Source organism: Catenovulum maritimum (genome assembly GCF_001050375.1).
Classification (GTDB): Bacteria; Pseudomonadota; Gammaproteobacteria; order Enterobacterales; family Alteromonadaceae; genus Catenovulum; species Catenovulum maritimum.
This window is the reverse complement of record NZ_KQ130483.1, coordinates 173,015-224,457: the sequence shown is the minus strand read 5'-3', so window position 1 is coordinate 224,457 and position 51,443 is coordinate 173,015. Positions and strand designations below refer to the sequence as shown.

Here is a 51,443-nt window from a genome sequence, read left to right as displayed (position 1 = left end):
AGTCCAAAGTCCAAAGTCCAAAGTCCAAAGTCCAAAGTCCAAAGTCCAAAGTCCAAAGTCCAAAGTCCAAAGTCCAAAGTCCAAAGTCCAAAGTCCAAAGTCCAAAGTCCAAAGTCCAAAGTCCAAAGTCCAAAGTCCAAAGTCCAAAGTCCAAAGTCCAAAGTCCAAAGTCCAAAGTCCAAAGTCCAAAGTCCAAAGTCCAAAGTCCAAAGTCCAAAGTCCAAAGTCCAAAGTCCAAAGTCCAAAGTCCAAAGTCCAAAGTCCAAAGTCCAAAGTCCAAAGTCCAAAGTCCAAAGTCCAAAGTCCAAAGTCCAAAGTCCAAAGTCCAAAGTCCAAAGTCCAAAGTCCAAAGTCCAAAGTCCAAAGTCCAAAGTCCAAAGTCCAAAGTCCAAAGTCCAAAGTCCAAAGTCCAAAGTCCAAAGTCCAAAGTCCAAAGTCCAAAGTCCAAAGTCCAAAGTCCAAAGTCCAAAGTCCAAAGTCCAAAGTCCAAAGTCCAAAGTCCAAAGTCCAAAGTCCAAAGTCCAAAGTCCAAAGTCCAAAGTCCAAAGTCCAAAGTCCAAAGTCCAAAGTCCAAAGTCCAAAGTCCAAAGTCCAAAGTCCAAAGTCCAAAGTCCAAAGTCCATTTTTTTTGGACTTAACTGATTGTTTTAATTTTATTTTTAAAATAATTGAAAAAAAATCATAAAAAACACTAAAGCTCCTCTAGTTTTTGCCGATAACTTTAAATGAGGGGAAATATAAGTTTTGAAATGAGGTTGAGGGGCCGAGTTTCAAAGTATTAAATGAGGCAACTCGTAAGGGTTGAAATTCAAGTGAATCATTTAGTAGATAAATGATTTCAGGAGGTTATTTTTATGTCTATGTTCGTGAACACTAACGTTTCGTCATTAAATGCACAACGTCAGTTATCTCAATCAGGCAATTCACTAAATACATCATTTGAACGTCTTTCATCTGGTTTTCGAATCAATCGAGCTGCTGATGATGCTGCTGGCTTACAAATTTCAGATAGAATGACGACTCAAATTCAGGGTTTAAACCAAGCTGTTCGAAATGCTAATGATGGTATTTCTGTGGTACAAACTGCTGAGGGTGCGTTACAAGAGATTACAACGTCTTTACAGCGTATTAGAACGCTAGCGGTACAATCTCAAAATGGTATCAATAGTTCATCAGATAGGGCTGCACTGCAAAAAGAAGTGTCAGCATTAAAAACTGAAATTAGCCGAATAGGTGCTAATACTCAGTTCGCTGGAACTGATTTACTAACCGGTACATATTCAGCAGCATTTTTAGTTGGTGCAAATGGTGGCCAAACTATTTCTGTTAATATCTCTCGTTCAGGTGGCTATGGCGCTTCTGGTTTAAGTTTAGCTAATACTACAGTTGCGACTACAGATGGTGCTTCTGCTGCATTAACGGCAATTGATACTGCTATTTCTACTATAGGTGCTGCTCGAGCTGATTTAGGTGCACTTCAAAACCGTTTTCAATCAACAGTTCGTAACTTAAGTAACGTCATCGAAAATGTATCATCTGCTCGTTCAGCAATTCGAGATACAGATTTTGCGACAGAAACTGCTGAATTAACAAGAAATCAAATTGTTCAACAAGCTAGTATTTCGGTGTTAAGTCAAGCGAACCAAAGACCACAAAGTGCATTATCTTTATTAGGATAAAAGCGCTCGTCAGAATAGCCACTTAGTCTCACTCCTAGGTGGCTAATCCTAATTGAAATTAGGAGGAAATTTTTATGGAATTTGATATCTCACAAATTGGCAATAATATTGCTTATCAATCGAGTCAAACTAAAGTTAATAGCGCCCAAGAAAGCTTGGATAGCTCCAAAAGTCAAAATACTGACAGTTCAATTGATTCCAATAGTAAACAAGCTAAACTTAGTTTAGTGGAAAGTACTAAAGAATCAGATTTTGCAGTCGATAAGTTAGTTAACGAAGAACAGGATTTGGATTCTGCACTTTCTGAAGTATCCGATTTTGTTCAGGCACAAAATAGAGATCTTAATTTTTCATTTGATGAAAAAAGTCAGCGCTCTATTATACAAGTTACGGATAAAGAATCGGGTGATCTGATTCGACAAATTCCGTCAGAAGAAATTTTAAAGTTAGCTGAGCGTATTGATAAGTTGCGCACTGATGCAGGTAAAGCAGTGGGAGTTCTTATTAATAGAGAAGTTTAGCATTATGAGAGGTTTATCATGTCTGTCTCATCTATTGGGGTTGGCTCCGGATTAGATTTAAGCGGTTTGGTCACTCAGTTACTTGAAGCTGAGCGAGCACCACGTCAAGCTAGGCTTGATAGTCGAGAAGAAGAACTTGAAACTTCTATCTCTGCAATTGCAACCTTAAAATCTAAAATGGAAGAATTTAAAGATTCTGTTGATGAACTTCGCAATAGCTATGACTTGCAAGGTCGTAAAGCTATATTATCCCATCCAGATCTAGGCGAAGGCGAGACAGGTCCTTTTACCGCCGAAGCATCAAACAGTGCTGTGCAAAATGAATATGAGATAACAGTCGATCAGTTAGCTAGTGGTAGCAGAATAACTACAGGTGATGGTAATTTCACTAATGGCTCTTCTTCTATAATTAGCACCCAAGCTGGTAATTTAACATTCAACATAGGAAGCGATAGCTTCATTGTTCCCGTTACAGCAAATATGACATTGTCTGAATATAGAACAGCAGTTAATACTGCTGGTGAAGACTTTGGCGTTCGTGCCAGTATTATTGAAACCGGCACTTCAGATGGCACTAAGCTAGTTTATACTTCTGACACTACAGGGGCTGATAATAATTTATCTATCGTTAATACTGATGATATTGTCGAACTTGAAAAAATATCGACAGAGTCGTCTGCCGGTAGCTCTTATGCTTACGATGAAGACTTGGTTGGCGGTGATGATGTTACTAAAATACGTATTACAGATGCACAGAATGCTCAAGCAACAATTGATGGTATAGTTGTTGAGAGTGAAACGAATGAATTTGAAAATGTTATTGAAAATGTAACTTTTGAAGCTACTGCAGTGAGTAGCGTTGATGCGTCCGGTGCCAAACAAGCTTCAACTTTAGAAATCGGTTACGATAAAGAAGGTTTAAAAAACAAAATCACAGATTTTGTTGATAACTATAATACCATGTTAGATGAGATAGCGACTCTAACTCGTTATGGTACATCAGAGCTTGAAGATGATGGTGCGTTAGCTGGTGACTTTATGTTGCGTGGGATAGAATCAGGCTTGAGCTCAATTTTATCTAGTTCAGTTAGTGCTTCAGAGCTTGGTAGCTTATTTCAAATTGGTGTTGCTTTTACTGATAAAGGTAAATTGGAAGTATCTGCAGTTGATGAATTTGGATTTGGTAGTGGTGAAGAACTATTGGATGAAGCGCTCGATGATAATTATGATGAAATAGCTGCGTTATTTTCAGATGACGATGAAGGGATTGCCAACCGTTTGTATGATTATATATATGAATACACCACTTTTGGCGGACTTTTACCTTCTCGAGAACAATCCTACAAAGATCAAAAAGATCAACTCGGAGATGACAGAGCTCGTTTTGAGATACAAATGTCTGACTACGAAACCTTATTAAGAAAAAAATATATTAACCTTGATTTGACTGTGTCTAAGTTGCAAAGAACGGGTAGTTCGCTTATGGCATCTTTAAGCTCATCATTTATATAAGTTGGAGAATAAAATGTATAACCGTGGTATCAATGCTTATAAACAAGGTAATTTAAAACAGCAAGTTGCCCAAGCTGATCCTCATCAATTAACTTTGATGTTAATGCAAGGTTCACTAGACAAAATGGCCTATGCTAAAGGTTGTATGGAACGTAAAGACTATGAAGGCAAAGCTGAGCATCTATCGAAAGCTTCCGCCATTCTTGTGCACCTTAGAGATACATTAGATCTTGATATGGATAATGAAGTCACAAATAATCTCTACGCTTTGTATGAATATATGGTTAGCCGTTTAACTGACGCCCATGTACAAAACAGTTTAACAATTATGGATGAAGTGATAGGTTTAATGCTCCCTATTAAAACTGCTTGGTCTCAAATACCTGAGGAAGCAAAACAAGAAGCTTATGAACTCCAACAACAAAAAAGACAAAGCGCGGTTTAATTTGTCAGATTTCTCGCATGACTATACATTTGATGAACTTGATTGTTTAAATAAGCAGATTATCTCTATATTGAATTCTGAAACATTAGATACAGAGGATTTATTTAAACAAATTGATACTAGGGACCTGATTGTTACTAAATATCTTGAAGATCAACAAATCCCACTCGAGAATAAAAAATTCTTTGCAGAATCAGAAGTTAAAGTAAATAATGAACTCTTAACTATATGTAAAAAGCTATTGCTAGAGTCCGAGAAAGAGTTAATTGGTGTTGTTCGAGGCCGAAAAGCAATTAAAAAATATAAATAATTGGCTTGGAATGTTGTTTGGGAGAGATCGTGTTTAATAATAAATCAATTCTAATTACAGGTGGAACAGGGTCTTTTGGCCGCTGTTTCATCAATTATCTATTGCAAAACTTTCAACCTAAAAAATTGATTGTATTCTCGCGAGATGAATTAAAACAATTTGAAATGCAACAAGAATTTCAACATCCTGCTATGCGCTATTTTATTGGTAATGTCAGAGACAAAGATAGATTAATTACGGCGATGAGAGGGGTTGATTATGTTGTACATGCAGCGGCACTAAAGCAAGTTCCTGCAGCTGAATATAATCCGATGGAGTGTATTAAAACTAATATCATGGGGGCACAGAATGTGATAGATGCGGCAATTGATGCAGATGTTAAACGTGTTATTGCCCTTTCAACTGACAAGGCCGCTAATCCAGTTAATTTATATGGGGCAACTAAGCTAGCATCCGATAAATTATTTGTTGCTGCTAACAATATTTCTGGTTCGGATGGTACGCGTTTTTCTGTTGTTCGTTATGGTAATGTCGTTGGTTCTCGTGGTTCTGTTGTTCCTTTTTATCGAAAATTATTAAATGAAGGCAAAACGTCGTTACCAGTCACTCACCCTGAAATGACTCGTTTTTGGCTTAAGTTAGAGCAGGGCGTTGAATTTGTTGTCAAAAATTTCCAACGCATGCAAGGCGGAGAAATTTTTGTCCCTAAAATACCTTCGGTTCGAATTCTGGATTTAGTTGAAGCTATGTCTGGTTCACAACAATATGATGTAATCGGTATTCGCCCAGGGGAAAAGTTGCATGAAGTCATGGTGCCTGAAGAAGTTGCTCATCACACCTTAGAGTTTTCCGATCATTATGTCATTACGCCGCCTATTTCATTTTTTGATAAAAATATTGATTACTCAATCAATAAATTAAAAGAGCAGGGGAGAGCTGTCAGTGATAAGTTTGAATATCATTCTGGAACTAACCCTGAATTTTTAAATGTAGAACAACTTGCAGAGTTAGATAAGAGTTATTGATGATTCCTTATGGTAAACATCATATAGATGACGATGACGTTAACGCCGTTGTTGATGTATTAAAAAATCAATTTTTAACCCAAGGGGTTAAAGTTCCTGAGTTTGAACAAGCGCTGTGTGATTTTACCCAAGCTCAATATAGTTTAGTCGTTAATAGCGCCACATCAGCATTACATTTAGCTTGCTTGAGTTTAGGTGTCACAGCAGGCGATATAGTATGGACGACGCCTATTACTTTTGTTGCCTCAGCTAATTCAGCTCGACTTGCAGGCGCTCAAATTGATTTTGTTGATATCAATCCAATCACACATAATATCTGCGCTGATAAACTGGCTACTAAATTAGCCTTAGCTAAACAAGAAAATAGTTTGCCTAAGGCTATCATTGTTGTGCATTTTGCTGGGTTAAGTTGCGATATGCTTACTATCGCAAAACTGACTAAAAAATATAATGTAAAGATAATTGAAGATGCTTGTCATGCCTTAGGTGGCCAGTATTTGGGCTCTATGATAGGTAGTTGCCAATATTCAGATATAAGCGTTTTTAGCTTTCATCCTGTCAAATCTATTACGACAGCAGAAGGCGGCGCTGTCTTAACTAATAGTCGAGTTATTATTGATAAAGCGCGTTTACTCGCTAAGCATGGCGTGTCTAGAGATATACCGGCGACAGACCCAGAATTAAATCAAGCTTGGTGTTATCAGCAAACTGAACTGGGTTTAAATTATAGATTGAGTGATTTAAATGCTGCGCTGGGTATTTCCCAACTGAAAAAATTGCCTGATTTTGTTAAAAGAAGAAGGCTCCAAGCTCAGCGTTATTTTGAAGGTTTACAATCTTTGCCTTTACAATTACCCGAGTTTGAAACTTTACATCAATCTGCATGGCACCTTTATACAATTGAGCTATTGGAACATGATAGAGGTGAAGTTTACCAGCAACTGATAGAGGCAGGTATCGGCGTGAATGTGCATTATATTCCAGTACACTGGCAACCATATTATCAGGCATTAGGTTTTCAAAAAGGTGATTTTGAAAATGCAGAGACCTATTATCGCCGCACTTTATCTCTGCCTATATTTCCAACTATGACAGCAAAAGAACAAAATAAAGTGATTGAAACATTAACAAGGATCTTGTCTTGAACGTCGCTATTATCCCAGCTAGGGGAGGTAGTAAAAGAATCCCCAAAAAAAATATAAAATTATTTGCTGGCCTGCCGTTAATTGCTCACAGCATTAAAGCCGCTCAAGCGACGGGTTTGTTTGATAAAATAATTGTATCGACTGATGATGCTGAAATTGCCAAAGTGGCTAATCAATATGGAGCACAAACTCCTTTTATTAGGCCAAATGATTTAGCTGATGATTATACAGGCACTACACCTGTTATTAAGCATGCGTTAAATTATTTACTGGAGCAAGGTGATAAAATTGATTACTGCTGTTGTATTTATGCAACAGCGCCTTTGTTACAGGCAAAATATCTCAGCCAAGCTTTTCAAGCGTTAAACCAAGCGCCAGATAAAGTGTTTGCATTTTCTGTTACTAGCTTCCCATTTCCTATTCAGCGTTCGTTAAAAATGCAAAACTCAGGTGTTGTACCTATGTTTCCCGAGCATATTGGCAAGCGTTCACAAGATTTAGAAGAAGCCTATCATGATGCTGGGCAATTTTATTGGGGTCGTGCAAACGCATTTTTAACAGGTAAAAAAACATTCTCAGAGCACAGTATTCCAGTGGTTTTACCTAGGTATTTAGTGCAAGACATAGATACTCTAGAAGACTGGCAAAATGCAGAGCTACTATATCAATTACTAGAAAAAAGAATAAATTAAAAAAGATAAAGGTTTTAAGATGGAATCGAGTCAAACTACACAAATTAAAATACTGATTATTCGCTTTTTAGGTTTGGCTGATGTTGCTTCAATTGGCTTACCAGCAATACGTCATTATCAAAAAATGTATCCTAATTCTGAAATACATTTTTTAACTTTTGCTGAAGGGAAAGACATTATTGAACTCGCAGAGCCTTGCGTGAAAGTAAAACATTTGGCGAAAAACGCTTGGCCTGCGGAATTATTACCAGCGATGGAAGCATTTTTAGGTTTAGCTGAAGAAATAATTGGTGAAGCATACGATCAAATTATCAACTTAGATACTAGCTTTATGCCTTGCTTCTTAAGCCGATTCTTAAAAGATGCTGGTGAACGTTTCATGGGCAATAGCATGAACTTATCGGTTCAAGGTTTGATTGAGTCTTTCCAAGCACAAACCTTACAACCTGAGTATGTTCAAGAGCCAAGTCGTTATATGGAAAGTACCTTTAGCGGTATGGAAAAATGGTATACCAGGTGGTGGCAATCTCGTTATGTGCCGGAAAATGGTTATCCTGAATATTATTTATCTCAATGTTGCCAGTTAGATAACCTAGAGTTTGATATGGCAATCGATGTTCCAGCGGACGAATTATTACAAAAAAGGGCTGAGAAACAAAAAGTTATCTTGCTTGCTAATGAAGGTTTATCTGCTTACCCGGAGCTAGCCGAACTTAAAAATAATTTGCAGCAAAAAGGCTACTTTGTTTGGCAAGAGTCATTAAGTAATACACCAATCAAAATGTTATTGGCTATGTTAAAGGCGACTGATTTAATGATTTCTTTTCCGTCTGAGCTTTATTGGTTAGCTAAATCTGTTAACTGCCCAGCTGTGTTATTGACAGATTCAGGTTCTGTTAATTTAACATGTCCAGAGCATATATTACCTATTTTAGGTGAGAATTTACCGAGTTCGGAACAAATCATAGATAAGATAGAGGCAATTTTCAGCTAACCTAAGTTGACCCCATTTACCAGCGCTTTATTAACCGGTTAAATACAGTGCTGGCTTTAATTAAACGCTAATATTTTCAGCGTCATAATTCTGTTTAAATAAAATATGAAAACAAACATAAACATTGCAAATTATTCGATTGGATCAGGTTCTAAGCCATTTATTATAGCTGAGTTATCAGGTAATCATAATCAAGATTTAGACCTTGCCAAACAAATGGTCAAAGCAGCCGCTGAAGCAGGTGTGGATGCAATTAAGCTACAAACTTATACTGCTGATTCTATGACGCTGGATATTGATTCTGATAATTTTAGAATTAATGAAAAAGATTCGCTTTGGTATGGTGAGCACTTGCATAAACTTTATCAAAAAGCATCAACGCCATATAGCTGGCATAAAGTGCTGTTTGATTATTCCAATGAACTTGGTTTAATTGCCTTTAGTTCCCCATTTGATGAGCCTGCGGTCGACTTTTTAGAAAGTTTAAATGTGCCTTGTTATAAAATCGCTTCCTTTGAATTAACTGATATACCACTTATTGAAAAAGCGGCTGCAACAGGTAAACCTTTAATTATGTCTACGGGCATGGCTACCGAAGCTGAGATAGCAGAGGCGATAGCCGCTGCTAAGTCGCAAGGAAATGACCAAATTATCTTGCTCAAATGCACCAGTACTTATCCTGCACAGCCGAGTAACACGAACTTAAATACACTTGCTGATATAAAAGAGCAATTTGGTTGCTTAGTCGGTTTATCTGATCACACTCGAGGTGTCGGCGTTGCAACCGCTTCAGTCGCTTTAGGCGCATGCGTGATTGAAAAACATTTTGTGTTGGATCGAAATGCAGGCGGCGTTGACGCTGAATTTTCGCTTGAACCAGTAGAATTTAAACTATTATGCGAATCTGCAAATGATGCTTTTCAAGCTATGGGGAAAGTTGTTTATGGTGGTAGCGCAGCAGAAGCAAAATCCAAATATTACCGCCGCTCTATTTTCGCATACCAAGATATAAAAGCGGGTGAACTGTTAGATGAAACTAATATAAAAATTGTTCGGCCAGCACTTGGCTTAGCGCCTAAGCATTGGACTAAAGTAAAGCAAATGCGCGCAGATAATTTCATTAAAGCAGGCACGCCAATACAATGGGATTTACTCGTTGAATGTTAAAAACTCAGTGTAAATGCGTATAAAGAGACTAAGCTATAAATGTGATTTTTCTACCCTTTGCACACTTCTATTCATCGATAAGACAGTTTATAAATGAATGATAATAACAATGTTTTAGTTCGAGTTGATGCGGGTGGTGAAATTGGCGCAGGGCACATTATGCGCTGTATTGCACTAGCTCAAGGTTTTATTAAAGCAGGGCTACATTGTATCTTTGTTGTTTCGCCACAAACTGAACATTTTATTAAAGCTTTGCCTCAATTTGAGTTTGCATATCAAGTGCTAAAACAAGAAAGTTTAGCTAGTCAAGAGCCAAGTAGTTGTGTTAATGATGAAATATCTCAATTACTTCACCTGGTCAAAAAATACCAAGCACATTTTATCGTGCTGGATGGCTATCACTTTGATCTCGATTATAGAGAGCAAGTCTACAAAGCGATACCTAATTTAGATTTTCAAACATCAGCTGTTACAGATTGCTCTTATAGCTCCGAATTGCCTTTGTTAACTCAATTGCCTCAAGTTATTTCGATTGATGATAATTTAGACCATTGTTGTCATTTTAGTGATTGGATTGTCAACCCATCTTCGACCAGTGAAGTTAAAACTCAGTATATTGAATTAAAGAAAAGCTCAAGTATTAGCTTTTTAGCACAGCCTGAAAATATTTTATGTGGCGATAATTATAGACTTTTACGACAAAGCTTTATTACAGATACTAGCCTTCTATTTGCTGAAAGAAATGGGATTTTAGTGACGCTAGGGGGCGCAGACCCTAAAAATTATACTAAGCAGGTTTTACAAGTACTTAAAAAGTTAACCTATTTAACTATGCCTGTTTATGTCGTAGTTGGTGTTGCCTTTAAAGCCAAAGAGGAAGTGATTGATTTGCTTAAATCTATGCCGGCTAATTTTAAATTGGTATATAACCCTGAAAATATAAAAGATTTTTTTAAGCGAGTGAAACTGGCTATTTCTGCAGCAGGTACAAGCCAATTTGAACTTTATGCTTGTCGAACACCGTCAATATTATTGATTAGTTATGATAATCAATGGTTTAATAGCAGAAATGCTGAAAACAAGGCTTGGTGTAAAGTTCTAGATTGTCGCGAGGCATTTAATTCGGCAGAGTTAGAATCTAGTTTACTCTCAGTGCTGAATCCTGATGTTCTTGATAATATGTATCAGAATACCCCAAATAAAGTGGTCGATGGTGCTTATAACTGCGCACTGGCCATATTAAGAAAGAATCATTAAAGCTATGTTAAAACCCAAATTATCAGCTTATGCAGTGAATTTAGCACAGCTGGCTGAACCAGATATAGAGCAGGTTCGACTGTGGCGAAATACTGATTTTGTGCGTAAGCAAATGGTAAATCAGGATCTAATTAGTCGGGAGCAACAACAAGCTTGGTTTTATTCATTGGGTCAGAAACAAGACCAACAGCATTTTATGATTGATTATAAATCACAACCAATAGGTGTGATTAATATTCGAGCTCTAGATACAAATAGCTTATTAACGGCGAAGCAAGCTGAGGTAGGTTTGTATATAGGTAATGATAAATACCAGAATAATTTTATTGCATTTGCGCCGTCATTAGTAATCAACGACTATGCTTTTACGCATCTTAAAATCGACCGTTTGGCTAGTAAGGTAAGAAAAACAAATCTGGCTGCGCTTAAATATAATCAGCAATTAGGTTATTTAATTGGCGAAGATGATAATGATGAATTTAATGCAATTGAGTTAACCGCCGATAATTATAATAAAGCGACAACTCAAATTAAAAATTGGTTAAGTAGAGGTTAAATTGAGCAATTTAAACAAAATATCAGCAGCATTTGTTACCGCACTTGGCGTAGAGCAAACTGAAGTGAAAGATGATTTGGCTTATAGCCAGCACGCTAAATGGGATTCTACCGCGCACATGGTGCTAATAGCCGAGTTAGAGAGTCAGTTTGATTTAATGTTAGACACAGATGACATTATTGATATGAGCTCGTTTGCTAAAGCTAAAGAAATTTTAAGCAAATACGATATTGAGTTTTAACTGTTAAGCTATTTAGCAGCTAAGTTCTATATGCGATACCCATTAAATATGTTTGTTTGGGGGGGAGCCGCAGACTTAATTGGTCGTAAAGGTTACATCTAGATTTTCATCTGTGAGAGACAATCCAATGAATTCATCAAATTTAGGTATGGTATTAATTACAGGTGCGACTGGCGGTATTGCTTCTAGCACAGCTAAATGCTTAGCGGCCCAAGGCTATTCGCTATTTTTACAGAGTCGAAATCAAGCTAAGTTGGCTGAACTATGTCGCGAAATTAAAGCTGAATATCCAGTTTTGCTTGAATGCTCACATTTAGATATCAATCATCCAGATAACGTCAAAACTATTATTACGGATATCAATAAATTAAAGGTGAATTTATTCGGCTTAGTTCATTGTGCGGGGGATATGCTTGAAACGCCGTTACTCATGCTTAAACCAGAACAAATTCAGCAGCAACTATCTATACATTTATCTTCAGCTATTGTTTTAGCTCAATATGCAAGTCGACTAATGAGCCGGAATAAACTTGGTAGTATTGTATTTATTTCATCTATTGTTGCCCATCAAGGTAGCGCTGGGCAGAGTGTTTATGCCGCTGCTAAATCTGGTTTATTTGGCTTAACTAAAAGTTTAGCCAAAGAGCTAGGTAAACTTAATATTAGAGTGAATTCAGTTTCACCAGGCTTTATTGAAACTGGACTGACCGAGCATTATAACGCTGAGCAGAAACAACAAATCTGCCAGCAAACCTGTATGCAAAGAACAGGTAAAGCAGAAGATGTCGCAGCTGCGATTAGCTTTTTATTATCGGATAAAGCCAGTTTTATTACGGCGCAAGATTTAGCTGTCGATGGTGGGTTAAACCTTGGCTGCTAAATTTTCTAATTCGGAGCGAATGAACACAAATCGAATTGATTCAGGGCAAATTAAGACAGAACAAATAAGCCAGCTTAGTTGTAGCGATTTTTTTGACTCTGAATTCTTATCGACTAAAACGGGGCTGATTTATGACGCCGCAAGTCAAACGCAATTTAGTTATAGCGAGCTAGTTGAGTTAATCCAGCTACAAAAGCAAAGCTTGTTACAAGCTTTAAATACAGGCGTTAACGCTGAAAATTCAGCCCAGCAAGCGAATAGTCAAAAAAAATCTCTGATATTTCTAGAAGCATCGAATCGGCTCCAAGTATTAGTCTGCTATTTAGCTGCAATTCAGTTAAACCAATGCGTTATGTTAGTCGATGCACAGCTTAGCCATGATAAAAAAGATCATTTAAAGCACATATATCAACCTGAATTAATTGCTAAATTTGAATCGGAAACTTGGCAAATAAGCTCGAAGGGTTGCTCCAGCCGTAAAACTCAAATTCATCCAGATATCTGTTTGCTATTAACCACAAGCGGCTCAACAGGTAGTCCTAAATTGGTTAAAATTAGCCGAGCTAACTTGCTACATAATAGCCAAGCTATCTGCCAATATTTACCAATAGATCCTCAGTCTAGTGTGGTTACTAGCTTGCCATTATTTTATAGCTTTGGTTTATCTGTGATTAATACTCACCTTGCCCAAGGCGCGTCAATCGTATTAACCGATACGAATATAATGCAAAAGCCATTTTGGGCGTTAGTAAAAGAGCATCTGCCAACTGGCTTTTATGGCGTGCCTTATACCTTTCAATTAATGTCACAGCTAGGCTTTCATCGACTGCCGCTTGCGAGTATTAATTATTATGCCCAGGCTGGTGGTGCTATGCCCTCAGCGCTTAGTCAAAATGTATTAGATTATTGTTTAGTTCAGCAAAAACAGCTTTTTATTATGTATGGCCAAACTGAAGCAACTGCTCGCATGGCTTATCTGGAGCTTACCAAGTCCACAGATAAAATTGGCTATATCGGGAAAGCGATTCCAAATGGCGAGTTTAAAATTATTAATGAAGCTGGTAATACGGTCGATAAAACTAATATTGAAGGCGAGTTATGCTATCGCGGTGCGAATGTCGGGCTCGGGATTGCTGAATCGCCGGATGATTTAAAACATATTGACATGAGCGATTGGCTGCATACGGGTGATATCGCGCTTGTTGACGAACTCGGTAATTATAAAATAACGGGTCGTTTAAAGCGCTTTATTAAACTAAGCGGAAAAAGGGTTAATTTAGATGAAGCCCAAGTTTACTTACAAAATTTAATACAATCCGAATCAAGTCAATTGATAGAGATGGTGTTAGTTGGTCAAGACGATAAGTTACAAATTTGCCATGTAACAAATAATGAAAGCCAAGACATACTCGTGTCAGATGAATTTTTAATTAGTCAGTTATCTAACTATTTATCTTGTCACCCTAAATTTATACAGGTTTATGGCATTAAAGCGATACCTATGACAGCAAATAATAAAATAGATTATGTCAAGCTGACTCAATTACTAATGGAAAAAGTTGAGAATGCACAGAGATAAAGAGCAGAGTGAATTGATTGACATGCCAATTTATCAGCTTGATAAAATAGAGAAGCAAGCTTGGCTTGAGCAACAACTGCTATCTTTGACTATGCATCATTGTGAGTTAAATCCACTGTATCTAAATTTGATTCGAGCAAATGCGAGTCAATCGCCTGACTCGTTAGTAACTATTCCACCTGTATTTGCTCGATTATTTAAAGATTACGATTTAACTAGCATAGCTCAGGACGATGTTTTTCGTGTGATGCGATCCTCTGGTACAGGTGGTGCGCAATCTAAAATTTACTTAGACTCTGAATCAGCAAAATTACAAAGTAAGATATTAGTGAAAACCTTGCAACATTGGTTAGGCAAGCAAAGAAGACCTATGTTATTGGTTGATAGCAAGGCGACTTTATCTCAAGCGGGTGGTATGACAGCCAGAGCAGCAGGCTTGCAAGGCTTATCATTTTTTGGTCGAAACCATTGCTATGCATTAGATGAAAATATGCAGCTTGATAAACCTGCTGTCACTGAATTCTTTGATAAATATAAAAATGATAATATTTTAATTTTCGGTTTTACTTTTATTGTTTGGCAGCAGTTCATTCAAGCCTTACAAGCCAGAGATCTTAAATTTGATATAAAGAATGCGGTACTGATACACGGTGGTGGTTGGAAAAAAATGCAGCAAAATGCAATTACTGACTCTGCATTTAAAGCTGGGATCCAAACGCAATTAGGTGAGGTTAAAGTTCACGACTATTATGGTATGGTAGAACAAACAGGCACTATTTATATGCAATGCGAACAAGGTTATTTACATGCGCCAGTTTGGTCTGATGTGTTAATTCGAGATATTAACGATTTATCGCCAGTGCCATTCGGTGTGCAAGGTTTAGTGCAAGTAAACTCAGTTTTGGCTTCTAGTTATCCAGGACATTGTATTTTAACCGAGGATCTTGGCCAAATTATAGGTGAAGACGATTGTGCATGCGGAAGAAAAGGAAAATATTTTGTTATTCATGGCAGAGTGCCGAAAGCACAGGTAAGGGGATGCAGTGACACATTCTCTTAAATTTAACGAGCTAGTTAATTGGCATATTAAATTAACAGACGCAGAAAAATTAACACCTTGGTCTGACGACTTAATTGATGCTGTCAGCGGTTTAGCTGATTTCATTTTTAAACAGCTTGAGTTAAGACAATACCCAGAAATAATAGCTTTAGCTTTTTGGTTTAGAAAAACACATTTAACCGAAATTAAAGCTAGGGTTAGCAGCAACCCCAAAATTTGTAATGATTTAAATAAAGATAAATTAGGCCAAATTTTTCACATCGCTCCGGCTAATGTTGACACAGTTTTCTTGTACTCAGCTTTAATTTCGGTCTTATCCGGTAATCAAAATATTGTACGCATTAGTGAAAGAAGTGGTGATACCACTCGCTTACTGATCGAAGTGATAAAAGCTTATTTCAATACTGAGCTAGGCAAAGCACTTAAACCTTATCTTGCTGTGGTTGAATATTCAGCTTTGCAATCTCAAGTGACTACTCAATTTAGCCAGTGGTGTGATATGAGGGTAATTTGGGGAGGCGATAACGCGATTGCCGCTATTTCTGATATAGCTGCGGAAACTAAACAAATTTGTTTCCCTGACCGGTACTCAGTCGCGTTAATGCAACTCACGGCTAAGACAGACATTAGCGCTGTCGCTAATGCATTTTTAACTGATGTGTTACCTTTTAATCAACAAGCTTGTTCATCTCCTAAAGCGATATATTGGTACAAAACTAAAACAGATATTCAGCAGCAATTTTGGCAGAAAATTCAAACTTTATTAACTCAAGCAAAACATAAGCTGACAATCAGCAATAAAGTCGAGCAGCATGTGCTATTACAAAAGTTAGCTATGGAGTATGGTTTGGAATTAGCAGATAATTCTGGCAAGTCATTTGCTAAGATACAAACAATAGGGCCGATTGGCCGGACAAAAGTCAAAAAACTGACTGCGGATATGTTAATCAGCCACACAGGGAATGGTCTAGTTTTAGAAACTGACATTAACGAATTGCAGGCAATTGAAGCATCGCAGAAGCTACAAACTATTGTTAGCAATCAAACTCAGTTATTGGATAAGTTAAACTTAGGCTTACGCAAAACGGATCTAGGTAAAGCCTTAGAGTTTGATACAGATTGGGATGGGGTAGATTTGCTAGAGGCCTTCAACGCCAATGACAGGATATGAATTTAATATGAAATTAAGCGTCATCGTACCCGTTTATAATTTAGAACAATTTATCGGCCAGTGTTTAGAGTCTTTGGTAAATCAAGAGGTTAATTTTAAATATGAAATTATAGTTTGTGATGATGCTTCAACGGATAATTCGGCAAATATAATACAAGAATATGAAAATATTTATCCAAGTTTAATAAAAAGTGTTTTAAAGAAAAGCAATCAAGGGCTTGCTGAAAATATTAGAACCCTTTTAACTCTAGCGGAAGGAAGCTACATAGCTTATATGGATGGTGATGATCTAGCTTTACCGGGAAAATTACAAACACAAGTTAATTATCTAGATAGCCATTCAACTTGTTCAATGGTGTATCATGAATCAGATATGTTTGATTCAGAAACTAATCAATCTATAAGACCATATAGTGATTCTTTTTATAATAATAAGCACATACCTCAATCAGCAAATGTGAATCACTTAATTCTCTACGGAACTTTTCTACAAGCGAGTTCTGTGATGTTTCGCAGACATGATCATTTATTAGATACAGTTCCTGATTTTTGTAAAATTATCTTGGATTATCCTTTTTATATCTTAAATGCTGGATATCTGAAGGGGAGTATAGACTTTATTGAGACGGTTTTAGGGCGTTATCGAATTCATAACCAAAGCTTTGGGGCCCAAACAGCTCGTTCTGTAGAACGTCGTATGCAATCTTTAGCGGATATTTGTGAAGCTTGCGTCAGAGCTAGGGAGACATTTGGTATTGAAGAGGAAATTATAACAAGAGGTATTAATCATCATAAATTTGCCGCTGCTTTATATTTTTTACGCCGTGGTAAACATGAATTATTTCTTGAGCTAATTGAAGATTCAGTTGCAGATGGTAAATTTTTTGATGAAAGACATTTTACAGCTTATGAACAAAGGAAAAACCCAGACAAATTAAAGCAAGAGCTGCAATTATGAAAGTAAGTGATTTTGATGTCGTAGTTGTTGGGGCTGGTTTTTCTGGCGCTGTAATGGCAGAGCGTTTTGCAAGTGTGCAAAATAAAAGTGTGTTAGTTATTGAACAGCGTAATCATATAGCTGGAAATTGCTACGATAAATTAGATACTAATGGGGTAAGAATACATCAATATGGCCCACATTTATTTCATACTAATAATGAAGATGTTTGGAATTACTTAAGTCAATTTACAAGCTGGCGAAATTACGAACACAAAGTAGTGGCAAATATAGATAACAAATTAATCCCAGTCCCCTTTAATTTAAACTCGTTGTTCAAATCCTTTGATACCGACAAATCAAGCGAGTTAACTAAGCTCTTGATTTCTACGTATGGTGAAGGAAGCAAGATACCTATCTTAAAATTGAAAGAAGCAAAGAACCCGATATTAAAAGAGCTAGCTGAATATATATATCAGAAAGTCTTTGTAAACTATACCTGTAAACAATGGGGCTGCAAACCTGAAGATATATCTTTTGAGGTTACAGCAAGAGTTCCAGTCTTACTGTCTCATGATGATAGATATTTTCATGATAAGTACCAAGCTATTCCTCAAGATGGATACACAGCATTAGTCAATAATATGCTATCTCATCCAAATATCACGGTTAAAACTGAATTGACTTTTGATGAGCTTATTTGTTTAAAACAAGGTTGTTTATTTGATAAAAAAGGTGAGCATTACACAGGAATATTAGTTTATACAGGAATGTTAGATCAGCTATTTGACTATGAATACGGCGAATTGAGTTACCGTTCTTTACAATTTAAATTTGAACAGCATAGTCAAAAAATTTATCAGTCTCATACAACGGTTAATTATCCAAATGATAATGATTTTACTAGGATTACTGAATTCAAACATATCAATGAACAGTATGAGTTAGAATCTACTACCATTGTTAAAGAATATCCGCAGGATTATGATAAAAACGATCTTGAAAAAAATATTCCGTATTACCCCGTCTTTAGCGAAGAGCAAATTTCAGCACATAAAAAGTACTTAGTTAAAGTGGAAAAAGTACAAAATCTAATTGCTATTGGACGTTTAGCTGAGTACAGGTACTTTAATATGGACGATGCTATAGGTAATGCACTAGATAAATTTTATGAGCTTTATTCATGAAGCAGGATTTAATTAGCGTTGTCATCCCTGTACATAATTGCGCACCTTATCTTGAAGCTGCGATTTCAAGTATCAGGAATCAGACTTACCAAAATTTAGAAATTATATGTGTAGATGATGGTTCAACTGATAGTTCTTTAGATTTATTACAAAAAATATCTAAGGAAGATAATAGAGTTAAGGTTTTTTCTGTTGATTCTATTGGTATTTCAAGAACGTTAAATTTAGCGATAGAAAATGCTAGTGGTGACTATATAGCTAGAATGGACGCAGATGATTTATCAATACCTAGTCGAATCCAAATTCAAAAAAAATTTCTTGATGATAATGCTGATGTAGATATTGTGGGTAGTTGGTTGGAGCTTTTTGGACTCAGGGAAGAAGTATGGTACTACAGACAGTATGATGAATTTATTAAAGCAATGATGTTGTTTAGGCATAATGGATTCGCTCACAATGGAATATTAGTTAGAAAACGCTTTTATAAGCAATTTCAGTACAAACCTGAGTTTGATGGTGTTGAAGACCTAGAGTTATGGACTAGAGCGATTATTGAAAAGCCAGAAGTGAAATTTGCCAACATCCCTCAAATTTTGACTAAATATAGGATACATAATACACAAACAAGTAGTACCCAAGTAGAGCATCAAAATCGATTGCACCGCATAATAATTAAAAGGTATTTAGAATTTATTATGGGGGAGTTAACGCGTCAAGAGCTGGAATTACATTGGAAGTTTGTGCTTAAAATAAAATGTGAAAATCAATTAGAGCTTACATCAATGGGAACTTGGATCTCAAAGCTATTTGATAACTTTAATAATCGTATTGCAGACCCATATTATTGCATTTTTGAGCGTTGGTATAGGTATTGTAAAACTCATAATTTAAGCCAATCTAGCGAGATATATAAAGAGTATTCACAACTGAACAATATTTTAGAATTTGTTTAGCTTATAACGAAAGGCGTATTATGCTTAAAGATATTCGTTTTCATGTTGAAAAAGATGAAAAAAAACAATTAGTATTAGAGCAAAAATTATCATCACATATACAGATGGTACATAAAAAAAACTTAACAGCTTTTGCTCGCCACATACCTTCCTTAATACCTAGCGTACAAAATATCTCAAGTCAAAATATCGCTGTTTTTGCCAATAAGGAAAGTCAATACAACTTTGTTGATTATAGTTCTGGCAGGGTATTATATGGACTATTCCCAGAGCGAGAAATTCAAAATCAGGTTCAAACAATAACGAATAATTTGCCATATATTAGCTTTGAATATCCTAATCAGCCAAGCGAAGCAGAATTATCTAATAGTAGTTTAAATAGTTTAGATTCTTATCAAATCCATCAAGTATTCAAACCTGCCCCAGAGGCGATAGATGTGCTTGTAGTATTTGGTATAGGGTTAGGAATACACATTAAAGAGCTTGTAAATAGTTATAAAATAAAGCATCTAATTATCTATGAGCCAGAGTTACAGTATTTTCAATGTTCTACTTTAGTTACAGATTGGGAAGTGATTTTAGAACAAATTGAACTTAAATCTACTTCGGTATATTTTCAAATTGGAAAAGATGGCAGGGATATAATTGATAATATAAATGAACTTTCCCTGCATTTTCCGATTAAAGGGTTTCATTTTTATAAACATTATAACCATCCTATATTTGATGCTATAGATAAAACCTTAAAGCATGAGCCTTGGAATATATTGAAGTCATCAGGCATACATTTTAATGCATCTCAAAATCCTAATGACTACCTCCCAGCATGGACACCAAGCGCAAAATTGGATGATTACGTTTTACTTGAGAGTGAAAAAAGCGAAATATTTAACTCAAATTTACTGGCGTTCAAAAAGTATTTTCCAGATATTTATCATGAGTTTAAATCTTATTCTGCGAAAAATTTTATTCCAATACAAAATTCATTAGGTGAAGTGAACATTTTAAAGAAAGAGGAGCTACTTACTCTATTTGGTCAATCGCCTAAAACAGAATCGATATTAAGTCTTGAACATTTTGGTCGTTATCCAAATAAAGATGGATTAGTGCTTGGCTACACAGGAAAAAAATTAAAACACTACAGTCATTATAAATATATTGAGAAGACAGAAAAAATATTATCTCAAGCTGAAGAGAATGAGGCTGTGTTACCAAAAGAAATTAAAAGCTTAATTCAATTCGGAATAGGGGCAGGCTATCAACTAGAAAAGTTGGTAGAGGAGCACCTAGTTGAAAAACTATTTATCTGTGAACCTAATAGAGATTTCTTTTTCGCATCTTTATTTGCAATAGATTGGAAAGGAATATTAGAAAAGATAGACCTTTCTTCTGGGAGGCTATATATCAATATAGGTGATGACGGAACAAATTTATTTAGAGATCTTTTAAATCAATTTTATGCCATTGGTCCATATGTTTTGGCCAATACTTATTTTTATCAATGCTACTATAACGCTAATTTAGTTAAGACTATTTCACAGTTGAGAGAGCAACTTCAAGTTGTAATATGCATGGGGGAGTACTACGACCATGCCAGATATGGTATTTCTCAAACAGTAGAGATTATAGAGCGAGGACATAGATTTTTAACAAAATCAGCTAGTAAAAACCTCCCTAGCAAAAGTTTAGATCTACCCATATTCATAGTTGGCAATGGCCCTTCTCTTGATTATTCAATTAACACAATAAAAGAGTATCAAGAACAAGTTATTATTGTTTCATGTGGTACCTCTTTGATGAGTTTATATAAGCAAGGTATTACACCTGATTTTCATGCTGAAATTGAGCAGAATCGTTCAGGTTTCGATTGGTGTGTTAGAGTTGGTGATTTGGATTATTTAAAACAAATTAGCCTTATTTCTTGTAATGGGATACATCCTGACGTTTGTAATTTGTTTAAAGATGTATTTGTTGCTTTTAAAGAAGGGGAATCATCAACAGTTTCTGCATTGGAAATTTTAGGGCGAGATAAGTATGAAGAACTACAGTTTGCTTTCCCAACGGTTTCAAATTTTGCGATTAACCTTTTTACTAAGCTGGGCTTCAATCAGTTGTATTTATTTGGTATCGACCTTGGTTTCAGTGATTCGAAAAAGCATCATTCTACACAATCTGGTTACTATAAAAATAATGGTGATGAGGTATATGCGTATGATAAGGAGAATAATACCTCATTAAGGGTTGAAGGGAATTATAGACCTTTTGTATACACCAAACATGAATTTAAAGTCGCTAAAACAATAATGGAGCAATCTTTAGCCAAGGTTAAAGTAGATTGTTTTAATTGTAGTGATGGTGCCAAGATAGCAAATTCACAACCACTTCCAATCGATTTGATTTTAGTCAGTAGTACTCTAGAAGATAAAACTCGAACACTTGCTCAAATTAAGCAGCAAGCATTTGCTGAGATTGAAAGTTATAAAAATTACAGAACAAGATTTTTAGAAAAATTTGAGCTCACTATTTTAGAAAGAAATTTGAAACAGTTATTAAATGAAACAGATATAACATTTGAAAATATAAAACAAATAGAAACATTTGTAGATAATCAAAAAGAGATGCTGTTTAAGAGTTACAAAACAGGAGATTCATTACTGTTTTATTTATTATATGGCACGACTAATTACACCAATGCAGCACTTTCTAAATTAACAATGTTAGAGGATAAGTCGCAGAGCATTTCACTGGCAAATCAGCTTATTGAGCTATGGCAAGAATTTTTAGATAAAGTTAAAAGTGGATACCTATATCAACCTTGGGCTTTGGATACAACAGTGAGTATGGCACATGATAGGATCCTTAAGTTTAAAAAGTTATGTCATAGTCACCTTAAAATAGGTTATGACCTACCTGATAGTATGCTAAATGATTTTACAAAATTATTTTTAGCTCATTATGGACCAAATGCAGAATGCAGAGATCTTAAAATGAAGAATGAAATTGATTCTTCCCTTGATTGTGTGATTATGTTCTCTGATGAGGAATTAGATTTTTGTCGGTTTGAGAATCTGCTTGATGCTTTAAACTACAATAATGACAAAATATTAATAGGATCGACTCGCTTAGAGCTACTAGAGCGACTTGATAAGTTTGATTGGGTGTCTAGGGTCTTTTGGTTTGATAGTATCAGAACTCAACATGACATTGAGGAGTTTAAGCAAGGTTTAAAACCAGAAATCTTGGATTTGAGAATTTCTATTTTAATGTCCCAGTTTGCTATCGATGTTGATAAGTACGAGCTTTTTATACCTAAACTTCAATTTTTTGAAGGCGATGGTTTAACCAAGGAGCATTATTTAACAAGTTTAAATAATGCTATGGAGTTAAATTTATTTATTGAATTTCCTGATTACCTTGCTGTACCAAGGTGTACAGAAGCAATTGAAGATAATGATTTATTATTTGATGCAATGGGAAATAGAGGGACACTTATTAAAGGAAAGCTGGCGTTGGAAAATCTTATAGGCACACCATTAACTGAAAATCGAGTTAAAACAATCATTGATGCTGTGATTAATGGCGTGAAATAGTGTTCTCAAATAAAAAAGCAATTCAAGTTCTTTTACCTGTATATAATTGTGAAACTTATATACGGGAATGTATTTTGTCTATAATAAATCAATCGTTTATAAACTTTGAATTGATTATTTTAGATGATTGCTCTACGGATAATACTTTTGAAATAATTAAAAATTGTGCTGACGTAGATGAAAGAATTAAAATTATCAGAAACCCGTCTAACTTAGGCATTATAGTTAGTCGTAACAAATTAATACAATTAGCGACTGCTGATTTAGTCGCATTCATGGATGGAGACGATATTTGTCACCCTGATAGGTTAAAATTACAGTATAATTTTTTACAAGCTAATTTGAATATTGCAGCGGTAGGATCAAGCTATACTATTTTGGGTGAATCTAGCTTGGAATATAAGCTTCCCACTATACACCAAGATATTATGGCACATATGTTTATAGATAATGCCATGTGTAATCCAAGTGTAATGGTTAGATTAAATGAATTACGCCAACACAGTATAGAGTGTGATATTAATTACAGGGGAGCTGCAGATTATGATATGTGGTTGAGGTTAGGAGCTGTTTGTCAATTAGCGAATCTATCTCAAACGCTGTTATATTACCGAAGGCATTGCGAGCAAGAAAGTACAAGCAATAGAAGCCGGCAACAATTAGCTCATTTAAGAGTGCTAGAAAAGCTATATGTCGAAAATTCAATGCCTTATGACAACGAATTACTCGCATATTTAATTTGGCCGGGCTGTCAAAACCTCACCTACCGCACACTGATTAATTTAGGTAAATATGTAAACTCTTTAAGCGAAAGTCAGAATGAGTGCACAAAATTTAATAGCGACTTATTTAAACATTTAGCCGATATTCGATATCGTGGGGTGTGTCGTCGGCATAAGATAAAAGGATTGATTAGTTATATAGCGACTAGAGGAATCTCAGGTTTGTTGGCTGGGAAATTTTTTGGCTTAGTTTTTGCTAAAGATTGTATTTTTTCACGGGGTTAAGTTTGTACAATAAATTAATGAGTTATATGCCATGGCATTGGGTAAATTATAATATTAATATTTCGCTTAAACACAAATATGTTTATTTTGAAAACCCTAAAGTAGCTTGTAGTAGTATTAAAAAAACTTTAATTAACTATGAACTAGGGGAGCTATCAAACCGATGGGGAAATGTAATACATCAGTCATTGTTCCACTCCGCTTTTGTGAAACCATACCAGCTTAAAGAAGAAACATTTTGGGAAATCATAAATGATCCTAAATATCTAAAATTTTCATTTGTCAGATCCCCATATTCTAGAGCCTTGTCGTGTTACTTACAGAAAATTAAAACTAAAGCATCTGGTTATGAACAAATTAAACCTTTTCTTACTGATAGTGAAATAGAGAGCAACATTAGTTTTCAGCGTTTTTTGGAGATTGTTGATGAAATGGATTGTTACGACATGAACTCACATTTTAGGCCCCAAACACAGCAACTATTTTTTAAACAAATTAATTTAGGTTTTATTGGTAAGTTAGAAAATTTTAATCAAGATTTTGCTAATGTTCTAAGCAAAATTAGTGGCGAGGATGAGCCACCCATAACTCATATCTTTTCTGCTCATCAGACCAATGCTTGTAGTAAATTAGATGGATATTTGACGCCTGAAATTATTGATTTAATTAATAGAATTTACAGTGACGATTTTACACATTATGGATATCAGAAAATGATCTCAAGTAAATAAAGCAAGCCTTTTTCTTGTAGATTGATTTCAATTAAAGCTTTCAATTTAAAAACCGATATACAATTAAGCGGTTTAATTTTTAGGTGAGTTATGAATATATTAATTTTAGGTGGTGATGGTTTTTGTGGTTGGCCAACTGCACTTCATTTATCAGATTGTGGACACAACATCACTATCGTTGACAATTTATCTCGCCGCGAGATTGATAAAGAGTTAGAAGCCTCTTCATTGACCCCAATTGGTACAATACAAGAGCGGATAGCTTGCTGGGAAAAAGTTTCAGGAAAAACTTTAGGTTTTCATAATATAGATCTTGCTCAAGATTATGATTCACTTCTGGATTTAATTGTTAGTTTTAAACCTGAAGCTATTGTTCATTTTGCAGAGCAACGAGCTGCACCCTATTCAATGAAGTCTTCCAAACATAAAAGATATACGGTAAATAACAACCTAAATGCGACCAATAATGTATGTGCCGCAATCGTTGAATCTAAGTTAGATATACATTTAGTTCACCTAGGTACCATGGGGGTGTATGGGTATGGCACAGCAGGGATGAAAATTCCTGAAGGCTACCTCAAAACTGAAGTTACCGGCGAAGATAATAAGAAGCATGAAGTTGAATTTTTATATCCAGCTAACCCTGGTAGCATTTATCACATGACCAAAACTCAAGATCAGCTTTTCTTTTTTTACTACAATAAAAATGATCAATTAAGAGTTACCGATCTCCATCAAGGAATTGTTTGGGGAACTCAAACAAAACAAACAAAAATGAATGAGGGTTTGATTAATAGATTTGATTATGATGGTGACTATGGCACTGTGCTTAATCGGTTTTTAATGCAGGCTGCGGTTGGCTACCCGTTAACTATTCATGGTACAGGTGGTCAAACTCGAGCATTTATTCATATACAAGATACGGTACGCTGCATTGAAATTGCGATCAATAACCCGCCTTCAACTGGTGAAAGAGTTAAAATCTACAATCAATTGACTGAGACACACAGAATTAAATCTTTGGCTGAACTTATTTCAAAAGTGACAGGCGCTCAATTGGAATTTTTAGATAACCCAAGAAATGAAGCCGCTGAGAATGACTTGCATGCCAGTAACGATTGCTTTTTAAGGGATGGCTTAAACCCAACCAAGCTCGAAGTCGGCTTGTTAGAAGAAGTTATTGAAATCGCACAGAAGTACTCAAATCGATGTGATAAATCAAAGATCCCATGTAGATCCCAGTGGGTGCAAAAATAACGGCTATGGTAACTGAAGCTGTTATTTTATGCGGAGGTTTAGGGACTCGGTTGAGAAGCCTTGTCTCGGATAGACCTAAACCTATGGCTCAAATTGGAGATAAATTCTTTTTAGACCTATTAATCGAAAATTTACAGTCACAGGGCATAAAAAGAATTATTTTATGTACAGGATATTTAAGTGAGTATATTGAAACTAGAGCATCTAGATGGAGTCAATCAACTGAAATTATTATCTCCAAAGAGGAGCAAAAACTCGATACAGGTGGAGCAATAAAGAATGCGTTAAAACATCTTGAATCGGACGTTTTTATCGCGCTTAACGGTGACTCTTATTGTCAGTTTGATTTATCAAAGTTAGTTTCACATCACTTTTCCAAACAAGCATTAATCACAATAACGACTTCATACCAAACAGATGTAACATCATTTGGCTCAATCGAAATAAATGAAAATGGGATGATTACAGATTTTTTAGAAAAAGGTCATAATGGTTCTGGTTTCGTCAATAGTGGAATATATGTCATTGATAAAAAGGTATTTGGTAATATTTTAGAGACTAAGTTTTCTTTGGAAAGAGATTTATTTCCAGCACTTATTAATGATAGGATGACTGCTTTTGTCAATAACTTTAGCTTTATCGACATAGGCACGCCAGAGTCATATAAGACAGCAAAAACAATATTTAAGTAGAAGATTATTATGGAAAAAAAGCGTGCTTTGATTACAGGTGTAACTGGTATGGTCGGTTCTCACTTGGTAGATTATTTATTAGAGAATACTGATTGGGAAATTTATGGTATGTGTCGGTGGAGAAGTCCATTAGACAATGTTGAGCACCTATTAGATTATGTAAATAGAAAAGAAAGAATTTATTTTATCGATGGTGATCTAACAGACTATATTTCACTAGTTCATGCTATTGAAGCCGCTAAACCTGATTATGTGTTTCATTTAGCTGCTCAAAGTTACCCATCTACTAGTTTTACTTCTCCTATTCATACACTCGATACAAACATTTTGGGTACAGAAAGGCTACTAGAAGCCTTAAGGCTTTCCGAATACGATCCTGTTATCCATGTCTGTTCTTCGTCTGAAGTTTTTGGCAGGGTGCCTAAAGAAAAGCTACCTATTGATGAAGAGTGTTCATTTCATCCTGCATCTCCTTATTCCATTTCTAAAATTGGAACCGATCTAATTGGTCGATTTCATGCAGAAGCATATAATCAAAAGTGTATTACAACACGTATGTTTACCCATACTGGACCTCGAAGAGGAGATGTTTTTGCTGAATCTAGTTTTGCTAAACAAATAGCAATGATTGAAGCGGGCATGTTACCGCCGATTGTTAAAACGGGTAATTTACAATCCTTAAGAACTTGGTCAGATGTAAGGGATGCGGTGAGAGCTTACTTTTTACTTGTCACTAAAAACCCAATAGCTGGTGAATACTACAATATTGGTGGGAGTTATTCCTGCTCTGTAGAAGACATGCTTATGCATCTAATTAGTTTATCGCGCGTAAAAGATATTAAAGTTGAACAAGAACAAATTAGAGTTCGCCCTTTAGACGCAGACTTACAATTACCAAATACCACAAAATTTCAACAGCATACGGGATGGAAACCAGAAATCTCATTTGAAAAAACAATGCTTGATCTACTGAACTATTGGAGAGATCAAATTAGTAAGAAAAGAAATTTTTTACAAAGATAAGTGATCTAATGAAAGCAAGTGAGTTTGAAAAAGAAAATAGAAAATTAAAACTGACAAAGCAAATATATTCAAACGAATGGATTACGCTGAATGATAGGTCTAGCTTTTACACTCTAGAACCTGCAACGAAGCAAGTCGCTGTGCTTGCGATTGTTGATAAAAAAGACATCTTGCTAGTCAAAGTAAAACGCCCAGTTATTAATGATATAACATGGGAATTACCAGCTGGTGGAGCTGAGTGGAACGAGACTCCACTAGTAACAGTGCAAAGAGAATTAAAAGAAGAAACCGGGATTGATATTGAGTTATCTCGTTTCAGAGAGGTTGAAAGCTTAATTCTCTGTCCAAATCGGTTTCCTTGTGCGCCATATATTTACTTTGTTGATATATCTTGTGATGAATTTAGCATGAGAAAAGCGCATGATCATGAAATAGCAGAAGTTGCTTTATTTTCACTTTCTGAAATATCCGAAATGATTTTGAGTTCAGAAATATACCTTGCATTACCTGTAACGGTGTTGAGTCGTTATTTACTGTCTAAACAAAATAATTTATTGAATATGTGAGTCTTTTATGACGAGTCCAAATTTATATACGAAACTGTTTGAGCAAGCTTTAAAAATAAGGCTAGTCGAAGAAGAGATAATACATAGATATCCAACAGATAAAATTCAAAGTCCTGTTCATTTATCTATAGGTCAGGAAGCGGTCGCGGTAGGTATATGTAATGCTTTAACAGATAAAGATAACTTATTTGCCACATATCGTTCGCATGCATTCTATTTAGCGAAAGGTGGCGACTTAAATGCAATGATGGCTGAGCTTTATGGTCGGGTTGATGGTTGTTGCCACGGTAAAGGTGGTTCTATGCACTTGGCTGCACCCGAAGTAGGGTTTATGGGAACCTCAGCAGTTGTGGCTAGTAGTATATCTAATGCAGCAGGTGCTGCATTAGCTGCTAAATTATTAAATAAAAATCAGTTAAACGTGGTTATATTTGGAGATGGAGCGACTGAAGAAGGCGTTTATCACGAAACGTTAAATTACGCTGCGCTTCACCAGTTGCCTGTTATTTTTGTATGTGAAAACAATGAATATGCAGTTCACTCTGAATTAAAAGATCGGCAAAGTTATAGCATCTTGGAGCATGCCCAAAGCTATGGAATCGCGACCCAAAAAATTGAAAAAGGCTATGATTTTATCGAAATTGATAAAGAGTTTAGCAAAATTGCAGATACAGTTAGAACGACAGGCAAACCTTATTTTGTTGAAATTATGACTTGTAGATATAAAGAGCATGTCGGCCCAGGTGAAGATTTTTGTGGTGGTTATCGAACAGAGGATGCTGTTAATCATTGGAAATCGTTAGATCCAATATGCACAGACACCCAAATGGTTGAGCGATTGTCACCAGCAATAATGCAAGAAATTTTAGCAAGTATAGAATTTGCCGAAAATAGTCCTTTCCCAGGCTTGGAAGAGCTTTACCAACATGTTATTTAGGTAGTTAAGATGGAAATAATTTCATACAGAGAAGCACTTAGAGAGTCTATGGAAAGTGCTTTAGCAAACAACGATAATACGATTATATTTGGCCAAGGCGCGGATGATTACAAAGGTATATTTGGTACTACAATAGGTTTAGCTGAAAAGTATGGTAAGCACAGAGTACAAGATACGCCTTTATGTGAAGAGGGCATGACAGGTATATGTGTAGGGGCTGCGCTCAATGGGATTAAGCCAATACATATACATATCCGAGCCGACTTCGTGTTTTTAGCCTTAAATCAAATTTTAAATATGGCCGCTAAATATAAATATATGTTTGGTGGACATTATGACGTGCCTATTTTTATTCGTGCCGTTATTGGTAGAAGCTGGGGACAGGGCGCGCAACATTCACAAAGTCCACAAGCTTTATTTTCTCATTTCCCTGGCCTCAAAGTCATAATGCCTTCTAATTCACAGTCCATAATTGAAAGTTATCAGTACTTACTGAACGAATATTCTGGTCCCGTGATTTCACTGGAACATCGTTTGATGTACGACTTAAATTTCGACGTCGATAGAGATCAAATTAGAACCGGCAAAGATGCGCTGGCTTCATATATTGTACGAGAAGGTAAAGACGTAACCATAGTTGCAACATCTATAATGGTTCTGGAAGCCGTTCGTGCAGCAAAGTACCTAGCTGAATATGGTATAGATTGTGAAATCATCGATTTACATAGTACTACAGATATTGAACACTCACTCATCATAGAGAGTGTCAAAAAAACAGGTAAGTTGTTAGTGGCGGATACCAGTTGGGTATCATTTGGTGTTGCTGCTGAGATTAGTCGAATTATTTGTGAAAATGCTCCCCAGTATTTAACCGCACCGGTTGTTAATGTTGGTATGGTGCCAACACCTTGCCCAACGGCAAAGTCGCTTGAAGATCTCTATTATCCAAATCTAGAAAGTTTAATTTCAAAAATTATTAACTTATCTGGCTCAGGTAAAAATATTCCGATTCCAGACGAAAAATCTATGGCTGATGTTTACAAAAAATTTAAAGGACCGTTTTAATGAGCTCGGTTGCTAGTAGCAAAGTCTGCCAATTGAATTTTGATACTTGGATTGTAGATAAGCTTGAAAATGAAAATACAAGTCCAATCTCAAAAACATATCCAGCCTTGAATTATGAAATTCCAAGTGCGAAAGAATCTGCTGATATGATTGACGCCATTAAGCAAGATTTATCTGAGGGAAAGATGCGAGTCTCTGGCTCAAACGATAATACAGTTTGGGAAAAAGGTTGGGGCGAGGTGTACCAGAATGTAACTCAGCATGGAGTTAATAAGCAACAGCTAAACCCGCAATATTTTGGCAAGTATGATTACCTTCGCTTAGACGGTCAGTTTATCAAGCCTTTAACCGAGGGCTTTGAAGCCCAATTGGATTTATGGATACGTGAATATATATTTTCACGTTATTTAAAAGGACAAAATAGGATTGTTGAACTTGGCTGCGGAACCGGTAATAGTTTGTTGTTATTAAACCAATTGTTTCCTAATGCTGAGCTCGTTGGCGCTGATTGGGCAAGTGCGTCTCAAAAGATAGTGAATGCAATAGCCCACAAAACAGCTGCCAATATCATAGGGGTTAATTTAAATATGTTAACGCTACAAGGATTTGATGAGTTGCAGATAACATATGATAGTGCAGTTATTAGCGTACATGCATTGGAGCAATTAGGTGATAATTATAGAGATTTAACCGATGCTTTAATTAAAAGTACTCCTAAGTTATGTGTGCATTTAGAGCCAGTCATTGAAAACTACACTAGCGACAATGATTTTGACCAATTAGCACAAGAGTATCATACCAAACGTAATTATTTAGGTCCTTGGCTAACTTATCTACAACAAAAAGAATCCACCGGTGAAATTAGAATATTAGAAAATAAGCGTTTAGGTTTTGGTGGTGTATACCACGAGGCTTATTCATTGGTAGTTTGGCAATCAGTTTTTAAATGATATCCGGTGATGGGACAGGAAAGAGTATGTTTTTGGAAATACATAAGCTAATAAAAATAATGATAGCAGAGCGTGAACTTAAGTTTGTTGATACGCTTTTTTACCCTTCTGAAGTTTGGTTAGATGCAATAAAACATCTTAATTTCGTTTTTGATTTGTCTGAGGAAAGTTTGGATTATATTAGGATGCATACTGGTTTTATCACTGGTGTCGCCTGGTTCCAGCATGCGCATCAACCATACAGACAATGGAATTCAGAACGGCTTAAAAATGAACTTCCTCTCATCCAGCGTTATGAAGAGCTTACCAATGGTCTGCCCGAAAAATATGCAATCGAAGAACCTTGTAATAAGTCGGCGATAAATAATCTTGGTGTTAGATATAACAATAAATTAATTTCAAATGATGTCTTGAGGTATCAGAGATGTATTACAAATTTATATAACTCAAATGTTTTTGAACACCTAGAGAACGAAATATCTCACCCTGTTACAGTTGAAATTGGAGCAGGGTATGGGGGTGTTGCACATCAAATAGCTTCAGCCATTTTAAACAAAGGAACATATATAATTGTCGATCTACCTGAAATTTTATTCTGGAGCATTAATTTTATTAGGATCAACAATCCAGATAAAAAACTATGGATTTATGACGCTGAGTCATTTGATCTAGATGAATTTAAACGTAGTTATAAAAACTATGATTATATTTTTATTCCTAATTATATGAGTGAGATATTAAAGGTACTTGAATCAGTAGATTTATATGTCAATTTATTATCTTTTCAAGAGATGTCTCAGCAGCAAGTTGCTTTTTATCTAGATTTAATTCAACGAAATTTAAATGGTGTATTTTATTCTGAAAACTTTTCAAAGCACTGGATGAATACTGAACTGACAAGTAAGCTCCATCATTTATATGAAAAATGTTTTGTTATGCACCCTAGGCCAGAACAATATTCATCCATTGAATGTTCAAATGATCCGCAGGAGTTGAAAACAGTTTGGAATTTATTCCCGTTTATAATGTGTTTGAATGGCCAACAAAATACGGTATTTAAACAAGTTCCATTGCATACGCCTTATGGGATAATTGGTTAAGTTATAATGTCTATTGAAACGATAGAAACTATCCCTGCTTTTTGCCAATATCTGATAGATAATAACTTATTAATTAATACTCCTATTCAAGTTATTGATATTGGTGCTAGGTCGGGCTTTGAAACTCATTGGGAAAAGTTTGGAGATAATTGCGCTATTTCCGGTTTTGAACCAGATAAAGAAGAATGTAAACAAATCAATCAAGCTTTAAAATCTTCTAATCGAAAATGTTATCCCTGTGCTATATGGAGTTCGAAAGGAATTAAAAGTTTAACAATAGCCAGAAACATTGCTTCATCGGGGTTGTTAAAAGCTGATCTGGAACAGATTTATCGTTATCAGTTCAAAGGTACACTTGAACCCGTAAGTGAATTTAGTGTACAAACGATAACTCTTGATGAATGGAAATCCAAGCAATCTAAGCAAATGGATTATATTAAGATTGATGTTGAAGGCGGTGAGTTTGAAGTTATTAGTGGGGCGCTTCGCATTTTAAGGGATGAAATCATTGCATGTAATGTTGAAACATGGATAGCATCAGTGCATGAGAGGCAAGCTGATTTAGGCAAAACAATTACTTTAATGAAAGACTTAGGGTTTGAGTTATATGACATGGAGTTACATAAGTATCCAAAAAAAGTTTTGCCGGAATCTTTACACACTCACAATCAAGGTACTGGTCAGCTAGTCTGGGGTCAGTCACTATTTATAAAAGATGTTGCTAGGCAGATTAAATCTGAGCCAACTAAGTGGCATAAAACTAGATTATTAAAAGCGATAGCCATATTTGAATTACATGGTCTCGTAGATTGTGCTATCGAATTGCTGTTAGATGCAGCAAATCTCTCTATTGTTGATACTTCTGAAAGGGAGTTATATTTAAATCTTTTGACGCCACAGATACTTGGCGATCAATCCATTACTTATAATCAATATATGGCGATTAAAACATTAGAGATAAGCCACTTCTTTTTGCGTCACACTATAAATCAGCCGACAGGTGAAGTGAAGTCAGCTTTAGAGTTTATTGATACAATTCATCGATTAGTTGAAAGATTTAAAAATAAGAAATTAGAAACGAGCGACACTTGGATTGATGATTTTCTGTGTAATTTCACGCAGAACTGGTATCGGTATCATGGTGATATTCAAGATATTGTTCAAAATCATTGGATGTGTTTTAAGCAGGATAGAATGGTACTTTGTTAGGCTTAGCATAATAGGAAAATATCTCTATTTTTTAAGTATGAACAGGTACTACTAATAAGATAATGAGTTTTTATGGCAGATAAATGGGTACTTGTTACTGGTGCCACAGGTTTAATTGGAAAAGCAATTTGCAACAAGTTAGCTAAATCTGGTTATGCAATTGTGGTTCATTTTCATAAACAGCAAGAATTGGCACAGCAACTTGTTGCAGGCATAGAATCCGTAGGTTTATCCGCTGTGGCTGTCTACGCCGATTTAACACAAAGTGCTTCAGTACAAAATTTATTTGAAGAGTTAAAATGCAAACAGATTCAATTGGTCGGTTTGGTAAACAATGCAGGCGCAGATTGTGGACGTTTTTCCGTGTTTGAGAGTGACTCGGCATTAATTGAACAGGCAATGAAAGTTAACTTTTATTCAGCTGTTGATTGCATCCAGTTGGCAATAACTCATATGAAAGAAAAAGGTGGTTCAATTGTTAATGTAACCAGCTATGCCATAGAGACAGGCGGCTATAGATTGGCGCATTATGTCGCTGCTAAAAGTGCTTTGGCAGCCTATAGCAAAAGTATTGCACGAGAGTTAGCTGAATTTAACATTCGAGTAAATAATGTGAGTCCTGCTATGGTAGTTAGTTCCAATGAATCTAACCAGTATATCAATTCAGATAGATTTCCAATGGGACGTCCTTGTTTTTCATCTGAAGTAGCTGAATCAGTTTTATGGTTGTTATCGGAGCAATCTTCTTATGTTAGTGGCACAAATTTATCGCTCTCAGGTGCTCGCTAGAATCAAAACGGATAATTTATATGTACAAAAAACTTTCTTTTTTTTCTGATAAAGATGCTGCTGTCAAGCAATACAATGAGCTAGGCTTTCATATTGAGTATGATGTTTATACTGAGAGCGAATGTGAAGAAATAATTGCCTTAGGTTCAACGCTTTCGACTGCTATGGATCATGAATACAAGCCGGTTATGATGCCACATAGAGAAAATAGTTTGTTTTTAAAGTATATGAAAAACTCCAAAGTTGTTGCCATTATGCAATCATTATTGCAAGGCAATGTATCTGGTTTGCAAAGTCAATTTTTTTATATGCAGCCCGGGACTATGGGGTTTACTCCTCATCAAGATAATTATTTTGTTCAGGCAAACAACGATGCTTTTGCATCAGCATGGTTGGCTCTTGAAGATACTTCGTCTGAAAATGGTGGATTAATTGTTTATCCAGGTTCCCATAAAGAAGGCATGCTACCGGTAGAAGAGTCCCTACTAGTAACAAACACTGCACAAGATCCTAATGCGTACAAAATGCTATGTGTTGTTCCTGATACTTACCAGCCTATATCTGTCTCTATTCCTAAAGGAGCAGTTTTGTTTATACATGCTTGTATTGTTCACGCATCTAACAACAATGAATCTGATAATTTGTGGCGGCATGTACTATTAAATACATACATTCGTTCTGGTTGCTCATTTCGTCCAGGAAGAGATGCAAAAAGAGAAGAGATAGATTTATCACAGGTATAACTGACGAGAATAGCGCATGAATAACATTAACCAACTGGCATTTAACCCACTATTTTCTGAGTGTGGTTTAGCAGACATTTTTTCAAGATCTCCTTTAGGTTTTATAGACGTAGGTGCCAGAGGTGGTGCTCATGAATTATTGGAGCCAATAGCAAAGTATACCTCTGTTCTAGCGTTTGAACCGGACGAAGCTGAATGTGAACGGTTGTTGAGCCTGAGAGAAGTTACTGAGCCGTGGGCTGAGTTTTATCTAGAAGCATCAGCTTTGGCTGAGAAAGAAAAAATAGCTGAATTACACCTTTTATCTGCAGCCACTAACCATTCTTTGTTACCGCCTAATTTGGATATTACCGACAGGTACAATATGGAAAAGTGGCGGGAGATAGGTCGTTTGGAATTAAAGACTCATGCTTTAGATGATGTTTTATCCAATAAATATTCTGAGTTAGCTAATCTAGGTGAATTTATCAAATTAGACACGCAAGGCACTGAATACGAAATTTTGCAAGGGGCTCAGAAAATGCTAACAGAGCGAACCGTTGCAGTCGTTGTGGAGGTGGCATTTGCTGAACTTTATAAAGGACAAAAACTTTTTTCTGAGGTTGAACTTCTACTTCGTGAATTTGGTTTCAGTTTTTATGGTTTAAGTTCCTCATTTAATCGTTCGCAGCGGCAGTTGGATAAATTAAGTTATATCAGCAAAGAAAGAATGTTTTATGCTGACGCTGTATTTTTTAAAGATCCTTTAATTGGTAAAAATGAGCAGTCATCTAACGATAGAGCTAATCAAGTTTTAACTTGTTGTGCGCTCTTGTTGGGCTATTTTGATTTTGCATTAGAACTTGCTCAGAAAACTTGGCTTTTAAAAGAAGTGAAGGATAAGCAATTAGCTTTTGTTAGACTTATTAAGGAGTTATCTTTTACAGATGCAGGCGCAGCCAAGCAAGCTGTCTTAAATTTGGCAGAACAGGTCAATCAAGAACCAGATAAAGCAAATATTCATATTGGTGGCTTTGTCGATAAACGACGAGGCAATTGTGATTATCACGATGTGTTTAACACATTAGCAACGCCTCAACCCAAAAAATAAATAAAGGTAATAATGTTGATGAACTCTGAATTTTGTGCAGTATTTAATCAGAAAAAAGTACTAGTTACTGGAGGTACTGGTTTAATCGGGCGTGAAGTTGTGCATATGTTATGTGATGCTGGCGCAAATGTTACTATCGCATCTTTAGACAAGGTTGTGGTTGATGAAAGAGCGCAACACTTATATTGTGACCTTACTGATATCAATAACTGCCTTGATGTCACAAAAAATAAAGACTTTGTATTACATTTGGCAGGTATAAAAGGTTCAATCGAAGTAACTAAAAGGTACCCGGCTAATTTTTTAGTCCCGCTACTTATGTTTAACACGAATATATTAGAGGCTTCACGCAGAAATGGCGTTGAGCGCTTAGTCTATACCAGTTCTATTGGTGCTTACTCAAGTGCTGAAGTATTTGTAGAGTCAAATGGCGCAGAGGGTGAACCTATGGACACTTACCCTGGACATGCCAAACGAGTCGCTGAACTTCAAATCCAAGCCTACAAAGAACAATATGGGTTGTCCGGTTATTCGGTTGTTCGCCCTTGCAATGTTTATGGCCCAGGCGATAATTTTGATCCTAAAAATGCCATGGTGATTCCAACTTTAATGCATAGAATTGCGAATAAAGAAGATCCAGTTGTTGTATGGGGAGACGGATCAGCGATTCGTGATTTTGCATATAGCAGAGATGTAGCTGTTGGGATTTTACAAACTTTGATTCACGGAACAGGTGAGCATCCTTTTATCAACTTGGGTAGTGGCGAAGGTTATACTATTAAGCAGTTAGTTGAATCGTTAAATTCTTTTATTGATTTTAATTATGAGTTTGACACTAGTAAACCAAGTGGATTTCCTAAACGAGTAATGGACGTATCCTTAGCCAAACAATTAGTTGGTTACGAGCATAAAACATCTTTAATTCAAGGCTTGCAAGAGACTTGGAACTGGTTTATGCAAAATAGAGAAGAATATAAGAACAAACAAAATTACTTTGTTGAGGGTAAATAATGAGAGTTTTAGAGACAGCTTTACCGGATGTTAAATTAATTGAGTTGGACTATTTTGAAGATTTCAGAGGGACTTATTTGGAGTCTTATAATCGAGAAGAATACCAGAAACAAGGGATCTCGATTGATTTTGTGCAAGACGACTTTTCGATGTCAAGAAAGCATGTACTTCGAGGAATTCATGGTGATACAGAAACATGGAAATTAGTTAGTTGTATAGAGGGCTGCTTCCGATTAGTTGTTGTTAACTGTGACACTGAATCTGAGTTATTTGGTCAATGGGTTGCATTTGATTTGTCCGAAACTAACGCCAGACAAGTGCTCATTCCGCCAAAGCACGGGAATGCACATTTGGTATTAAGTGATAGAGCTATTTTCCACTATAAACAAAGTACTTATTATAATCCAAATGGCCAGTTTACATATAAATGGAATGATCCTAAATTTAACATTTGGTGGCCGATTGATAATCCAATTCTTTCGCAAAGAGATGATTTAGGGAGAAGAGTTTAATGTTTGATGGGAAAAAGGTATTAGTTGCTGGTGGAGCTGGTTTTTTAGGGACTAATTTAATCAAACGGCTTTTGGATACATCAGCATATGTCAGGGCAACTTTGCATCAGTCAAAGCCACAAATTGAATCTCAGAAGATCGAATGGTTGCATACAGATTTAACCGTTCAGTCAGATTGTGCCAAAGCGTGTGAAGGTATGGATATACTAATTATCTGCGCTGCGTACACAGCAGGCGCTTTGGTAATTGAAAAGCAGCCATTAGCTTTACTTACCCCTAATTTGGTACTGAATGCCCATTTATTGGAAGCTGCTCATGCCGCAGGTGTCAAAAAAGTTATATTCGTTAGCAGTAATACTGTCTACCCTGTATCTGATTTACCGATGAAAGAGACAGATCATACTGGTGAATACTTTCATAAATATCATACAGTTGCTTCGATGAAATATTTTTCTGAAGAAATTTGCAGAATGTATGCAGAGAAAATTGCTAATCCTATGCAAGTCGTTGTTATTAGACCAGGCAATATGTATGGGCCTTATGATGATTTTGACTGGGAAACATCACATGTTTTACCAGCGTTTATTCGTAGAGTAGTTGAAAAACATAATCCAATGTCAGTGTGGGGCGATGGTAAGGACATTAAAGATTTGATCTATGTTGATGATGTCGTTGATGGAATTTTCGCAGCCCTAGATTCAGAAAAAATGTTTGATATTTATAACATAGCATCGGGTCAGGGATACTGTTTGCGAGACTTGCTGGCGACTTTGCTCCAACTAGAAGGACTTGAAGACACTCAAGTTAGTTATGACGAATCCAAGCCCACTATGATCCCAAAACGTTTGATTAATGTTGATAAAGCAAAAGAAAAACTAAACTTTGATGCGAAAACGCCGATAACAAAAGGGTTAAAGGAAACCATCGAGTGGTATAAAAGCCAGTTATGATTATTACCAGAACACCCTTTAGAATTTCTTTTTTTGGTGGCGGAACTGATTTCCCCGCTTTTTATGACAAACATGGCGGCACGGTTTTAAGCACTACAATTGATAAGTATTGTTATATTACAGCAAGATATTTACCACCATTCTTTGATCACAAATATCGAATAAGATATACCAAACGCGAGGAAACTAATTCTATTGACGAGATTAGTCATCCTTCCGTTCGTGCGTGTCTGAATTACGCTGAAATTACAGATGGTATCGAAATTGTTCACACTAGCGATATCCCAGCAATGTCCGGTATAGGCTCTTCTTCATCTTTCACCGTTGGCTTACTGCATTCACTTTATGCTTTAAAAGGCTTAGATGTCACTAAGAGCGAATTATGTCAAGATGCTCTTGAGATTGAACAAAAAATCTTAAAAGAAAATGTTGGTTCTCAAGATCAGACTGCAGCTGCTTATGGTGGGCTTAATAAAATTAAATTTAGCTCAAATCGCCATCCTATTGTCTCTCCAATTGCGATTAAAAGAGAAAGAAGAAAAGAGCTAGAAAGACATTTAATGTTGTTTTTTACAGGCTTTTCTCGTATTTCATCTGTTGTGGCAGCTGAACAGATAAAAAATACACCGAGTAAAATCATTGAATTGAACGCCATGAAGGAAATGGTTACACATGCAATTAATATTTTAGATGACTCTAGTATCCCAATTAATGAATTTGGCTGCTTATTGCATGAAGCATGGATGCTAAAAAAGTCACTAACTCATAAAATCTCTAATTCAGAAATTGATCAAATGTATGAGGCAGCTATAGCTGCAGGCGCTACTGGAGGAAAACTATGTGGTGCTGGGGCTGGTGGTTTTATGTTGTTATTTGTTGAACCAAATAAGCAATCCAAAGTGAAATCTAGCCTATCTAAATTTTTGCATGTTCCATTTTCTTTTGAGCAAAGAGGTACTCATATTGTTTTTAGTGATAATCAATAAATTATGAAAAAATTGTCAATTTGTCTATTCGGAAGAAATGATAACTATACACCAGATTTCTTGTATAGAATCACGACAACAATAAATTTTATTGCTCATTCATTATCAAAAATTGGTTGTTTAAACGCTTGCGAAGTTGTTGTTGCTGACTGGAAAAGTGAATGTCCATTACATCAAGTGATGGATCTCAGTGAAAACGCTCAGCTTATAACTCGATTTTTTCACTTTGAACCAACTGATATAAGTAAAAATGGCATACCAGCATGTAGTTTAATTAATTTTGCTTTTGATAAGTCAAATTCAGAGTATGTTGCATTTTGTGGCGCGGATACAATTATCCCATCTTCAACGTTTAGGGCGATATTTGACGTGCTGGATGAAAAGTCCTTAATATCAGAGCCCTCCAATAAATATTTTAATTGTGGTCGTTATAAAATACCGTCTTCTTTTGTTAATACCCAACCAGACATCTCCAGTTGGGAAAGATATCTGCGTATGAGATCATGGCAGTTAGAAAAGAGCCCAGCCTACGGCGGTTTCCTTTATGGTGGGGCTGGTTTGCTAATGTTCCATAAAAATTTAATAAGTGAAATAGGTGGTTTAGATAAAAAGTTAGATTATGGCTGGGGCTGGAATGATATTGAGCTAACTCTAAGGTTTATGTTTAAAAATGAGTGGTATGACTTACACTCTTGCGGTGCATTAGTCTATGACATGGAGCATGAACCAACAGGCGGGAGGGTTGATGCTATTAAAGTTAAACCTGATCATAAAATCCCAAAGGCATATACTAGCAATGATGCGCAGTGGGCAACTATTGACAATAATTATCAGGTTTATAAAAGTAGTAAAAAGTGCAGCAATGAGGTTTTATCTAGTGATGAAACAAGAAAACGGAGCATAGCAGTAGTTAGTAATTCTGAGATTCAAGCAGTTGAAAGGTTTAAATTTGAATTGTCCTCTACCAATTACAAAGGAATATCGACGTCTAATGCAGAAACAAAAGCATCAGCGTTAATAGCAACTTTGTTTAAAGATGATAGGTTATCTTGTTTAATTGATGTTGATAGTTTATCGGGTTTTTCAGGCTTATTTGCTTCTTCTCTCTATAAAGATACTGAACTGTACGTACTTGAAGAATGGAATATTGTCGATGATATTACAGGGCCTCATAACTTATCTGCCATATTATACTCGAGCCTTATAAAGCATAGAGGTTATTTAAGAGTCATAAACTCTAAGACATCTCAAGCATGGAAAGATGTGAAAGTTTCAGTTGATACTCAATGGTCAGCAAATTTAATTATTTGCCGAAAAACAGATTCTTTCATTAATTTATTTAACGATTTTTTAAATACCCTTAACCCTAATGGCTACATTTTATATATCAATGAAACCGAAGCAGAAATAGATAAATGTATAGAGCATGTCAGAAAAAATTCAACTTTAGATTACAAAGTTAATAAAGCTAATGGACTCTTACTAATTTCTAACCCATGCGATGGCATAATTGAGTTTACTGACAGCAAAAACACTCTTAGTTTACCTACTTTACCTGAGCAAAGTAATTATTCAATGGTAGTTAATTTAATTAATCGCCTAGAGAGTTATTCTAGCGAAGATAAATTTATCTTGTATGGAGTTGGTACTATTTCTAAATTAGTTTTACCTATTCTAAAAGGTAAGATTGTAGCTTGTATTGATAAAAAACTGTCGTTTGAAGGCGTTAAGGTCTTCGAAGGTATCAAAGTTATTACGGCCGAAGAAATAAAAGATTATCCAAATACATCCGTTCTGATTACGCCGATTAACCACATTGAAGAGATTCTAAGTGAGCTAAGTGATCACTCAGATAATTTAGTTCGTTTGCATTTTTAATGTTTTAAGAGAGTAGTGTTTTTATGGTTCTACTCTCTTAACGAATGTAAAATATCTTACTGCGTCACATTACTAATCGCTAAATCAAAGTACTTCTTAACGCTGGTATTTACATCGTTAATCAGTTTTTCGTAACAGATACCAGCAAAAGCGTAGGTTTTACCGCTAAAAGCTAAATAAACGCTTGGTGCTTCAGGGTCGGTTTCATCGTAAAGCCATTCGCCGCCGATATGTTTTTTGAAAGTTTCGCCTATGTAGGCACCAAACATATTACATACGACAAAAATAAATTTTTCTTTATCTTGTTCATCTTTCAATTTTGCCATGCTCCATAGTATGGCTTTATCGATTAATGAGATACTTTCCAAGCTAAAATCGAGCTCAACATCGTATTCACTTTTTATGTATTGAACCGCATCTTGAGAAGACTCTTCCATTAATTTTGTGATTTCAGCTTGATTCATGGTTTCTTCCTGTTTGTATTTTGTTTATTTTCCCATTAGCTACAGACGTTATGTTTATAACCCAAACCCAGCCAATGTATACTCGCTTATGGTTTAGCTTTCATATTTCTAGCTTGAATAGCTAAAGCAAATTTTGTTATTTGAGTGTAGCAAACCTATGTTTTATGTATAGTTTTATTTATTTGCAATAATAACAGCACGTATTGGCGCAGGGTAACCCTCTATGGTTTTACTTCTGTCATTTGGGTCTAAAAAGTCAGCTAAAGATTCGTTTTCCATCCATGGCGTTTTTCTTTGCTCATCAAGTGAGGTGACTGTTTCATCTACTACTCTAATGTTTTTAAAACCGACTCGCTCTAACCAATGGCAAAGTGCTTGGCTGCTAGGTATAAACCAAACATTGCGCATTTTAGCGTATCTGTCACCCGGCACTAATACCTGATTTGCATCGCCTTCGATAACTATAGTTTCTAGGACTAGTTCGCCACCAGGCTTGAGTTGATCTTTTAACTGTTGTAAAAAGTCGAGTGGCGATTTTCTATGGTATAAAACACCCATTGAAAATACGGTATCAAAACCATCACTTTTTGGTAATTGCTCAATGCCTAAAGGTAACAAGTGAACATTTTCCGACTGGATATATTTTTGCATCACTTCAAATTGAGCTAAAAATAGCTGAGTTGGGTCTGCACCAATCACAAGTTTTGCTTCTTCACCTAACATGCGCCACATGTGGTAGCCATTACCACAGCCTACATCTAGCACCGTTCTGTTTTTTAAAGGGGAAATATGGGCTAGTAGTCTGTCCCATTTCCAATCACTTCTCCATTCTGTATTCAAATCTATTTGAAACAGCTGGTATGGACCTTTGCGCCATGGCTTAAAGTTTTGTAGTAATTTTTCAAGACGTTTTTGTTGGCCAATTTCTAGGTCATCCGGTTGGCCTATTGTAACTTGTGATTTTAACGCTAGTTTTGAAGGCTTAGCGTCCGGCAAGTTTTTTAAGGATTTTTGCCATTGATGGTAATCACCATGCAAGGCTTCTTTTTGCCATTTTTTTAATAGGATAGGGGTGGTTTCTATCCAGTGAGCTAACTCTGAATTTAGGATGCGTCGAAAAAATTGTTCAAACATGTTTAATTACTTGATTGCGATTAAAGAAGAAAAATTAAAGCATTGATACCACTGACTCATTTTATTAAAGCCAGCTTGTTCAAAGCGCTTATAATGCTGCTCTAAAGTATCTGGAATGAGAACATTTTCAATTGATGCTCTTTTTTGGCTAATTTCTAATTCACTGTAACCTTGAGCACGCTTAAAATCGAGATGAAGTTCATCTATAACGCTTTGGATATTTGCTTGTTCAAAAACTAACTTTTCAGAAATGATTAATATGCCACCAGGTTTCATGCCTTGGTAGATATTTTTGATTAATGTGTCTCTTTGACTCGGGCTGATAAATTGCAGGGTAAAATTGAGTACCACGATAGAGGCATCTTGAATATCGATGTTCATAATGTCGTCGCACAAAACTTGAGTTTTAATCTCACTCTTATAGTTATTCAGATGTTGTTGGCATCTATTAACCATAGCTTGGGAGTTATCAACAGCGATAATAGTGCAATTTTTTGCGGTTAATTTACGTCTAATTGACAGCGTAGCGGCGCCTAAAGAACAGCCCAAATCGTATATTTGACTGTTATCCTGCGCGTACTCATGAGCGAGGTGACCTATGGTTGAGATCATAGTTTGGTAGCCAGGCACAGAACGTTTAATCATATCTGGAAAAACTTCAGCGACATTATCATCAAATACAAAGTCTTTTACTTCTTCTTGAGCGGTCGCAAAAATATTATCAGTCTTGTTCATTTAACGTAAATTTGAATCTAATTTAAAATTTGGTAGTGAATTTTACCCGAAAATAGATACACTTGCTGATTTTATTCTATTATTAAATAAGATTTTATAAATCGAATAAAAAGATCTTTGTTTTTAACCGTTTAAATTGGTTGTTTTTCTTAGTTTCAAATTTGGGGTTCCCATCTGATCATGAGATTTATTCAAGTTGGGGTTCAGGCATTAGGACTCTTATTTTTTTGCACAAGCTGTAGCCTAAAGCATGAATCTGAAGTTTTGGATAAGCTAAACTTGCCTGAAAATTGGGGGCAAGCTGCATCAGCCAATGATTTAGCTGATATTGCTAGGGATTCAGATGAAGACAAAGCTTATTTTATTGAAGAATTTAATTGGGTTAAATCGTTATTTGGTCAGAATTTCCATCACTTAACTAAGCAAGCCATAACGAGCAATATTAACTTAAACAAGCAGTATTACAGTATACAGCAATCAAAGTTAAGCCTTACAAGTGAAAATTCAAAATATTTACCTGTCTTAAATAGTAATTTTGAATTTCATCGCAATAAAGATCGTACTAACCTTAAGCTGGGGGCTGCTAGTGCGATGCCACTCGATGTTTGGGGAAAGTTGGGCGATCAAGTTAAACAAAAACAATTCACCTATTGGCAAAATATTATTCGCTATCAATCCCAGCAGTTCGATTTAGCCATGCAGTTTTCTAAACTCCATTTGCAAGTGATTCAATCGACTAAATTGCAAAATTTGTTATTTGAAAAAGTCGATATTGCTGCAAGAAAACTGAATAGTCTCGAAAAACAGTATAAAAGAGGTTTAGTCAATTTATCCGCTGTTTATGGCGCAAGAAATGCCTATCGCTCAGCCGAAGCGAATTTATTAAAAGAACAAAACCAACTCGCTCAGTTAAATCGAAATATTTCTATTATTTTTGGTGATTACCCTCAATTACATGAAGATATTTTATCTGAGTTTAAGCTTGATGATAGCTTACCTGAGCTACCCAAGGTTTTGCCTGCTCAATTACTTGAACAAAGAGCGGATTTACGCCTAGCTTGGTTAAATATACTTAATCAACAGACTAATGTTGCAATTCAATATAAAAATAGATTTCCTAGTTTTTCACTTACGCTTGATACAGAAGAGTCTAGTGACGAGTTATCTAAGCTGGTTAAATTTGGAGACATTACTTGGAATTTGAAAGCTAAGGTTTTTGCTCCTATTTTTGCAGCAGGCCGATATAAAAGAGCACAACAGTCAGCAGAAATAGAGTTGGATAAGGTAGAGCTTAACTACCTAATAACTGCTTACAATGCATTTTTGCAAGTTGAAAATAGTTTAAGTAAAAAGCAATTAACCGAGTACGAAATAGATACAGCTGAAATTCTCTGGGCAAATTCTCAACAGGCTCTAAGACTAGCAGAAAACAGGTATCATCAGGGGTTAGGAAATTATGCAACTTATCTTAATGCTCAAAATGCTTTAATCGATAATGAAATAAAACTGATTAAAGCTAAATTTAACCATATTACTCAGTATTTAAATTTATATTCAGCGCTTGGTGGCGACTGGTTCGATTCAGCACAAGCTCCAGAATCATCTAATAATAATAGTAAAGGTTCCTAGTATGAAAGACAGTTTTCCACTTGTATTAATTAGCCTGTTTAGTTTGTTTATTGCGCTTTATTGGTTTACTGACGGTCGAGAAGAGACTTTAATTATTCCAGATAAAGCCAAAATTAATGTTCAAGTAAGTAGAATTGAATTACAAGATTTTGTCCCTGAAATCGAGTCGTATGGTCGAATCCAAGCAAGAACTCAAGGATTAGTAACTACTCATGTTAAAGGGGAAGTGATTTATACAAGCCCGAACTTTAGAAATGGCGGTTTTTTTAAGAAAGGTGAATTGTTAGTCTCTATCGATAAACGAGATTATGGATCAGATGTAAGGGTTGCAAATGCTGGTTATTTAGATGCTCAACAAAAATTACTAGAAGAGCAAGCAAGAGCGGAACAAGCTTTACTGGATTGGAACGAAAATAATGATATACCGGCACCTCAGCTCGTAAGTCGTAAACCTCAACTAGCCGCAGCTGAAGCTAAATTGCTATCTGCACAAGCTGCACTACAAAAAGCGAAATTGAATTTATCCAGAACAGATATCTTAGCACCATATGATGGCCATACTTTAAAAAAATCAGTGTCTATTGGCCAAGTGGTCAATGCTGATAAAACCTTGGGTGAGATATATTCTATTGATGCGCTAGAGATACGACTCCCCTTAAAAAATGAAGATTTAAATTTTATTGATTTACCTGATATTGATCTTAATTCGAGCCATGAGGAATTCCCGCCAGTTTATATATATTCTCATTTGGGCAAAAAAGAAGAGTGGACGGCGGAGCTGATAAGAACCGAAGGCCAAATCGACCAAGCCAGTCAGCAGTTGCATGTTATCGTTCAAATAAAAGAGCCGTTTGGTGAAGCTAAAAAAGGTAAATCTGCGTTGAAGATAGGTCAATATGTCACAGCTGAATTTAGCGGCCGGCGCTTAAAAATGGTGGCAGTCATACCGAATAAAGCCATCTATCAAAATAAGTTTGTTTATCTTGTTGAGAATAATAAGTTGATTAAAAGGGATATCACTCTTGCTTGGCGTAATGAAGATTTTGCTATTATTACTCAAGGTTTAATCACGGGAGATTCACTTGTCATTACGCCACTCGGGCAGATTCCTGAAGGTATCTTAGTTAATCCTTTCTATGCTGAAATTAACTTTAACCAAAGAGCTGCCTTATGATAGCTTGGTTTGCTAAGAATGATATCGCTGCCAATTTATTGATGATAGTCATTGTATTGGCTGGTGCTTGGTCACTTGCTTTTAATTTACCTCAGCAAGTCTTTCCGCAATTAACTCGAGACCAAATACAAGTATCGATAAAATACCCGAGCGCGAGTGCAAGTGACGTTGAAATCAAAGTGTCACGACATATTGAAAATGCGATTAGAGAATTAACTGGGGTCGAGGATGTTTCTAGTGAATCTAGAATGGGATTAGCTAGAGTGTTTGCGAGCGTTGCAGACGATCAAAACGCTCAAGAAATTTTAATGAAAATTAAAAATACAATTGATTCGATTAATACCTTGCCCCCTGAAATAGATAATCCAGAAGTCAGTTTCACCAATGAATTTTCACCTGTCATTAGTTTAGTGGTTTATGGCTCAACCGATGAGTATGTTATCCAGCAAGCGGCTGAAAAAATAAAGCAAGAGCTGATATTACAACCCAAACTTAAGAAAGTCGTGATTCGTAATCAAGCTGAACATGAGATTGCGATTGAGGTTTCTAATCAAGCTTTGCAAAGATATCAGCTTAAACTTGAAGATATTGCAGAGGCAATTAATACTAATGCTCAAGATATCAGTGCAGGTAACATATTAACAACTGGTGGTGTGGTAATTATTCGATCGTTAGGGCAAGCCTATAATGCAGAGCAGCTCTCAAATGTGGTGGTAAAACATCAGTCAAATGGTAGCCGAATTACCCTGAGTCAAATTGCAAACATAACAGATGCACTGGCCTACCAAGAAATTAAAACTCGGTTCAATGGCCAACCGGCGATTTTTATTGACGTTTTACAAAATAAGCAACAAAAAGCGACTCAGCTAGCTAGGATAGTGAAGCAATATTTAGCTTATAAACAAACAGAATTGAATAGTGATATTAAGCTTGCTTACTGGGCTGACCATGCTGAAGTTTTAGAAAAACGTTTAGAAGGGTTAGCGATTAGTGCTGTATATGGCGGTATTCTTGTACTGTTAATGCTGACATTATTTTTAAGGCCAGCTGTCGCATTTTGGGTTTTTATTGGTGTACCTATTAGTTTTATGGGTGCATTTTTAATGATGCCAATTTTAGGTGTCAGCATTAATATTATTAGTTTGTTTGGCTTTATATTAGTTTTAGGCATGGTCGTTGATGATGCCATTGTGACAGGTGAAAATGTTTATACTCACCTTGAGCATGCTGAAACTGGATTACATGCTGCAGTTGCAGGAACTAAAGAAGTTGCCCAACCGGTTACGCTTGGGGTCTTAACCAGTATCGTCGCATTTACGCCGTTGTTTTTTGTTGATGGCGCACATGGTGCTCTGTTATCTCAAATTCCAGCGGTTGTCATCCCTGTCTTATTGCTGAGCTTAATCGAATCAAAATGGGTGCTGCCTTCACGTTTAAAATTTGTCAAGTTAAGACCAGTGCAAAAATCTAACTCTCTTCTTGGTTTGCAGCAGAAGTTTGCTCAAGCATTTGAATTAGGTATCGCTAAATATTACAAGCCAACATTGCAGTGGTGTATTAAAAACCTCCATAGTTGCTTAATCATTTTTATAGGTTTTTTCTTAGTCGCTTTCTCTGCTGTTTTTACTGGCGAAAATAAATTTTTGTTTTTCCCAAAAATTTCAAGTGACAAGGTAATGGGAACTATTGTGATGCCAGCCGGAACAGATTTTAGCGTGTTAGATGAACATGTGTTAAGTATCAGTCAAAAAGCCCAGCAGCTGCAAAATGAATATTTAGATGAGCAAGGCCAGTCGATCATTCGTAATATTGTTTCCGTCTCTGGTGCAAGAATACAAGACAATCAGCAAGGTTTAGTCGGACAAATTAGTTTTGATTTAGTCCCTGAAGAGTTACATGAATTAGATATCAGTAGTATAGAGTTAGAACAGAAATGGCGCGCTAAAATTGGTGCACTACCTGGGGTTGAAAGTATCGTTATCGAGTCACAAGCAGCGCAAGCGCAACAATTAATTGACTTTAGAGTTACAGGACAGGATTTAGTTGAACTAGAAAAAGTGTCGAATATTATTAAAAACAAATTGTCTTCTTTTCAGTATGTCGAAGATATCTCAGATAATTACACTTTTGGACAAAAAACCTTATTATTGGAATTAACACCGTTAGCGAAAACGCTCGGGCTTTCTCGAAATGATTTGGCGCAACAAGTTAAAGCTGCATTCTATGGAATAGAGATCCAACGAGTGTTAAGAGGCGATCAAACGGTTAAAGTCATGTTGCGTTTACCCGAAACTGAACGTAAATCTATCGTCCATTTAAAACGCTTTTTAATCCACCTACCGGATAATAAAGTTATCCCTTTCTCGCAATTAGCTGATTTTAAAATAGAATCGGGTCCAGAGGTTATTAATCGATACAATCATCAAAGAAGCATAGATATCACAGCTGATTTATCTAATCCCCAAGTTGATATTAATGAGCTTAATAAACATCTAGAAACTTTTATTAAAGAAGTAAAAATTATTTTTCCAAATGTTGATATTAATTTAGTGGGTGAAAGCAAAGCATTAGGTGAAACACTTGATTCACTTAAGTGGGGGATTTTAGCTGCAAGCATAGTTATTTACGCTATTATTGCGATCCCTTTTAAATCATACAGTCAGCCATTGATTGTTATGTCTGTGATTCCTTTCAGCATGATAGGCTCTATGGGAGGGCATTGGCTGTTGTCTTTAAACCTAACTATGATGAGCTTTGTGGGTATCATGGCGTTGGTTGGGGTGGTAGTAAATGACGCTGTAGTATTAGTTGAGTTTATTAATAAACAATATCAAAAAAGCCAACAACTCCAAGCGGCAGTTTTACAAGTTACATCTACTCGTTTTAGGCCTGTTGTATTAACTTCAATGACCACTTTTTTAGGCTTGTTACCCATAATTTTAGATCAGTCTAGTCAAACTGAGTTTTTGGTCCCTATGGCTGTATCACTTGGGTTTGGTATATTGCTAGCGCCGTTTATTACACTTGTATTAGTTCCTGTTAATTATGTTTTATTACATAAATTTATGGGCTGGTGGCGTGAATTAGGTGGCTATCATCATATTTACTAAATTGATGAGTCTAGTTAGAGTGGTTACTTTGATGGATGGACTTCAATAATTTTACTGGAGTATTAGCAGTCTATTAAGCCGCTAATAAAAAGGCTTGTCATTGCAAGCCTTTGAAGCTGAATATCAAACTGGGTATTATATTATAATTCAGCGAGGGTTTTACCACATCAAATCATCTGGTATTTGATAATCTGCGTATGGATCATCTTCTTCAGTTTCTTGAAGTGTATTTAATAAAACTATATAACCTTCGTTTCTCTGGTTTATTTTTTCTGCTATCGCAGTTGGAATAATAGAGCAGGTGTCATTAACTGCAGCAATTGCAACCTGACCATTAACGAGTTGATTTTTTTGTTGCTGCGAAACTCTAATAGTTTTAACTTTAGATTGAAACTCAAAGTTATATTCAATTTCACCCGCTGGTGCAATCGTATGGCTTTGGATCAATTGCTTTATTTGTGCCGCTATTGCTTTTTCTTTAGCTTGTTGGTTAAGCGCATCGTTTGCTTGTTGATCTTTAGCTAACAGCTCTGATTTTTTTGCTTCAGCTGCTGCTTGGACTTCTTTTTTTAGAGTTCGAGATTTTTTACTCGATTTCTTCGCCTTATTAGCTTGTTTTTTATTAACTAAACCCGCTTTTAAAAACTGGTCTTTTAATGAAGACATATTATTTCCTTTTAACTTCAACTAGGGATAACAACTGGCTTTCTTGAGGGCCTTTTTTCTGATAACTGCGTTGAATTTTAAAGTAATATAGCTAGCTGTTACTTGCAAATTCACCTTGTTCCGAGAAAAATACCTCTCAAGAAATAAAATTAAATAATATCTATAACTTCAAGGAATTAGCTAATTTCTTATCCAGAGTTAAGGTTCTAAAATTATAATGAGAAAATGAAACAAATAAAAAAGGCTAACATAGGTTAGCCTTTAAAAAAAAGAACAAATTGGCTATTTAGCGTGTCGCTCTTTCAGTTTATCTATTACGTCAGTTAAGCTTAAATCCATAGATTGAAGCAACACGGTTAAGTGATATAGTAAATCAGCTGATTCACAAATTAACTCATCTTTATCACCAGAGGTTGCAGCAAGCGCGACTTCTACGCCTTCTTCACCCACTTTTTGTGAGATGCGTTTTACACCACGAGAATATAAATGAGCTGTGTAGCTTGATTCTGGATCTGTACCTTTACGCGATGCAATGACATCTTGTAAGTCACTTAAAAAAGCTAAGTGCGGCTGGGCTTCTGTATCCCAACAAGTTTCAGTTCCAGTATGACAAGTTGGTCCAACTGGCTGCGCTAAAGCGATTAAGCTATCGCGATCACAATCAGTTGATAATTCAACTAGGTTCAAGCTGTTGCCAGATTCTTCACCTTTAGTCCATAATCTGTCTTTACTGCGGCTGTAAAAAGTGACTAAGCCTGATTCAAACGTTTTTTCTAACGCTGCTTTGTTAGCAAAGCCTTGCATTAGTACTTTGCCTGAAAATGCATTTTGCACGATTAGCGGCAGCATGCCGTCGCCTTTTTCCCAAGCTAATTGGTCTAGGTTTTCAAGTGTAATTAGCACGGGCGAATCTCCACATTTTCATTAATTAAAGTTTGTTTTAGTTCTTCCATCGCAATAACCGCTTTATGGAAAACACTGGCTGCTAATGCGCCATCAACGTCTGCTTGTTGAAATACATCAGCAAAGTGTTCTATTGCGCCAGCTCCACCAGAGGCGATTAAAGGAACATTACAGACAGAGCGAGCTTGTTTAAGCTGTTCAATATCGTAACCTTGGCGAACACCATCTTGA

Annotated in this window: 50 protein-coding genes (1 of these 50 cut by a window edge); 43 read left to right on the top strand and 7 right to left on the bottom strand. The window is 36.0% G+C overall.

Annotation, left to right across the window (positions count from 1 at the left end; translation table 11 throughout):
• Positions 1–623 (bottom strand): hypothetical protein (locus XM47_RS18695; protein ID WP_216595971.1); only part of this gene is annotated, 623 nt, incomplete at its 3' end.
• A gap of 231 nt (positions 624–854) precedes the next feature.
• On the opposite strand from XM47_RS18695, the gene XM47_RS03570 reads away from it, so the two are divergent.
• The 40 genes from XM47_RS03570 to XM47_RS03375 all read left to right on the top strand — a co-directional run bounded on the left by XM47_RS03570 (position 855) and on the right by XM47_RS03375 (position 41,397).
• The gene (locus XM47_RS03570) at positions 855–1,679 is read left to right on the top strand and encodes a flagellin N-terminal helical domain-containing protein (RefSeq protein ID WP_048689756.1); all 825 of its coding nucleotides are present in this window, start codon (positions 855–857) and stop codon (positions 1,677–1,679) included.
• A 74-nt stretch (positions 1,680–1,753) separates the two neighbouring features.
• Positions 1,754–2,200 carry a flagellar protein FlaG gene (locus tag XM47_RS18690; RefSeq protein ID WP_053084505.1) on the top strand — a complete coding sequence of 149 codons (447 nt, stop codon included), beginning with the start codon at positions 1,754–1,756 and terminating at the stop codon, positions 2,198–2,200.
• An 18-nt stretch (positions 2,201–2,218) separates the two neighbouring features.
• Positions 2,219–3,712 carry a flagellar filament capping protein FliD gene (gene fliD / locus XM47_RS03560; RefSeq protein WP_048689753.1) on the top strand — a complete coding sequence of 498 codons (1,494 nt, stop codon included), beginning with the start codon at positions 2,219–2,221 and terminating at the stop codon, positions 3,710–3,712.
• 13 nt (positions 3,713–3,725) lie between these two features.
• A complete protein-coding gene (gene fliS / locus XM47_RS03555) occupies positions 3,726–4,157 on the top strand; it encodes a flagellar export chaperone FliS (protein WP_048689752.1) in 432 nt (143 codons plus the stop codon).
• Positions 4,120–4,467: a hypothetical protein gene (locus XM47_RS03550; RefSeq protein WP_077066456.1), complete on the top strand. Its 348-nt coding sequence runs from the start codon at positions 4,120–4,122 to the stop codon at positions 4,465–4,467. Before fliS ends, XM47_RS03550 begins: the two co-directional genes overlap by 38 nt.
• Positions 4,468–4,496: 29 nt before the next feature.
• Positions 4,497–5,492, top strand: a complete 996-nt coding sequence (pseB, locus tag XM47_RS03545) for a UDP-N-acetylglucosamine 4,6-dehydratase (inverting) (protein WP_048689745.1) — start codon at positions 4,497–4,499, stop codon at positions 5,490–5,492.
• Positions 5,492–6,637, top strand: coding sequence for a UDP-4-amino-4,6-dideoxy-N-acetyl-beta-L-altrosamine transaminase (gene pseC / locus XM47_RS03540; protein WP_048689742.1), 1,146 nt, complete (start codon positions 5,492–5,494; stop codon positions 6,635–6,637). The genes pseB and pseC overlap by 1 nt, the downstream gene beginning before the upstream one ends.
• On the top strand, positions 6,634–7,329 hold the full coding sequence (gene pseF, locus XM47_RS03535; RefSeq protein ID WP_048689740.1) for a pseudaminic acid cytidylyltransferase: 696 nt from the start codon (positions 6,634–6,636) through the stop codon (positions 7,327–7,329). The genes pseC and pseF overlap by 4 nt, the downstream gene beginning before the upstream one ends.
• Positions 7,330–7,348: 19 nt before the next feature.
• On the top strand, positions 7,349–8,323 hold the full coding sequence (locus XM47_RS03530; protein ID WP_053084504.1) for a glycosyltransferase family 9 protein: 975 nt from the start codon (positions 7,349–7,351) through the stop codon (positions 8,321–8,323).
• A gap of 105 nt (positions 8,324–8,428) precedes the next feature.
• Positions 8,429–9,490 (top strand): pseudaminic acid synthase, encoded by a 1,062-nt coding sequence (gene pseI, locus XM47_RS03525; protein WP_048689739.1) that lies wholly within the window; start codon positions 8,429–8,431, stop codon positions 9,488–9,490.
• 93 nt (positions 9,491–9,583) lie between these two features.
• Positions 9,584–10,747: a UDP-2,4-diacetamido-2,4,6-trideoxy-beta-L-altropyranose hydrolase gene (gene pseG, locus XM47_RS03520; RefSeq protein ID WP_048689736.1), complete on the top strand. Its 1,164-nt coding sequence runs from the start codon at positions 9,584–9,586 to the stop codon at positions 10,745–10,747.
• Positions 10,748–10,751: 4 nt separating this feature from the next.
• Positions 10,752–11,303: a GNAT family N-acetyltransferase gene (locus XM47_RS03515; RefSeq protein WP_048689731.1), complete on the top strand. Its 552-nt coding sequence runs from the start codon at positions 10,752–10,754 to the stop codon at positions 11,301–11,303.
• A 1-nt stretch (position 11,304) separates the two neighbouring features.
• Positions 11,305–11,544, top strand: a complete 240-nt coding sequence (locus XM47_RS03510; protein ID WP_048689728.1) for an acyl carrier protein — start codon at positions 11,305–11,307, stop codon at positions 11,542–11,544.
• Between the two features lie 127 nt (positions 11,545–11,671).
• Positions 11,672–12,424 carry an SDR family NAD(P)-dependent oxidoreductase gene (locus tag XM47_RS03505; RefSeq protein ID WP_048689725.1) on the top strand — a complete coding sequence of 251 codons (753 nt, stop codon included), beginning with the start codon at positions 11,672–11,674 and terminating at the stop codon, positions 12,422–12,424.
• Positions 12,425–12,443: 19 nt separating this feature from the next.
• A complete protein-coding gene (locus XM47_RS03500; RefSeq protein WP_216595970.1) occupies positions 12,444–14,003 on the top strand; it encodes an AMP-binding protein in 1,560 nt (519 codons plus the stop codon).
• Positions 13,990–15,063, top strand: coding sequence for a LuxE/PaaK family acyltransferase (locus tag XM47_RS03495; RefSeq protein WP_048689719.1), 1,074 nt, complete (start codon positions 13,990–13,992; stop codon positions 15,061–15,063). Before XM47_RS03500 ends, XM47_RS03495 begins: the two co-directional genes overlap by 14 nt.
• The gene (locus tag XM47_RS03490; RefSeq protein WP_048689714.1) at positions 15,047–16,234 is read left to right on the top strand and encodes an acyl-CoA reductase; all 1,188 of its coding nucleotides are present in this window, start codon (positions 15,047–15,049) and stop codon (positions 16,232–16,234) included. The genes XM47_RS03495 and XM47_RS03490 overlap by 17 nt, the downstream gene beginning before the upstream one ends.
• A gap of 7 nt (positions 16,235–16,241) precedes the next feature.
• Positions 16,242–17,192: a glycosyltransferase gene (locus XM47_RS03485; RefSeq protein ID WP_048689711.1), complete on the top strand. Its 951-nt coding sequence runs from the start codon at positions 16,242–16,244 to the stop codon at positions 17,190–17,192.
• Positions 17,189–18,358 (top strand): UDP-galactopyranose mutase, encoded by a 1,170-nt coding sequence (gene glf / locus XM47_RS03480; protein ID WP_048689709.1) that lies wholly within the window; start codon positions 17,189–17,191, stop codon positions 18,356–18,358. Before XM47_RS03485 ends, glf begins: the two co-directional genes overlap by 4 nt.
• Positions 18,355–19,311 (top strand): glycosyltransferase family 2 protein, encoded by a 957-nt coding sequence (locus XM47_RS03475; RefSeq protein ID WP_048689706.1) that lies wholly within the window; start codon positions 18,355–18,357, stop codon positions 19,309–19,311. Before glf ends, XM47_RS03475 begins: the two co-directional genes overlap by 4 nt.
• A gap of 20 nt (positions 19,312–19,331) precedes the next feature.
• Complete coding sequence (locus XM47_RS03470; protein ID WP_053084503.1) at positions 19,332–22,901, top strand: 6-hydroxymethylpterin diphosphokinase MptE-like protein; 3,570 nt, start codon at positions 19,332–19,334, stop codon at positions 22,899–22,901.
• A complete protein-coding gene (locus XM47_RS03465) occupies positions 22,901–23,908 on the top strand; it encodes a glycosyltransferase family 2 protein (protein WP_048689703.1) in 1,008 nt (335 codons plus the stop codon). The genes XM47_RS03470 and XM47_RS03465 overlap by 1 nt, the downstream gene beginning before the upstream one ends.
• A 2-nt stretch (positions 23,909–23,910) precedes the next feature.
• A complete protein-coding gene (locus XM47_RS03460) occupies positions 23,911–24,639 on the top strand; it encodes a sulfotransferase family 2 domain-containing protein (RefSeq protein ID WP_048689700.1) in 729 nt (242 codons plus the stop codon).
• Positions 24,640–24,729: 90 nt separating this feature from the next.
• Positions 24,730–25,896 carry an NAD-dependent epimerase/dehydratase family protein gene (locus tag XM47_RS03455; RefSeq protein ID WP_048689697.1) on the top strand — a complete coding sequence of 389 codons (1,167 nt, stop codon included), beginning with the start codon at positions 24,730–24,732 and terminating at the stop codon, positions 25,894–25,896.
• On the top strand, positions 25,881–26,588 hold the full coding sequence (locus XM47_RS03450) for a nucleotidyltransferase family protein (protein WP_048689695.1): 708 nt from the start codon (positions 25,881–25,883) through the stop codon (positions 26,586–26,588). The genes XM47_RS03455 and XM47_RS03450 overlap by 16 nt, the downstream gene beginning before the upstream one ends.
• A 9-nt stretch (positions 26,589–26,597) precedes the next feature.
• Positions 26,598–27,611, top strand: a complete 1,014-nt coding sequence (locus tag XM47_RS03445; protein ID WP_048689692.1) for a GDP-mannose 4,6-dehydratase — start codon at positions 26,598–26,600, stop codon at positions 27,609–27,611.
• An 8-nt stretch (positions 27,612–27,619) separates the two neighbouring features.
• Positions 27,620–28,177 carry an NUDIX hydrolase gene (locus tag XM47_RS03440; RefSeq protein ID WP_048689689.1) on the top strand — a complete coding sequence of 186 codons (558 nt, stop codon included), beginning with the start codon at positions 27,620–27,622 and terminating at the stop codon, positions 28,175–28,177.
• A 7-nt stretch (positions 28,178–28,184) separates the two neighbouring features.
• Entirely contained in the window at positions 28,185–29,114 is a 930-nt protein-coding gene (locus XM47_RS03435) for a thiamine pyrophosphate-dependent dehydrogenase E1 component subunit alpha (RefSeq protein WP_048689686.1), read from the top strand.
• A gap of 9 nt (positions 29,115–29,123) precedes the next feature.
• Positions 29,124–30,179 carry an alpha-ketoacid dehydrogenase subunit beta gene (locus tag XM47_RS03430; protein ID WP_048689683.1) on the top strand — a complete coding sequence of 352 codons (1,056 nt, stop codon included), beginning with the start codon at positions 29,124–29,126 and terminating at the stop codon, positions 30,177–30,179.
• Positions 30,179–31,129 (top strand): class I SAM-dependent methyltransferase, encoded by a 951-nt coding sequence (locus XM47_RS03425; RefSeq protein ID WP_048689677.1) that lies wholly within the window; start codon positions 30,179–30,181, stop codon positions 31,127–31,129. Before XM47_RS03430 ends, XM47_RS03425 begins: the two co-directional genes overlap by 1 nt.
• A gap of 26 nt (positions 31,130–31,155) precedes the next feature.
• Complete coding sequence (locus XM47_RS03420) at positions 31,156–32,229, top strand: putative sugar O-methyltransferase (protein ID WP_172656496.1); 1,074 nt, start codon at positions 31,156–31,158, stop codon at positions 32,227–32,229.
• A 6-nt stretch (positions 32,230–32,235) separates the two neighbouring features.
• Positions 32,236–33,438, top strand: a complete 1,203-nt coding sequence (locus XM47_RS03415; RefSeq protein WP_048689671.1) for an FkbM family methyltransferase — start codon at positions 32,236–32,238, stop codon at positions 33,436–33,438.
• 72 nt (positions 33,439–33,510) lie between these two features.
• Positions 33,511–34,227: an SDR family NAD(P)-dependent oxidoreductase gene (locus XM47_RS03410; protein WP_048689669.1), complete on the top strand. Its 717-nt coding sequence runs from the start codon at positions 33,511–33,513 to the stop codon at positions 34,225–34,227.
• A gap of 20 nt (positions 34,228–34,247) precedes the next feature.
• Entirely contained in the window at positions 34,248–34,970 is a 723-nt protein-coding gene (locus XM47_RS03405) for a phytanoyl-CoA dioxygenase family protein (protein ID WP_048689666.1), read from the top strand.
• Positions 34,971–34,986: 16 nt separating this feature from the next.
• Positions 34,987–36,060 carry an FkbM family methyltransferase gene (locus XM47_RS03400; protein ID WP_048689662.1) on the top strand — a complete coding sequence of 358 codons (1,074 nt, stop codon included), beginning with the start codon at positions 34,987–34,989 and terminating at the stop codon, positions 36,058–36,060.
• A gap of 18 nt (positions 36,061–36,078) precedes the next feature.
• The gene (locus tag XM47_RS03395) at positions 36,079–37,071 is read left to right on the top strand and encodes an NAD-dependent epimerase/dehydratase family protein (protein WP_048689659.1); all 993 of its coding nucleotides are present in this window, start codon (positions 36,079–36,081) and stop codon (positions 37,069–37,071) included.
• Positions 37,071–37,583 carry a dTDP-4-dehydrorhamnose 3,5-epimerase family protein gene (locus XM47_RS03390; protein ID WP_048689656.1) on the top strand — a complete coding sequence of 171 codons (513 nt, stop codon included), beginning with the start codon at positions 37,071–37,073 and terminating at the stop codon, positions 37,581–37,583. Before XM47_RS03395 ends, XM47_RS03390 begins: the two co-directional genes overlap by 1 nt.
• The gene (locus tag XM47_RS03385) at positions 37,583–38,533 is read left to right on the top strand and encodes an NAD-dependent epimerase/dehydratase family protein (RefSeq protein WP_048689653.1); all 951 of its coding nucleotides are present in this window, start codon (positions 37,583–37,585) and stop codon (positions 38,531–38,533) included. The genes XM47_RS03390 and XM47_RS03385 overlap by 1 nt, the downstream gene beginning before the upstream one ends.
• A complete protein-coding gene (locus XM47_RS03380; protein WP_048689650.1) occupies positions 38,530–39,519 on the top strand; it encodes a GHMP family kinase ATP-binding protein in 990 nt (329 codons plus the stop codon). The genes XM47_RS03385 and XM47_RS03380 overlap by 4 nt, the downstream gene beginning before the upstream one ends.
• A gap of 3 nt (positions 39,520–39,522) precedes the next feature.
• Positions 39,523–41,397, top strand: a complete 1,875-nt coding sequence (locus XM47_RS03375) for a hypothetical protein (protein WP_048689648.1) — start codon at positions 39,523–39,525, stop codon at positions 41,395–41,397.
• 56 nt (positions 41,398–41,453) lie between these two features.
• On the opposite strand, the gene XM47_RS03370 is transcribed toward XM47_RS03375, so the two are convergent.
• The 3 genes from XM47_RS03370 to cmoA all read right to left on the bottom strand — a co-directional run bounded on the left by XM47_RS03370 (position 41,454) and on the right by cmoA (position 43,730).
• Positions 41,454–41,861, bottom strand: a complete 408-nt coding sequence (locus tag XM47_RS03370) for a hypothetical protein (RefSeq protein WP_048689646.1) — start codon at positions 41,859–41,861, stop codon at positions 41,454–41,456.
• 174 nt (positions 41,862–42,035) lie between these two features.
• Positions 42,036–42,995 carry a tRNA 5-methoxyuridine(34)/uridine 5-oxyacetic acid(34) synthase CmoB gene (gene cmoB, locus XM47_RS03365; RefSeq protein WP_048689644.1) on the bottom strand — a complete coding sequence of 320 codons (960 nt, stop codon included), beginning with the start codon at positions 42,993–42,995 and terminating at the stop codon, positions 42,036–42,038.
• 6 nt (positions 42,996–43,001) lie between these two features.
• The gene (gene cmoA, locus XM47_RS03360; protein ID WP_048689641.1) at positions 43,002–43,730 is read right to left on the bottom strand and encodes a carboxy-S-adenosyl-L-methionine synthase CmoA; all 729 of its coding nucleotides are present in this window, start codon (positions 43,728–43,730) and stop codon (positions 43,002–43,004) included.
• Positions 43,731–43,910: 180 nt separating this feature from the next.
• Between cmoA and XM47_RS03355 the strand changes: the two genes are divergently transcribed.
• From XM47_RS03355 to XM47_RS03345, 3 genes are read left to right on the top strand one after another with little or no spacing between them, the layout of a single operon-like run.
• Positions 43,911–45,359 (top strand): TolC family protein, encoded by a 1,449-nt coding sequence (locus tag XM47_RS03355; RefSeq protein ID WP_048689639.1) that lies wholly within the window; start codon positions 43,911–43,913, stop codon positions 45,357–45,359.
• A 1-nt stretch (position 45,360) separates the two neighbouring features.
• Entirely contained in the window at positions 45,361–46,533 is a 1,173-nt protein-coding gene (locus XM47_RS03350; protein ID WP_048689637.1) for an efflux RND transporter periplasmic adaptor subunit, read from the top strand.
• Positions 46,530–49,643: an efflux RND transporter permease subunit gene (locus tag XM47_RS03345; RefSeq protein ID WP_048689635.1), complete on the top strand. Its 3,114-nt coding sequence runs from the start codon at positions 46,530–46,532 to the stop codon at positions 49,641–49,643. The genes XM47_RS03350 and XM47_RS03345 overlap by 4 nt, the downstream gene beginning before the upstream one ends.
• A gap of 159 nt (positions 49,644–49,802) precedes the next feature.
• Here XM47_RS03345 and XM47_RS03340 read toward each other — a convergent pair whose 3' ends face one another.
• From XM47_RS03340 to hisF, 3 genes are all read right to left on the bottom strand, one after another.
• The gene (locus XM47_RS03340) at positions 49,803–50,309 is read right to left on the bottom strand and encodes a DUF2058 domain-containing protein (protein WP_048689631.1); all 507 of its coding nucleotides are present in this window, start codon (positions 50,307–50,309) and stop codon (positions 49,803–49,805) included.
• 282 nt (positions 50,310–50,591) lie between these two features.
• A complete protein-coding gene (gene hisIE / locus XM47_RS03335) occupies positions 50,592–51,212 on the bottom strand; it encodes a bifunctional phosphoribosyl-AMP cyclohydrolase/phosphoribosyl-ATP diphosphatase HisIE (RefSeq protein WP_048689628.1) in 621 nt (206 codons plus the stop codon).
• A protein-coding gene (hisF, locus tag XM47_RS03330; RefSeq protein ID WP_048689627.1) for an imidazole glycerol phosphate synthase subunit HisF crosses the window boundary here: on the bottom strand, positions 51,206–51,443 show its end. Its footprint extends 539 nt past the window's final position; the window shows 238 of its 777 coding nt (coding positions 540–777); the start codon falls outside the window, past its right edge — the gene reads right to left on this strand; the stop codon is at positions 51,206–51,208. The genes hisIE and hisF overlap by 7 nt, the downstream gene beginning before the upstream one ends.

Coding starts and splice junctions, on each gene's coding strand:
- XM47_RS03350 (WP_048689637.1), top strand. CDS start 45,361: ATGAAAGACAGTTTTCCACTTGTATTAATTAGCCTGTTTAGTTTGTTT.
- XM47_RS03470 (WP_053084503.1), top strand. CDS start 19,332: ATGCTTAAAGATATTCGTTTTCATGTTGAAAAAGATGAAAAAAAACAA.
- XM47_RS03455 (WP_048689697.1), top strand. CDS start 24,730: ATGAATATATTAATTTTAGGTGGTGATGGTTTTTGTGGTTGGCCAACT.
- pseG (WP_048689736.1), top strand. CDS start 9,584: ATGAATGATAATAACAATGTTTTAGTTCGAGTTGATGCGGGTGGTGAA.
- XM47_RS03475 (WP_048689706.1), top strand. CDS start 18,355: ATGAAGCAGGATTTAATTAGCGTTGTCATCCCTGTACATAATTGCGCA.
- XM47_RS03375 (WP_048689648.1), top strand. CDS start 39,523: ATGAAAAAATTGTCAATTTGTCTATTCGGAAGAAATGATAACTATACA.
- XM47_RS03355 (WP_048689639.1), top strand. CDS start 43,911: ATGAGATTTATTCAAGTTGGGGTTCAGGCATTAGGACTCTTATTTTTT.
- XM47_RS03550 (WP_077066456.1), top strand. CDS start 4,120: ATGAACTCCAACAACAAAAAAGACAAAGCGCGGTTTAATTTGTCAGAT.
- XM47_RS03515 (WP_048689731.1), top strand. CDS start 10,752: ATGTTAAAACCCAAATTATCAGCTTATGCAGTGAATTTAGCACAGCTG.
- XM47_RS03395 (WP_048689659.1), top strand. CDS start 36,079: ATGAACTCTGAATTTTGTGCAGTATTTAATCAGAAAAAAGTACTAGTT.
- XM47_RS03425 (WP_048689677.1), top strand. CDS start 30,179: ATGAGCTCGGTTGCTAGTAGCAAAGTCTGCCAATTGAATTTTGATACT.
- XM47_RS03435 (WP_048689686.1), top strand. CDS start 28,185: ATGACGAGTCCAAATTTATATACGAAACTGTTTGAGCAAGCTTTAAAA.
- XM47_RS03440 (WP_048689689.1), top strand. CDS start 27,620: ATGAAAGCAAGTGAGTTTGAAAAAGAAAATAGAAAATTAAAACTGACA.
- pseI (WP_048689739.1), top strand. CDS start 8,429: ATGAAAACAAACATAAACATTGCAAATTATTCGATTGGATCAGGTTCT.
- XM47_RS03500 (WP_216595970.1), top strand. CDS start 12,444: ATGAACACAAATCGAATTGATTCAGGGCAAATTAAGACAGAACAAATA.
- XM47_RS03400 (WP_048689662.1), top strand. CDS start 34,987: ATGAATAACATTAACCAACTGGCATTTAACCCACTATTTTCTGAGTGT.
- XM47_RS03345 (WP_048689635.1), top strand. CDS start 46,530: ATGATAGCTTGGTTTGCTAAGAATGATATCGCTGCCAATTTATTGATG.
- XM47_RS03420 (WP_172656496.1), top strand. CDS start 31,156: ATGTTTTTGGAAATACATAAGCTAATAAAAATAATGATAGCAGAGCGT.
- XM47_RS03405 (WP_048689666.1), top strand. CDS start 34,248: ATGTACAAAAAACTTTCTTTTTTTTCTGATAAAGATGCTGCTGTCAAG.
- XM47_RS03430 (WP_048689683.1), top strand. CDS start 29,124: ATGGAAATAATTTCATACAGAGAAGCACTTAGAGAGTCTATGGAAAGT.
- cmoB (WP_048689644.1), bottom strand. CDS start 42,995: ATGTTTGAACAATTTTTTCGACGCATCCTAAATTCAGAGTTAGCTCAC.
- XM47_RS03570 (WP_048689756.1), top strand. CDS start 855: ATGTCTATGTTCGTGAACACTAACGTTTCGTCATTAAATGCACAACGT.
- XM47_RS03415 (WP_048689671.1), top strand. CDS start 32,236: ATGTCTATTGAAACGATAGAAACTATCCCTGCTTTTTGCCAATATCTG.
- XM47_RS03370 (WP_048689646.1), bottom strand. CDS start 41,861: ATGAATCAAGCTGAAATCACAAAATTAATGGAAGAGTCTTCTCAAGAT.
- XM47_RS03340 (WP_048689631.1), bottom strand. CDS start 50,309: ATGTCTTCATTAAAAGACCAGTTTTTAAAAGCGGGTTTAGTTAATAAA.
- XM47_RS03385 (WP_048689653.1), top strand. CDS start 37,583: ATGTTTGATGGGAAAAAGGTATTAGTTGCTGGTGGAGCTGGTTTTTTA.
- XM47_RS03410 (WP_048689669.1), top strand. CDS start 33,511: ATGGCAGATAAATGGGTACTTGTTACTGGTGCCACAGGTTTAATTGGA.
- fliS (WP_048689752.1), top strand. CDS start 3,726: ATGTATAACCGTGGTATCAATGCTTATAAACAAGGTAATTTAAAACAG.
- XM47_RS03495 (WP_048689719.1), top strand. CDS start 13,990: ATGCACAGAGATAAAGAGCAGAGTGAATTGATTGACATGCCAATTTAT.
- XM47_RS18690 (WP_053084505.1), top strand. CDS start 1,754: ATGGAATTTGATATCTCACAAATTGGCAATAATATTGCTTATCAATCG.
- fliD (WP_048689753.1), top strand. CDS start 2,219: ATGTCTGTCTCATCTATTGGGGTTGGCTCCGGATTAGATTTAAGCGGT.
- XM47_RS03390 (WP_048689656.1), top strand. CDS start 37,071: ATGAGAGTTTTAGAGACAGCTTTACCGGATGTTAAATTAATTGAGTTG.
- XM47_RS03505 (WP_048689725.1), top strand. CDS start 11,672: ATGAATTCATCAAATTTAGGTATGGTATTAATTACAGGTGCGACTGGC.
- XM47_RS03380 (WP_048689650.1), top strand. CDS start 38,530: ATGATTATTACCAGAACACCCTTTAGAATTTCTTTTTTTGGTGGCGGA.
- XM47_RS03445 (WP_048689692.1), top strand. CDS start 26,598: ATGGAAAAAAAGCGTGCTTTGATTACAGGTGTAACTGGTATGGTCGGT.
- pseC (WP_048689742.1), top strand. CDS start 5,492: ATGATTCCTTATGGTAAACATCATATAGATGACGATGACGTTAACGCC.
- cmoA (WP_048689641.1), bottom strand. CDS start 43,730: ATGAACAAGACTGATAATATTTTTGCGACCGCTCAAGAAGAAGTAAAA.
- XM47_RS03485 (WP_048689711.1), top strand. CDS start 16,242: ATGAAATTAAGCGTCATCGTACCCGTTTATAATTTAGAACAATTTATC.
- glf (WP_048689709.1), top strand. CDS start 17,189: ATGAAAGTAAGTGATTTTGATGTCGTAGTTGTTGGGGCTGGTTTTTCT.
- XM47_RS03530 (WP_053084504.1), top strand. CDS start 7,349: ATGGAATCGAGTCAAACTACACAAATTAAAATACTGATTATTCGCTTT.